General features: G+C 55.0%; 49 protein-coding genes and 1 pseudogene. 27 read left to right on the top strand and 23 right to left on the bottom strand.

Annotated elements, in window-relative coordinates; translation table 11 throughout:
* Positions 1-101: 101 nt before the first annotated feature.
* On the bottom strand, positions 102-1,712 hold the full coding sequence (locus MV985_RS09345; RefSeq protein WP_297465621.1) for a carbamoyltransferase: 1,611 nt from the start codon (positions 1,710-1,712) through the stop codon (positions 102-104).
* Between the two features lie 60 nt (positions 1,713-1,772).
* A complete protein-coding gene (gene proS, locus MV985_RS09340) occupies positions 1,773-3,221 on the bottom strand; it encodes a proline--tRNA ligase (protein WP_297465637.1) in 1,449 nt (482 codons plus the stop codon).
* Between the two features lie 98 nt (positions 3,222-3,319).
* Here proS and MV985_RS09335 point away from each other — a divergent pair, with 98 nt between their 5' ends.
* The 3 genes from MV985_RS09335 to MV985_RS09325 all read left to right on the top strand — a co-directional run bounded on the left by MV985_RS09335 (position 3,320) and on the right by MV985_RS09325 (position 5,558).
* Positions 3,320-4,321, top strand: a complete 1,002-nt coding sequence (locus MV985_RS09335) for a 2-hydroxyacid dehydrogenase (RefSeq protein WP_297465619.1) — start codon at positions 3,320-3,322, stop codon at positions 4,319-4,321.
* Between the two features lie 9 nt (positions 4,322-4,330).
* Positions 4,331-4,777 (top strand): hypothetical protein, encoded by a 447-nt coding sequence (locus MV985_RS09330; protein ID WP_297465617.1) that lies wholly within the window; start codon positions 4,331-4,333, stop codon positions 4,775-4,777.
* Positions 4,778-4,850: 73 nt separating this feature from the next.
* Entirely contained in the window at positions 4,851-5,558 is a 708-nt protein-coding gene (locus tag MV985_RS09325) for a sulfite exporter TauE/SafE family protein (RefSeq protein ID WP_297465635.1), read from the top strand.
* Here the strand turns inward: MV985_RS09325 and MV985_RS09320 are convergent.
* Positions 5,478-6,035 (bottom strand): hypothetical protein, encoded by a 558-nt coding sequence (locus MV985_RS09320; protein WP_297465615.1) that lies wholly within the window; start codon positions 6,033-6,035, stop codon positions 5,478-5,480. The genes MV985_RS09325 and MV985_RS09320 overlap by 81 nt on opposite strands.
* A gap of 78 nt (positions 6,036-6,113) precedes the next feature.
* Between MV985_RS09320 and MV985_RS09315 the strand changes: the two genes are divergently transcribed.
* The 4 genes from MV985_RS09315 to MV985_RS09300 all read left to right on the top strand — a co-directional run bounded on the left by MV985_RS09315 (position 6,114) and on the right by MV985_RS09300 (position 9,711).
* Complete coding sequence (locus MV985_RS09315; protein WP_297465613.1) at positions 6,114-6,842, top strand: sulfite exporter TauE/SafE family protein; 729 nt, start codon at positions 6,114-6,116, stop codon at positions 6,840-6,842.
* Between the two features lie 48 nt (positions 6,843-6,890).
* Entirely contained in the window at positions 6,891-7,169 is a 279-nt protein-coding gene (locus tag MV985_RS09310; RefSeq protein WP_297465610.1) for a hypothetical protein, read from the top strand.
* 307 nt (positions 7,170-7,476) lie between these two features.
* Positions 7,477-8,727 (top strand): hypothetical protein, encoded by a 1,251-nt coding sequence (locus MV985_RS09305; RefSeq protein WP_297465608.1) that lies wholly within the window; start codon positions 7,477-7,479, stop codon positions 8,725-8,727.
* Positions 8,728-8,778: 51 nt separating this feature from the next.
* On the top strand, positions 8,779-9,711 hold the full coding sequence (locus MV985_RS09300; protein ID WP_297465606.1) for a helix-turn-helix domain-containing protein: 933 nt from the start codon (positions 8,779-8,781) through the stop codon (positions 9,709-9,711).
* A gap of 4 nt (positions 9,712-9,715) precedes the next feature.
* Here MV985_RS09300 and metG read toward each other — a convergent pair whose 3' ends face one another.
* Positions 9,716-11,944 (bottom strand): methionine--tRNA ligase, encoded by a 2,229-nt coding sequence (metG, locus tag MV985_RS09295; RefSeq protein WP_297465604.1) that lies wholly within the window; start codon positions 11,942-11,944, stop codon positions 9,716-9,718.
* 108 nt (positions 11,945-12,052) lie between these two features.
* The gene (locus MV985_RS09290; protein WP_297465602.1) at positions 12,053-12,316 is read right to left on the bottom strand and encodes a hypothetical protein; all 264 of its coding nucleotides are present in this window, start codon (positions 12,314-12,316) and stop codon (positions 12,053-12,055) included.
* 50 nt (positions 12,317-12,366) lie between these two features.
* On the opposite strand from MV985_RS09290, the gene MV985_RS09285 reads away from it, so the two are divergent.
* Positions 12,367-12,714 (top strand): 6-carboxytetrahydropterin synthase, encoded by a 348-nt coding sequence (locus MV985_RS09285; protein WP_297465600.1) that lies wholly within the window; start codon positions 12,367-12,369, stop codon positions 12,712-12,714.
* Between the two features lie 462 nt (positions 12,715-13,176).
* Here MV985_RS09285 and MV985_RS09280 read toward each other — a convergent pair whose 3' ends face one another.
* On the bottom strand, positions 13,177-13,674 hold the full coding sequence (locus MV985_RS09280; RefSeq protein ID WP_297465633.1) for a DUF192 domain-containing protein: 498 nt from the start codon (positions 13,672-13,674) through the stop codon (positions 13,177-13,179).
* Positions 13,675-13,772: 98 nt separating this feature from the next.
* On the opposite strand from MV985_RS09280, the gene pfdA reads away from it, so the two are divergent.
* Positions 13,773-14,198, top strand: a complete 426-nt coding sequence (gene pfdA, locus MV985_RS09275; protein ID WP_297465597.1) for a prefoldin subunit alpha — start codon at positions 13,773-13,775, stop codon at positions 14,196-14,198.
* Positions 14,199-14,231: 33 nt separating this feature from the next.
* Positions 14,232-14,531, top strand: a complete 300-nt coding sequence (locus tag MV985_RS09270; protein WP_297465595.1) for a prefoldin subunit — start codon at positions 14,232-14,234, stop codon at positions 14,529-14,531.
* Here the strand turns inward: MV985_RS09270 and MV985_RS09265 are convergent.
* The 9 genes from MV985_RS09265 to MV985_RS09225 all read right to left on the bottom strand — a co-directional run bounded on the left by MV985_RS09265 (position 14,512) and on the right by MV985_RS09225 (position 21,377).
* A complete protein-coding gene (locus MV985_RS09265; RefSeq protein ID WP_297465593.1) occupies positions 14,512-15,072 on the bottom strand; it encodes a 2-oxoacid:ferredoxin oxidoreductase subunit gamma in 561 nt (186 codons plus the stop codon). The genes MV985_RS09270 and MV985_RS09265 overlap by 20 nt on opposite strands.
* Entirely contained in the window at positions 15,069-15,914 is an 846-nt protein-coding gene (locus tag MV985_RS09260) for a 2-oxoacid:ferredoxin oxidoreductase subunit beta (RefSeq protein WP_297465631.1), read from the bottom strand. Before MV985_RS09260 ends, MV985_RS09265 begins: the two co-directional genes overlap by 4 nt.
* Positions 15,914-17,062 (bottom strand): 2-oxoacid:acceptor oxidoreductase subunit alpha, encoded by a 1,149-nt coding sequence (locus tag MV985_RS09255; RefSeq protein WP_297465591.1) that lies wholly within the window; start codon positions 17,060-17,062, stop codon positions 15,914-15,916. Before MV985_RS09255 ends, MV985_RS09260 begins: the two co-directional genes overlap by 1 nt.
* Entirely contained in the window at positions 17,059-17,571 is a 513-nt protein-coding gene (locus MV985_RS09250) for a 2-oxoacid:ferredoxin oxidoreductase subunit gamma (RefSeq protein ID WP_297465589.1), read from the bottom strand. Before MV985_RS09250 ends, MV985_RS09255 begins: the two co-directional genes overlap by 4 nt.
* A gap of 80 nt (positions 17,572-17,651) precedes the next feature.
* Positions 17,652-17,939, bottom strand: a complete 288-nt coding sequence (locus MV985_RS09245; RefSeq protein WP_297465587.1) for a nucleotidyltransferase domain-containing protein — start codon at positions 17,937-17,939, stop codon at positions 17,652-17,654.
* 1 nt (position 17,940) lies between these two features.
* On the bottom strand, positions 17,941-18,795 hold the full coding sequence (locus MV985_RS09240) for a 2-oxoacid:ferredoxin oxidoreductase subunit beta (RefSeq protein WP_297465585.1): 855 nt from the start codon (positions 18,793-18,795) through the stop codon (positions 17,941-17,943).
* A complete protein-coding gene (locus tag MV985_RS09235) occupies positions 18,795-19,985 on the bottom strand; it encodes a 2-oxoacid:acceptor oxidoreductase subunit alpha (RefSeq protein ID WP_297465584.1) in 1,191 nt (396 codons plus the stop codon). Before MV985_RS09235 ends, MV985_RS09240 begins: the two co-directional genes overlap by 1 nt.
* A gap of 3 nt (positions 19,986-19,988) precedes the next feature.
* Positions 19,989-20,258, bottom strand: coding sequence for a 2-oxoglutarate ferredoxin oxidoreductase subunit delta (locus MV985_RS09230; protein ID WP_297465629.1), 270 nt, complete (start codon positions 20,256-20,258; stop codon positions 19,989-19,991).
* A gap of 144 nt (positions 20,259-20,402) precedes the next feature.
* Complete coding sequence (locus MV985_RS09225) at positions 20,403-21,377, bottom strand: archaeosine biosynthesis radical SAM protein RaSEA (protein ID WP_297465582.1); 975 nt, start codon at positions 21,375-21,377, stop codon at positions 20,403-20,405.
* Positions 21,378-21,435: 58 nt separating this feature from the next.
* Between MV985_RS09225 and surE the strand changes: the two genes are divergently transcribed.
* The 6 genes from surE to MV985_RS09195 all read left to right on the top strand — a co-directional run bounded on the left by surE (position 21,436) and on the right by MV985_RS09195 (position 25,838).
* Positions 21,436-22,221 (top strand): 5'/3'-nucleotidase SurE, encoded by a 786-nt coding sequence (surE, locus tag MV985_RS09220; RefSeq protein WP_297465580.1) that lies wholly within the window; start codon positions 21,436-21,438, stop codon positions 22,219-22,221.
* A gap of 173 nt (positions 22,222-22,394) precedes the next feature.
* Complete coding sequence (locus tag MV985_RS09215; protein WP_297465578.1) at positions 22,395-23,657, top strand: hypothetical protein; 1,263 nt, start codon at positions 22,395-22,397, stop codon at positions 23,655-23,657.
* Positions 23,654-24,211, top strand: a complete 558-nt coding sequence (locus tag MV985_RS09210) for a hypothetical protein (protein ID WP_297465576.1) — start codon at positions 23,654-23,656, stop codon at positions 24,209-24,211. Before MV985_RS09215 ends, MV985_RS09210 begins: the two co-directional genes overlap by 4 nt.
* A gap of 44 nt (positions 24,212-24,255) precedes the next feature.
* The gene (locus MV985_RS09205) at positions 24,256-24,750 is read left to right on the top strand and encodes a hypothetical protein (RefSeq protein ID WP_297465574.1); all 495 of its coding nucleotides are present in this window, start codon (positions 24,256-24,258) and stop codon (positions 24,748-24,750) included.
* Between the two features lie 111 nt (positions 24,751-24,861).
* The gene (locus MV985_RS09200) at positions 24,862-25,353 is read left to right on the top strand and encodes a hypothetical protein (RefSeq protein ID WP_297465573.1); all 492 of its coding nucleotides are present in this window, start codon (positions 24,862-24,864) and stop codon (positions 25,351-25,353) included.
* 17 nt (positions 25,354-25,370) lie between these two features.
* Positions 25,371-25,838, top strand: coding sequence for a hypothetical protein (locus MV985_RS09195; protein ID WP_297465571.1), 468 nt, complete (start codon positions 25,371-25,373; stop codon positions 25,836-25,838).
* A 17-nt stretch (positions 25,839-25,855) separates the two neighbouring features.
* Here the strand turns inward: MV985_RS09195 and ftsY are convergent, their stop codons facing one another.
* Together ftsY and MV985_RS09185 are read right to left on the bottom strand one after the other, a co-directional pair.
* A complete protein-coding gene (ftsY, locus tag MV985_RS09190) occupies positions 25,856-26,761 on the bottom strand; it encodes a signal recognition particle-docking protein FtsY (protein ID WP_297465569.1) in 906 nt (301 codons plus the stop codon).
* A 128-nt stretch (positions 26,762-26,889) separates the two neighbouring features.
* Complete coding sequence (locus MV985_RS09185) at positions 26,890-27,336, bottom strand: hypothetical protein (RefSeq protein WP_297465627.1); 447 nt, start codon at positions 27,334-27,336, stop codon at positions 26,890-26,892.
* A 122-nt stretch (positions 27,337-27,458) separates the two neighbouring features.
* Here MV985_RS09185 and MV985_RS09180 point away from each other — a divergent pair, with 122 nt between their 5' ends.
* Genes MV985_RS09180 through MV985_RS09165 form a run of 4 tightly spaced genes read left to right on the top strand, consistent with a single transcriptional unit; the run spans position 27,459 to position 32,185 of the window.
* Positions 27,459-28,691 (top strand): BMP family ABC transporter substrate-binding protein, encoded by a 1,233-nt coding sequence (locus MV985_RS09180; protein WP_297465566.1) that lies wholly within the window; start codon positions 27,459-27,461, stop codon positions 28,689-28,691.
* 38 nt (positions 28,692-28,729) lie between these two features.
* Positions 28,730-30,268: an ABC transporter ATP-binding protein gene (locus MV985_RS09175; protein ID WP_297465564.1), complete on the top strand. Its 1,539-nt coding sequence runs from the start codon at positions 28,730-28,732 to the stop codon at positions 30,266-30,268.
* Positions 30,249-31,295: an ABC transporter permease gene (locus MV985_RS09170; RefSeq protein WP_297465562.1), complete on the top strand. Its 1,047-nt coding sequence runs from the start codon at positions 30,249-30,251 to the stop codon at positions 31,293-31,295. Before MV985_RS09175 ends, MV985_RS09170 begins: the two co-directional genes overlap by 20 nt.
* A complete protein-coding gene (locus MV985_RS09165; RefSeq protein WP_297465560.1) occupies positions 31,292-32,185 on the top strand; it encodes an ABC transporter permease in 894 nt (297 codons plus the stop codon). Before MV985_RS09170 ends, MV985_RS09165 begins: the two co-directional genes overlap by 4 nt.
* A 68-nt stretch (positions 32,186-32,253) precedes the next feature.
* On the opposite strand, the gene MV985_RS09160 is transcribed toward MV985_RS09165, so the two are convergent.
* On the bottom strand, positions 32,254-33,249 hold the full coding sequence (locus MV985_RS09160; RefSeq protein ID WP_297465558.1) for a zinc ABC transporter substrate-binding protein: 996 nt from the start codon (positions 33,247-33,249) through the stop codon (positions 32,254-32,256).
* 90 nt (positions 33,250-33,339) lie between these two features.
* On the opposite strand from MV985_RS09160, the gene MV985_RS09155 reads away from it, so the two are divergent.
* Entirely contained in the window at positions 33,340-35,136 is a 1,797-nt protein-coding gene (locus tag MV985_RS09155) for a hypothetical protein (RefSeq protein ID WP_297465555.1), read from the top strand.
* Here the strand turns inward: MV985_RS09155 and MV985_RS09150 are convergent.
* The 3 genes from MV985_RS09150 to cysS all read right to left on the bottom strand — a co-directional run bounded on the left by MV985_RS09150 (position 35,109) and on the right by cysS (position 37,594).
* Positions 35,109-35,423, bottom strand: coding sequence for a hypothetical protein (locus MV985_RS09150; protein WP_297465553.1), 315 nt, complete (start codon positions 35,421-35,423; stop codon positions 35,109-35,111). The genes MV985_RS09155 and MV985_RS09150 overlap by 28 nt on opposite strands.
* 9 nt (positions 35,424-35,432) lie before the next feature.
* Positions 35,433-36,080 (bottom strand): phosphoribosyltransferase, encoded by a 648-nt coding sequence (locus tag MV985_RS09145; RefSeq protein WP_297465551.1) that lies wholly within the window; start codon positions 36,078-36,080, stop codon positions 35,433-35,435.
* Positions 36,081-36,163: 83 nt separating this feature from the next.
* Positions 36,164-37,594 (bottom strand): cysteine--tRNA ligase, encoded by a 1,431-nt coding sequence (gene cysS, locus MV985_RS09140; protein ID WP_297465625.1) that lies wholly within the window; start codon positions 37,592-37,594, stop codon positions 36,164-36,166.
* 111 nt (positions 37,595-37,705) lie between these two features.
* Here cysS and MV985_RS09135 point away from each other — a divergent pair, with 111 nt between their 5' ends.
* The 3 genes from MV985_RS09135 to MV985_RS09125 are packed head-to-tail and all read left to right on the top strand — an operon-like array spanning position 37,706 to position 40,131.
* The gene (locus tag MV985_RS09135) at positions 37,706-38,704 is read left to right on the top strand and encodes a peptidylprolyl isomerase (protein WP_297465549.1); all 999 of its coding nucleotides are present in this window, start codon (positions 37,706-37,708) and stop codon (positions 38,702-38,704) included.
* Between the two features lie 33 nt (positions 38,705-38,737).
* Entirely contained in the window at positions 38,738-39,340 is a 603-nt protein-coding gene (gene mrtA / locus MV985_RS09130) for a CPBP family archaeomyxosortase MrtA (protein WP_297465545.1), read from the top strand.
* Positions 39,341-39,378: 38 nt separating this feature from the next.
* Complete coding sequence (locus MV985_RS09125) at positions 39,379-40,131, top strand: heparan-alpha-glucosaminide N-acetyltransferase (RefSeq protein ID WP_297465543.1); 753 nt, start codon at positions 39,379-39,381, stop codon at positions 40,129-40,131.
* On the opposite strand, the gene MV985_RS09120 is transcribed toward MV985_RS09125, so the two are convergent.
* Positions 40,091-42,022, bottom strand: coding sequence for an ATP-binding cassette domain-containing protein (locus MV985_RS09120; protein WP_297465541.1), 1,932 nt, complete (start codon positions 42,020-42,022; stop codon positions 40,091-40,093). The two genes, MV985_RS09125 and MV985_RS09120, sit on opposite strands and share 41 nt — an antisense overlap.
* A 341-nt stretch (positions 42,023-42,363) precedes the next feature.
* On the opposite strand from MV985_RS09120, the pseudogene MV985_RS09115 reads away from it, so the two are divergent.
* From MV985_RS09115 to MV985_RS09105, 3 genes and pseudogenes are all read left to right on the top strand, one after another.
* A pseudogene (locus MV985_RS09115) lies at positions 42,364-42,628 on the top strand (phosphomethylpyrimidine synthase ThiC); the annotation flags it as partial.
* Between the two features lie 126 nt (positions 42,629-42,754).
* Positions 42,755-44,608, top strand: a complete 1,854-nt coding sequence (locus MV985_RS09110; protein WP_297465623.1) for a prolyl oligopeptidase family serine peptidase — start codon at positions 42,755-42,757, stop codon at positions 44,606-44,608.
* Positions 44,609-44,678: 70 nt separating this feature from the next.
* Positions 44,679-45,383 carry an ATPase domain-containing protein gene (locus MV985_RS09105; RefSeq protein WP_297465538.1) on the top strand — a complete coding sequence of 235 codons (705 nt, stop codon included), beginning with the start codon at positions 44,679-44,681 and terminating at the stop codon, positions 45,381-45,383.
* Here MV985_RS09105 and MV985_RS09100 read toward each other — a convergent pair.
* Positions 45,375-47,679 (bottom strand): ATP-dependent helicase (locus MV985_RS09100; RefSeq protein WP_297465535.1); only part of this gene is annotated, 2,305 nt, incomplete at its 5' end. The two genes, MV985_RS09105 and MV985_RS09100, sit on opposite strands and share 9 nt — an antisense overlap.

Raw genomic sequence — 47,679 nt, 5'->3', positions numbered from 1 at the left:
GAGATGATAACAAAACGTTACTAAAGACTTTCGGGGAATGGGGAGGGGAGGTTTTTGAGGAGGGATGTTTTTCTGAGGGGAATCCCGAATTCAGAGGGACCTCACCGTGATACTACAAAGCCCTCAATGAAAAGGAGGTCCAGTCCTGCTTTTCTGAAGGTTCGTAGGGCGTCCTCCGGCGAGCAGACTATCGGTTCGCCGTGAAGGTTAAAGCTCGTGTTCAGAACCGCACCGATACCCGTTTTCTTCTCGAATTTTTTAATGATGGAATGGTAGGTGGGATTTACTTCCCTTCTCACGGCCTGTGGTCTCGTCGTTCCGTCGACGTGAACTACGGCCGGGGCGAGCTCCCTGAAAGTCCCGCTTGCAAGGTAGCTCATCGTCATGAACTCGTTGGGGTTTCCGCCGAGGTCCTCCAGGTATTCTTCAGCCCTCTCCGGGAGGAGCGAAGGAGCGAAGGGCTGGAAAACGTCCCTTCGGAGGGCAAGGTTGAGCCTTTCCTTAACGCTTTCATCTCTCGGATCAGCTAAAATCGAGCGGTTTCCCAGGGCTCTGGGTCCGTACTCCATCCTCCCCTGAAAGAGTCCGACGAGCTTTCCCTCGTCCAGGACATCGGCGAGAAACTCCGGAACGTCATCGGCTTCCAGGTATTCAATGCCCTCCCTCCTGAGGACAGTCTCCACATCATCCTTGGAATATCCGGGCCCCATGTAGACGTGCTCAAGCCTGAAAGGTTTCCACTTCCCATCCAGTCTCTCCATCTGTGCCTTAACGAAGGCAGCCGAACCAAAGGCCAGTCCTCCGTCGTCCATAGCCGGAAAGACCCACAGGTTATCATCACCGAAGATTTTTCTCAGAACCGCGTTGGCCTTGACGTTCTGGGCCACCCCGCCGGCGTAGGCCACCGGTAGCCCCCTGTCCTTGAGCCTCAGTCCGAGCTCTTCGACGAGCTTTTCAAGGTGCCGCTGGACGCTCGCGGCTATCTCGATGGCCTTCCTCTGAAGGCTCCCCCTGAGGTTCCCCCGCTTCATCTCCTCGGCTATTCTTCTGGAATGCTCTAGGGGGTAGTTAAAGAACTCGGCGAGCCTTTTGGTGGCCTCGAGCCCTATGACCTTGAGGTGGTTGTCAAAGCTCAGTCCCGTTACCTCTATTATTGAACTCAGGTCGTAGGTCGGCCGTCCGTAGGCGGCTAAGCTCATGACTTTACCCTCGTGTCTCATGGGTCGGAAGCCGAGGAGCTCCGTGGCCGAGGCATAGAAATCACCGAGAGAATCAAGGTAAGTGCTCTGGGCTATTCTGATCATCTCTCCCCCCCTGGCCACGTAAATTGAGGAGCTCAGCCCGTCGCCTGCGGCGTCAATGCTCAGAACTATCGCGTCCCTCCAGCCGCTGGTGTAGTAGGCCGATGCGGAGTGGGCCAGGTGGTGCTCAACGAAGATGACCCTCCTCTTGAAGTCTTTCCCGAAAACCGTCCTCAGGTTCTTCTCGAGTTCAAGGAGTCGCTTCTGCCTTCTGAAAACCCCGGCAACTGCTATGACCTCTATCTCCCCGGGGTCGGCTCCCGCCATCTCAAGAACCTTTCTCACGCTCAGTCCTGGGAAACCGCGGTATTTCTTAACCCGGTTCAGGCGCTCCTCGTTCACCGCGAAGATTCTCCTGCCGTCGATGAGAACGGCCCCCGCATCGTGGCCGTCGTGGAGTCCCAGTATCATAGGGCATCCTCCATCACAGCACGCCCGGAAGTAACGTCCTGGGGTGTGAGAAATGGGAAATCAATAGGTTCTGGCGAACCTCGCCATGAACTTCGCCTCCCTGCCGCAGACGGGACACCTCTTGCCCTCTGGAGCTTTAGCCTTTTCCTCCGGATAGGGAACGCCGAGCATCTTGGCGTCGAGCTCTTCCTCCATTTTAAGGCCGCACTCCTCGCTTCCGCACCAGGGAATCTCGACTATTCCGCGCCTGTCCTCGAAGACCTCCTTAGCTTCTTCTATCGTATCAACGCGCTTGATGTGGCCCTCGAGGAACTCCTTTGCCCTGTTGTAAAGGTTCTCGTGAATCTCATCCAGGGTCTTCCTGACGTCTTCAACGACGTTCTCGCGCTCGACTGTGAACTTCTCCATCGTGTCGCGCCTCGCTATAACCGCCTTCCTTCCTTCAACGTCCCTCGGGCCGACCTCGATTCTGAGGGGAACGCCCCGGAGCTCCCAGTCGTAGTACTTCCTGCCCGGCCTTATGTCGCGTTCATCAACGTGAACCCTGAAGCCGGCTTTTCTAAGCTCCTCGGCAATTTCCCTCGCGTAGGCGAAGACGTCAACGCTGGCATCTTTCTTCGGTATGGGCACGATTACGACCTGGATCGGGGCAATAGTTGGCGGGAGAACCATTCCGTTGTCGTCGCCGTGGACGGATATGACCGCGGCAAGAAGACGCTCGCTCATTCCGAAGGTCGTCTGGTGGACGTACTCATGCTCACCTGTTTCCGTCTCGTACTTTATGTCGTAGGCCCTTGCAAAGTTCTGGCGGTAATTGTGCATCGTGCCAATCTGGAGGGTTCTGCCGTCGGGCATCATTATCTCCGCCCCGAGGGAGTAGTAGGCACCGGGGAACTTGTCCCATTCCGGGCGTTTGGAGATTATGTATGGTAGTGCAAGGAACTTCGCGAGTCTATCAAATATCTCGAGGTCCTCCTTAACCTGCCTCTCCGCGTCTTCAAAGTCAGCGTGAGCGGTGTGGGCTTCAAAGAACCGGCTGATTTCCCTAACCCTGATGAGGGGTCTCGTGTGCTTGGTCTCGTAGCGGTAGACGTTAACTATCTGATAGACCTTGAAGGGTAAATCGGCGTGGGAGCGGATCCAGAGGGAGAACATGGAGTACATAGCGGTCTCGCTCGTGGGTCGGAGGATGAGCCTTACGTCAAGGGGGTCCAGACCTGCATGCGTGACCCAGTAAACCTCGTCCTCAAACCCCTTTATGTGCTCGGCCTCCTTCTGGAACTCCGTTTCGGGAATGAGAGCGGGGAAGAGGACCTCATCATGGCCGGTTCTCTCCATTTCGGCCCTTATGAACGCCTCGATGTTACGCATAATCCTGAGACCGTAGGGGAGCCAGACGTTCATTCCCTTGACGGGATAGCGCTTGTCTATTATTCCCGCCGTTTCGAGGATCTCGTTGTACCACTCGCTGAACTCGTTGCTCCACTTCTCACGCCTCACCTTTCCCATGACCACCACCTAAAGGGAAAACAGGGAGGAGTTTTTAAGCTTTCCCGGGGCCGGAAATCTTATTAGGGTCGTTTCGATAGAGGTCTCAAGGTGGTGTTATGAGGCCGAGGGTTCTGGTTACGTTTAAGATGAAGAGCAAACCCCTCGAGGAACTGAAAAGGTACACGGACGTTGACATCGTTCTCTACCCGAACGTTGAGAAGCTCAAGGAGATAATAAAGGACTACGACGGGCTTATAGTTTCGCCACTCACCCCCGTTCCGGGGGAGGTCATCGAAAGGGCCGAACGGCTCAAGGTGATAAGCTGTCACTCCGCTGGCTACGACCACGTTGACGTGAAGAAAGCAACGGAGAGGGGAATATACGTCACCAAGGTCTCGGGATGGTTGAGCGAGGCGGTTGCCGAGTTCGCGGTCGGCTTAACGATAGCTCTCCTCCGGAAGATAGCCTACGCAGATAAGTTCATTCGCTCCGGAAAGTGGGACTCCCACAGGACCGTCTGGAGCAGCTTCAAGGAGATAGAGACCGTCTACGGCAAAAGGGTCGGAATCCTCGGAATGGGAGCCATAGGAAAGGCCATAGCGCGAAGGATGAGGGCAATGGGGACGGAGGTACTCTACTGGTCCCGGTCGAGGAAGGAGGACATAGAGAAGGAGGTTGGAGCCGTCTACAGGACGCTCGACGAGGTTCTCAGGGAGAGCGACATAGTCATCCTCGCGCTTCCCGCAACACCGGAAACCTACCACATCATCAATGAGAAGAGGGCAAAGCTCCTCGAGGGCAAGTACCTGGTGAACATAGGGCGCGGGACGCTGGTTGATGAAAGGGCCATCGTCAGGGCCCTCGAAGAGGGCAGGCTCAAGGGCTACGCGACCGATGTTTTCGAGAGGGAGCCCGTTCAGGAGCACGAACTCTTTGAATACGAGTGGGAGACCGTATTAACGCCCCACTACGCCGGTCTCTCTAAGGAGGCCATGGAGGACATGGGCTTTCAGGCGGTGAGGAATCTGCTCGCCGTCCTAAGGGGCGAGGTTCCGGAGGATCTCGTAAACCCCGAGGTTCTCAAAATCCGTCCGCCGGAGAAGGTTAAGATGCTCTGAGGTGGTAAAATGGGGCCGGATGAACTCATAGAAGCCCTGGATCCCTACGGAAAGCCCATCAGGATCGGTGATGGGGTCGTCTTCGAGATGGTTGACGAGGAGAGCGGAACCGGGGACAGGATTGCCTTTTTCGTCCCTGGCCTGGATGATGAACCCGTGATCAAAGCTTTCCTGCGGGCTATCGAGGACCTGACAGACCATGATATCCCCGGAAGGAACGTCTTCGCCTTTGGATTCAGGCCGGAGTTTGATGGAGAGGTCATAGGGGTATCCTTCAGGCCGGGAAAAGGCGGCATCGTCCTTGGCCACGTCCCTGAAAGGGTCATCAGCATAGCGGAGAAGAACGGGATCCCCTTCGAGAGGGGAGACTTTGGGGGAATACTACTCGTGGGGGACTCGGAGGAGGACGTTGACGCTTTAACGAAGCTGATAGAGGCAGTGGTCTTCGAGTGGTAGGTGGGTCGAGGTGGACGTTCTGAGATACGCCGGCTATTTCGTCGCTGGGGTATTCATAGGGATCCTCGCGGCGATGTTCGGCCTAGGAGGGGGTTTCCTAATAGTCCCCACCCTCAATTTCCTCGGCGTGGAGATACATCGCGCCGTCGGAACCTCGAGCGCCGCGGTTGTTTTTACTTCCCTCAGCTCGGCCATAGCCTACCATCGCCAGAGACGGATCCACTACCGGGCGGGTCTGCTCCTGGCCCTGACCGCGGTTCCCGGGGCCTATCTCGGGGCCTGGATGACCTCCTTCATAAGCGCCTCCGGAATGAAGGTCCTCTTTGGACTGGCCCTGCTGATAGTCGCCCTGAGGATCTACAGGAAGAGGAGCGTTGAGCCCGGGGAGGTTAGACCCAGCGAGATCCGGATTAACTATCGCATCCTTCCCCTGGGCGGTTTATTCTCCGGAATTATCAGCGGTTTGCTGGGTGTTGGAGGGGGAATAATCAACGTGCCGTTGTTGACCTACCTAGGCCTCCCGATACACTACGCCGTCGCGACCTCGAGCTTCGCCATAGTCTTTACCGCAACCGCGGGGGCGTTGAAACACTACATGCTTGGCAACGTTGAGGTTCGGTGGCTGGTTCTCCTCGTGCCGGGGCTGATTGTGGGGGCCCAGATGGGGGCGATGATAGCGCGGAGAACGAGGGCCGAATCCCTAAAGGGGGCCTTTGCTGTGGTCATGACGCTCCTGGCCATCAGGATGGTTCTCAAAGGACTTGGCCTTCCCGTGCCGTGACCTGAGATAAGGCACCAGGAGAGCCAGGGTGATGAGAACCGAAACAAGCCACGCTACGACAAGGGGCCGGTCGTAGGGGTGGTAAAGGCCGCCTGTGATGGCTTCCAGCAGCGCCACCGGAAACAGCATCAGGGCCAGAATCAGCCCTAGAAAACTGCCGATGATGAAGAACAGGACGCTGGAACTTCCGTAGTTTCCTCCGACAAGGCCTTCCGCCCAGTAACCGATAGCGAGGGTAACGATAGCCAGGATACCTGCCAGGAGAGGGTGTAGGGGGCCAAGTTTTCCCTTCCTCCACTGGATGAACCCGTAGGCCGCGACCAGAAGGAGAAATGCTCCAGCCGAGGCCATCCAGGCGGAGAGGTCCTTGTAGAAACCATAGGGGGCATCCCAGTTGGCGAAGGCTATCGCACCTGGCTGGGTCAGGGTGAAGGCGAGGCCGATGAGCAGGTGGTAGAGACCGGCCCGTGATCCCATAGAATGCCCTATGTAGTTAGAGTATTTAAGGCTTCTGAAGGCCGTCAGATTTTAAAACCCCCTTCCATACTGATCCCCATGTTCCCTTACGTCATTGATTTCATCGCTGGACTTGGCATTGGTTTCATCGCGGGACTGCTTGGGGTTGGCGGTGGCTTCCTCATAGTTCCGACACTGGTCCTCATGGGTGAGTCCATCCACGTCGCCATCGGGACGAGTTTGGCGTGCATAACGATAAGCTCCCTGGCCTCGGCCTACACCCACCTCCGCAGGGGCGCGGTTCTTTTCCGGGTCGTCCTGGTCAAGGAGGCCTTCTCAATACCGGCCGCCTTTTTGGGCGCATACCTTTCATCCCTCCTGCCCGAGGCCATTTTAAGAACGGTTTTCGCGGTCCTTCTCGTGTACCTTGCCTACTCACTCCTGAAAAAGGGGAACGGGGCAGATGGCCCGACAGCGGTCAACTACCGCCGCGTCCCTCTGGTGGGATTTCTCGCCGGGTTGATGAGCGGACTGCTCGGGATAAGCGGGGGGATCCTGAACGTTCCCCTCTTCCACACCTACGTTGGAATACCAATGCGCTACGCGATAGGGACGTCCAGTCTGGCCCTGTTCTTCACGGCCCTCGCGGGTGCCATCGCCCACTACCGCCTGGGTCAGGTCGACCTTCACACCGCCTTCCTCCTGGCCCCGGGCATAATCCTGGGTGCCCATCTTGGGGCCATCTCCGCTCACAGGACCCGGCCCGCGACCCTCCGGAGGGTGTTCGCCCTCCTCCTCGTCGCGGTTGCCATTAGGATGGTTCTTTGAGAGGCAGGTTTATCAAGCGGATTTTCAGATCACAGGGAGGTGGTGTTAATGGAGCTGTTCGAGAGGGTGAAGGAGGCCTATGGGATCGAGATAAGGGACGAGAACGACATGACGAACGCCTGGAAGCTGGTTGAAATACTCAAGGAGAGGGGATGGGTGGTCTACATCATCACCGCGAAGGGGAGGGAGCAGGTTGACGCCTGGCACCCCAGCTTCGGCTCGTTATTCGCCCAGTTCGGTGAGAACCCTGGCTTTAGAAGTGTTCTGGAAGGTATCTGCAACGTTGCACTCATTGTAAAGGAGCTTGAAAAGAAGGGGACACTCTAAAACGTTCCTCTCGTCCGAGTCCTCAAATAGGGCCCCGGGCTATTCCAGACCGGTAACTCCCGCGAGGGGACATCTACCTATCGAGATTCTCAAGCGCCCCAGGAGAAGGGTGAGGGTAATGATACTGGAGGACCGGAGAAGTCGGGGTTTTAGGGTTAATAGGGATGAGAAAAGCCTTCAATCCCTCCATGTTTCTTCTTTAATGCCCTCCTGGGAAAGAGAAACCCGAAGAAACGTTTTGAAACGAACAAAGTCCGCCGGGTTCCTAATATAGGTTCGGAGCATAATCCCACATCGGGTGAAGGCCATGAATATGAGTGTGAAAACACTGCTGGTGCTCTCCATAGGAGCACTGATACTGCTCAGCACCGCTGCATGGGCGGCCAGCGTAAACACCACGGCAACCACGACCCCGGTGAGTGGTCAGACCACACCGGTTAACACCATCCCCGTAACCAACGACACTTCGGTTAACACGACCAGCGCCACCAATAGGACGAACACTGGCGGCGTTCAGGCGTACAACCTTCTTGTGATCCTGGATAAGGTCGCCAACTACACCGCCGGCCTGATAGCGGAGCTCAACGCCAGCAACGTCACGATCTCCAACTACACCCTTGGTCTCTACTACCGGGCTGAGGCAACCCGCGCCCAGGCGTGGGAGCTTTACAAGGCGGGCAACCACAGTGGAAGCATAAACGCCTCTATAAATGCCCTTTACCTCTACAGGGAAGTCATCGAGGAGCTTACCGACTACTACGAGGAGTACAGGGAGAGGGAAATGGAGAACGAGCAGGAGTACTATGAGATAATAATGGACGCCAGGGAGGAGCTGCATCGGGCCGCGGAGTACCTCCCGTACGTTGAAAAGGTCATCGAAGAGGCCAAAGCGGAAGGTCTCAACGTTACCTACGTCACGGAGCTCTACAACGAGACCAAGGCCGCCTATATGGTCGTTGCCCGGGATCTCGCCAGTGGTAACCTCATCGCCCTCAAGGCGGACCTTGAGTATGCGGAGGAGCTCATGGACGAGCTTGAGGACGCCGTTGAAGAGCTCCAGGAGCAGATCGTTACAGCCAAAGCCGATGAGATCAGCCAGGCTTTTATGGAAAAGCTCCAGGAGCAGATGAGGTTCATGCAGAAGCTAATGGCAATGCTCGGGAACTCAACCATAAACGCCACATACCTTCAGGAGAGTCTGATAGAACTCCAGATCATGTACGAGGAGTTCAACGCCCTCATTGAGAGCGGCCGGTATGAGGAAGCCCTGGATATGCTCCACGACATCAACGAGGAGCTGAAGGACATAATCGAGGACACCAGGGAGATAGAGAGGGAGTACCGGGAAGGGAAAGAGCACGAGGACGAATACAGGGAGGACCACAAGGAGAAGGACGATCACAGGGACGAATACACCGACGATGAGTGTGATGATGACCGGAATGGGGAATATGAAGAGCAGGATGATCAGGATGAGAACAACGACCGCCAGGGGGACTCCGATGACGACGGCAAAAAGAAGGAGCGCAACGATTGGAACGAGTCGGAGGATGAGTGAATTTCCCCCTATTATTTTTATGGGATTCCCCAAACCTCGGGGGGTGCTTGGATGAGGAGCGGAGCAATATCGGTGCTTGCAATTTCACTCATGATCCTGCTCTTGCCCTCCATAAGCGGGCAGTATTCGGTCGAATCCCTTAGCCTTGGGGTCTATTCCGATGGGTACGTTAAGGTAAGTGAAGTTGTCCTCCCAGAGAACTACACGGTGAGTTTTTCCCTTCCACTGCCTTCAGTTAACGTTGAAGGGGTTGTCGTTCTCGATGAGAATGGAAACCCCCTGCCATACGAGATAAACGGTTCCACGCTTACCGTGTATTTTGAAAACGCTACCCGTGTTTGGATAACCTACTACACCCCTGATCTAACGTCAAAAAGCGGTGCCATATGGAGCCTTCGTTTCAACTCAACCGTGCCCGTTAAAATTACTTTTCCGGATAACGCCCTCATAGTTGGCCTTACAGACATACCCCTTGAGATAACGGGAAACTCAATACTAATGCCCGCTGGAAATCACACAATTTCGTATGTCCTCCAGTACAGACCCACCACAGAAGTGCCGACAACGTCCGTTCCGGAAACCACTGCGGAGTCTTCCAACTCATCACTGCCCCCTCATCCTGGCTCCTCACCAAACACTCCGGATAGAGACTCGACAAACTGGATAACGATAGGTACCCTGGCACTTCTTGTACTGGCTGCGGGGAGCGTTATCTATATGAAACACAGAAAAGATGAGGAAGAAACCGACATCAGCAGGGAGGACTTTGCGGGACGCCTCAAAGAGTACGAACTGACAAAGGACGAGGAGAAGGCCCTGCTCTACCTCTTCGACAGGGGTGGGAGGGCCAGACAGGCCGAGATAAGGGAAATGCTGGGCATTCCAAAGACGACAGCCTGGAGAATGTTCCAGCGCCTTGAGAAGCAGGGGCTGGTGAGGATTTACAAGAAGAAAAGGGATAACTGGGTGGAGCTCAGGCTCTGAGCCCTCACCGTATCCTTGCCCCGAGCTTCACCTCTTTATCGGGCATCAGCAGGGCGACGTTTTCGCCATCGTCGGCCGCGAGGAGCATTCCCTGGCTTTCAATTCCCCTGAGCTTCTTGGGCTCGAGGTTCGCTATGATGACGACGGTCTTGTTGAGCAGCTCTTCCGGCCTGTAGTACTTCTTGAGACCGGCAACGAGCTGCCTGACCTCTTCTCCGATGTCAACCTTTACCACGTAGAGCCTGTCGGCGTTGGGGTGGTCCTTGACCTCGATTATCTTCCCAACCCTCAAATCGAGCTTCGCGAAGTCGTCAAAGCTTACGTACTCCATCGTTTTACCCTCCTCAGCTTTTTCCTTTTTTCCAGGAGCCCTGGCCTCTTCGGCCTTTTCACTTTTCATATCAACTTCCCCGTAGATGCTCCTCAGGAGCGCCAGGGCTTCTTCCCTCCTCTTCTCCCCGAAGCGCTCTAAGATGACTTTGAAAACGTCGTCCCTCCTGTAGTACTTGTCGAGGAGCAGTCTGGCGCTCTCCGGGTTGCCCCTTCCTATGTAGTTCACTATGAAGTGAATTATATCCTCGTCGGTCACCTTCCTGAACATCGGCGTTGCCTTCCTGACGCGGTGGCCGGCTTTAATCTCGCTGAACTCCCACCTTTTGAGCTCTTCGAGGTTGAGGAGGTGCCATATCTTCTCGCTCGCGTCCGGCAGGAACGGCTCGAGGAGGATTCCGAGGGCCTTGACTATCTGAAGGGAGACGTTTACGGTTGTGGCCGTTCTCTCGCGGTCTGTTTTAGCGGTCTTCCACGGTCTCTGGTGGTCGAAGTAGCGGTTTCCGAAGATCGCTAACTCCATGACGCGCTTGAGGGCGTCCTTGAAGCGGTATTTGCTTATCAGCTCGCCCGTCTCCTTGAAGGCTTTTTCAATTTCCTCGAAGGCTTCTCTGTCACGGTCGTTCAGCTCGCCTCTCTCAGGCACAACGCCGTCGAAGTACCTGTTCACGAAGGTCATAGCTCTGTGCACAAAGTTTCCGAGGTTGTTCACGAGTTCCTCGTTAATCTTTATCTTGAAGTCCTCGAAGGAGAAGTCGCTGTCCCTCGTTTCGGGCATTATAGCGGTCAGGTAGTAGCGGAGGTAATCCGCCGGCCATACGTCAAGGAACTCGTGGACCCATATGGCCCAGTTCCTGCTCGTTGAGAACTTCCTGCCCTCGAGGTTGAGGTACTCGTTCGCCGGGATGTCGTGGGGGAGCAGCCAGTCGGCCTCGACTTCCCCGTCCCTGTATTTACCATAGGCCATCAGGAAGGCCGGCCAGAATATAGCGTGGAAGGGCACGTTGTCCTTGCCGATGAAGTGGATTATCCTGGTTTCACCGTCGAGGTTGAGCCAGAACTTCTTCCACTCGTTCTCCCTTCCTTCCCTCTTCAGGTGCTCGATGGTGATGCTGATGTAGCCTATTGGCGCCTCGAACCAGACGTAGAGCACCTTGCCCTTGACGTCCTCATCATCCAGCGGAACCGGGATCCCCCAGTCCAGGTCCCTGGTTATCGCCCTCTCCTCAAGGCCCTCGTTAATCCACCCAAGGACCGTGTTCTTGACGTTCGGCTTCCAGTGCTCTTGGCTTTCAACCCACTCCTTGAGCCTCTCCTGGAAGTCCCCCATTTTTATGTAGTAGTGAGCGGAGTCCTTGAAGGTTACGGGATTACCGCAGATGTTGCAGCGCGGGTTGATAAGGATCTCAGGAGTAAGCGGATGGCCGCAGACCTCACACTGGTCGCCACGCTGATTTTCGGCGCCGCAGTAGGGGCAGGTTCCGATAACGTATCTATCGGGCAAAAACATCTTGTCGTGCTCACAGTAGGCCTGCTTGGTGACCTTCTTTACGAGGTGGCCGTTTTCAAGTGCCTTTAAAAAGAACTCCTGGCTTAGCCTGTAGTGGACGGGCAGTTCAGTCCTTCCAAAGAAATCGAAGCTTATCTTGGCCCTCTCGAAGGTAGTCTTTATGTGCTCGTGGAACTCGTCAACTATCTCCCTCGGGCTCCTACCTTCTTTCAGCGCGCGGAAGGTTATCGGTGTTCCATGCTCGTCGGTACCGCAGACGAAGAGCACTTCCTCGCCTTTAAGTCTCAGATAGCGCACGAAGATGTCCGCTGGGAGATAAGCTCCAGCAAGGTGTCCCGCGTGAATTGGCCCGTTAGCGTAAGGGAGTGCCGATGTGACCATGTACCGCACCATTTTAACCACCGTCCGCCAATGGTCCTGCCCCCTTATAAGAACTGCGGGTTTTAAACATTACGGTGGGTTATTAAGTGCAGAGAAAAATATGCAGGGTTTGATATAAAATCACTTCCCCAGCGAAAGCTCCTTTGCCCTCACGATTATCGCGTTTTCAGGTAGTTCCACCTCACCGCGCGTTATTATCACCGTTCCTTCATAGGTCATCATCGTAACCTTCACCTTCTTGAAGCCGCCGGTTTCTCCAACTATCACGATGGGCTTCTCCTTCAGCTCAAGAAACTTCCTGAAGACCTCCTGCTCGACGAAGACGAGAACACCTCCAGCTATAACGCGGTTGGCGTCTATCGCCATTCCACATCCCATAGGCATCACCGTAAAGGTTTAAGACGCTGGGGCTGATTTGGTTTTCGGTGTGAGAGATGAAATCCCACGTTGTCGAGCGCTTTAAGTTCGAGGCGGCCCACGCAGTCATCCTAAACGGCAAACCGGAGGAGATACACGGTCACACCTTCAGGCTTGAAATAGCTGTTGAAGGTCCGCTGAGAAACGGCTATGTCATTGACTTCCTCCAGCTGAGGGCGATAGTTGAGGGGGTCATCAAAAAGCTCGACCACCGGAACCTCAACGCCCTCTTCGAGAACCCCACGACCGAGAACATAGCTTTGTGGATAGCGGGGGAGGTTGAGAAAAAGCTCCCCGAAGGGGTTAGGCTTTACCGTTTGAGGCTCTGGGAAGGGGACGAGAACGGGGTGGAGTTCGAGTTCTGAAAAATTCTTCTGAGAATTATTCTCGCGGGAATTTTTTTGTGGGCACTCTCAGGCTTGATAGAGTTGCATCACAAAGGAAAACTTCTTGGAATGTGGCTCAAACACTAGATGATACCTACGCTGACTCTTGGGGAGATCGAAACCATCTTGAAAAACTCGCCGGAGGGAGCTTTAGGAGAGGTTTAGGGTCAGGGAGATAGGGGTCTTTGGCTCCTACATCCGTGTGAGGCGACGGAGAGGGCGATATTCTCGTTGGACTTCTATGAGGTTTCCTTCTCTGCTGGGGTTCATCGAGCTTGAGGATCTCCTCTGTATCAAGGTTTGACCTCGTCATGAAATCTACCCTCAAGCCCAAGAGTGGAGAGCACGTGAAGAAGGAGGTTATCCACCTATGACGTTCCTCAGCATTTCCGTTCTCCCGAAGGAGGGTAGAATGCCAGCGCACCGCCGGGCTTAGGCTCATTAAAAAGAATCGGCATACACATTTTCGGCACCCTTATCTTTCACTTCCTGTACACCCTCCATCATCGCCACACCGCTGCCTGACCCCTTCAGGTCAATCTTTCCCGGGATCAGGGATTTGACGGGAATGGTCTTTCCCTTCTCCTCAGTCGGGGACCAGCTCATCAGATCGCCCTCCTCAACCTCTAGGGCTTTTATCAGTCCGACCGGCCCCTCGATGATGTACTTCGCGGCCTTCTTCGGTGCGTAAAGGCGCCACTTTTTGGCGGTCTTGAGGTCCACGACCCTCCTTGAGGAGTCGAGCCAGATTACATCGATGTCGGAGAGCATGAAGAACGTATGAATCGATGCGTTTATTCGGGTCTCTGCCGGGAGGATGAAGACGAGGGCGTGGTTGATACCTCTGGCGAGCATCAAACCGCGGAAACGCTTGGAGAATGTGTCGGCCACCCGGACGGGTCCGTGCCAGATCGTGCCCTTCGTCTCGTTGGTTATCATGCTCACCCCTACACCTCCCGGTTAATAAGTCTGCCGGCGAAAAGTTTTTAAATCACAAAATGTTACTAAAATATGAGAACGTTGGGGGGTGATGAAAGATGGTGGAGAAGAAGGTTAAGACCCCGGAGGAGATCCAGGACGAGATAAGGAGCTACCTCGGCGAGATCGAGTACCTCAGGAGCCAGGTCAGTGTTATTGACGCGACCATCGCCAACCTCAGGACCGTTGACGCGACCCTCGCCTACATCAAGGAGAAGGGCAAGGGCAAGGAAATCTACATCCCGCTCGGAAGCGGAATAGCGATAAAGGGCAAGATAGAGAAGCCCGACGACGTCATCATGGACGTTGGGGCTGGCATACTCGTCGGCGCTACCATCGACGAGGCCCGTGAGAACATCGAGAAGAGGATAAGCGCCCTCATGAGTCTGCGCCTGGCCCTCCTCAGGAAGATCGAGGAGGACAGCAGAAAGGTTACCGAGCTCCTCCAGGAGCTCCAGAAACTCCAGCCTGAGAAGAAGGAGTGAACCTCCTTCCAATCTTTTTTTGGAGGTGGTCCAATGGAGGCAGTGAGGATCTACGAGCTTGAGACCGAGCTGGCCAGGATCAGGGAACTCAGAAGGGCGATTGAACTCAAGATGAAGGAGCTTGAGTACGCCGAGGGGATAATAACGGCTGCAAAATCCGAGCGGAAGCTCTACCGGGCCTTCGCGGACCTGCTCGTGGAGATAACCAAAGACGAGGCCATAGAACACATCGAGAGAATGCGCCTCGCGTACAAGAGGGAAATCGAGAGGCTCAGGGAAAGGGAGAAGGAGATAATGGAGGAAATTGCCAGGCTCAAAGGAGCCCTTTCCTAGCCTTCTCACCCAGCTCAAACCCTTTTCTTAATGCCCTGAGGTTTATCTGCTCCGTTCCCCGGGGAACGGCGTCAACGGTCGCCTTCTCCATGGCCTCCCTGCCCACTATGCCCGTCCACGTCGTCAGTATCCCGAGGGTCAGGATGTTCATAGTGAGACTCAACCCTGTGGTTTCCTCCGCTATTCTCGTCAGGGGCAGTGCCAGGACCTCGAGCTTCTTCTCGAATTCGAAATCTCTGTTGGGGACGAGGTCGCTCTCCACTATCACCTTGGCCCCCTCTCTGACCGTGTAGAGATATTTGGAATAGGCCTCCTGGGAGAAGAAGGCCGCGTAGTCAGGATGGAGAGCCTTGGGGTAGTCTATCGGCTCGTCGCTTATGACCACCTCCGCCTTGCTCGCGCCTCCCCTCGACTCCGGGCCGTAGCTCTGCGTTTGAACCGCGTAGAGCCCTTCATAAACGGCCGCGGCCCTTCCAAGGATAACGCTCGCTAAGATGACTCCCTGGCCGCCGAAACCGCTGAAGAGAACCTCCTTCCTCATTCCTCCCACCCCATCATCTTCTTGGCGCGCTTCTTGTAGGCTTCATACTCCCGTACAAGGCCCGGTCTGTCCCTGTCGACAAATTCCCCTATCACGATCTTGCCCTCAAGCTCCTCCGGCTTCATCTTCTTGGCCTTTGCTAGAGGAACGGTTATCTTCTGGTACCAGCGGAGAAGCTCGGGAGATGTTTTCATCCGGTTCCTCCTTCCAAAGCTAACAGGACATGGACTGAGGAACTCGACGAGTGTAAAGCCCTCCTTCTGGAGCGCCTTTTTGATGCTGTTCATGCCCTGGAGGTAGTTGAAGACGCTCCACCTTGCCACGTAGTTGGCCCCGGCCGAAACCGCGAGCTGGGCTATGTCGAAGGGATTCTCGAACTGGCCGTAAGGTGCTGTCGTTCCCCTCAGACCCTTCAGCGTTGTCGGTGCGACCTGTCCGCCGGTCATTCCGTAGGTGAAGTTGTTGATGAGTATCACTGTAACGTCGAGATTCCTCCTTATGGCATGGATTAGGTGGTTCCCACCTATCGCGGCCGCGTCACCGTCACCCATGAAGGCGATTATCCTGAGGTCCGGATTGGTGAGCTTTATACCGGTTGCAAAGGCCAGCGCCCTTCCGTGGGTGGTGTGGAGGCCGTCGAAGTTGACAAAGCCTGGAACGCGGGAGGAACAGCCTATTCCGCTTACCCAGACTATTTCGTCCTGGTTGAGCCCGAGATCGTCTATCGCCCTGAGGGTAAACTGGAGGGCGGAGCCTATTCCACAGCCCGGACAGAATATCGTGGGGAGCATGTCCTTTCTCATGTACTTGTCGCGTATCTCGTAGGCGGACTTCAGGTACATCATCCCACCACCCTTTCAGCGATCTCCATCGGAGTGTGAACCTCGCCGCCTATCTTCGCTATCAGCTCAACATCGGCCTTTCCGTTTGCTCCTTCCCTGACGAGGTGATAGAGCTGCCCCATGTTCATCTCGGGCACGTATATCTTCCTCACGCGCTCCGCTAACTCCTCTATCACCTCAAAGTCGAAGGGCCATATCGTGTGAAGTTTGAGGAGACCCGCCTTAACCCCCCTCTCACGGAGAATTTTAACGGCCCTTATGGCGGAGCGCGAGACTATTCCTGTGCTTATTATCGCTATCTCGGCATCGTCGAGCTCAAAGGTCTCGTAGCTTATTATCTCGTCCCTGTGGTCGAGAATCTTCCTGAAGATCCTGCTTATAAGTCTCTGGTGGACTTCGGGCTCAACCGTTCTCGGTCTGCCGTGTTCGTCGTGGGTCAGACCGGTGACGTAGGTACGGTAGCCCTTTCCGAATATTGGCATTGGCGGAACTCCGTCGCCGTGCGGGTCCCCAAAGGGAAGCTTGGCCTCCTCCTCGTTCCTGGGCAGCTTGCGGTAGGTTATCTCTATCTCGTCCGGGTTGGGAATGTAAACCCTTTCACGCATGTGAGCCAGCTCTGCATCACCGAGAAGCACGACGGGGGTTCTGTACTTTTCGGCGAGGTTGAAGGCCCTTATCGTGAAGTCAAAGGCTTCCTGAACCGTTGAGGGGCTGAGAACGATGAGCATGTGGTCACCATGGGTTCCCCAGATGGCCTGCATTATATCTCCTTGAGCTGGAAAAGTCGGCTGGCCCGTTGAGGGACCGCCGCGCATCATGTTGACGACGACTATCGGTGTTTCGGTCATTATGGCATAGCCAAGGTTTTCCTGCATGAGAGAGAAGCCCGGACCGCTCGTTGCCGTCATTGCCTTCGCTCCCGCCCACGATGCACCGATTATCGCGGCTATACTCGCTATCTCGTCCTCCATCTGGATGCTCACGCCATCTACCAGCGGCATGTAGAGGGCCATCGCCTCGAATATCTCGCTGGCCGGCGTTATCGGGTAGCCGGCATAAAACCTGCATCCGGCAAGGATTGCCGCCCTCGCTACCGCTTCATCGCCCTGGATAAAATCGGATTTCCCAACTGGAAACGGGTATCTCATTTCGATCCCTCCTCATACCCAACGTTGAAGGCCCTGAGGTTTATCTCCTCCGTCCCCTTCGGAACGCGCCTCCTTATCGCTTTCTCAACATTTTCCTTCTTCACGACGCCCGTCTTGGCAACCAGATAACCCAGGGCCACCATGTTGACGGTCAGGGCCAGCCCCGTGGTTTCTTCGGCTATTCTCGTGAAGGGGGCGCCTATGTAATCCCTATCGGGCTTGACCAGGTCGGTGTCAATGATTAAGAGACCGTCCTCCTTCAGGGAGTCCTTGACCGTGTCGTAGCCGAGCTGGTGGAGGGCAACGAGAACGTCAGCCTTCGTGACCATTACGTCGTAAATCGGCTCTTTGGAAATTATAACGTCCGCTATGGAATGCCCACCCCTGCTCGCTGAACTGTAGTCCTGGGTCTGGACGACGTTGAGGCCCTCTATGGCCGCGGCTTCGCCAAGGATGACGCCCGCTAAAACGACGCCCTGCCCACCAATGCCAGCGAACCTAATCTGCATGAGTCACACCTCCAGATACGACTTTGTGAACTCCAAAAATTCCTTCGCGTATTCAATTATCTCCCGGGCTTCCACCTCGTTCATACTCTCACTCCCTCTGCTTTTGCGGTAGTGTATAGGCTGTCTTTTCTCGGTTCATGGGGCACTATCATTACTGACACTCCGAGTTCAAGTGTCAGCTCGGCGCTCAGCTTCCCAATCCTATCCCAGTCCTCGGGCCTTATTCCATCTTTCAAAATGATGAGAACATCGAGGTCACTGTCCTCGCGAAAGTCCCCCCTAGCCCGGGAGCCGAAGATTATGACCTCCTCGACCCTGTCTCCAAAGGTGTCTCTGATTCTCCTGCCCACCGACTCATACGGTTCCATTCTACTCACCCTTAAGCCCAAAGTGCTCCTGCACCTCGTCAATCAGCTTGTTAAGCTCGGTAACGAACTCCGGTCTCTCCCTGTTAACGAACTCGCCGATGACGAACTTGCCCTCAAGCTCCTCCTCGCTCATCTTTCTGGCCTTGCTTATCGGAACGCTGTTCTTCAGGAACCAGCGGAGCATCTCTGCCGGCTCCTTCATCCTGTTCCTCCTTCCGTACTGAACCGGGCACTGGGAGATAACTTCAACGAGGGAGAAGCCCTTGACGGTCAAGGCCTTCTTGATGCTTTCGATGAGCTGGTAGACGTGGGCAGTGGTCCATCTGGCGACATAAGAGGCTCCCGCTGAGGCTATCGTTTCGCTTATCTTGAGGGGATGCTCGATGTTCCTGTAGGGGCTGGTGGTGGTCTTAGCGCCAAAGGGAGTTGTCGGGGCCAGCTGGCCCCCGGTCATTCCGTAGATGAAATTGTTGACGAGAATAACAGTTATGTCTATGTTCCTCCTTGCCGCATGCAGGAGGTGGTTTCCTCCTATACTCGCCAGATCGCCGTCCCCGCTTATGACGACGACCTTCTTGTCCGGAAGGCCGACCTTAACGCCGGTGGCAAAGGCTATCGCCCTTCCGTGGGTCGTGTGGAGCGTGTCCGCCAAAAAGTAGGGCGAGGCTATCCATGCCGAACAGCCGATTCCGCTGACGACTACCAGATCCTTGGGGTCGAGCTTGAGCTGGTCAACCGCGTTGGCAAAGGCGTTGAGAACAGTTCCACCGCCGCAGCCGGGGCAGAGGGCCGTGGGAAGGGCTTCTTTCCTAAGGTACTTGATGAGCGGATATTTGGAATAGATCTCCTTGGCCATCAGGCAACACCCCTTATCTCGCGCAGGATTTCCTCAACTGTTAACGGAACCCCGCCTATCTTGTTGATTCCCCTTAGCAGAACGTCGTCGTTGACGAAGCGCTGAACCTCAAGAATCATCTGGCCGAGGTTCATCTCGGGAACGAGTATAGCCCTAACGCGCTTTCCTAGTTCCCTCATTCTCTCGCCCGGGAACGGGTGGACAGTCTTCGGTACGAAGAGGCCCGCTTTGATGCCCTCTTCTCTGGCCTTTAGGACAGCTCCAAGGGCCGGACGAGCGGTTACGCCCCAGCTGACGACGAGGATTTCAGCGTCGTCCGTAAAGTGCTCCTCGTACTTCTCGTAAACGTCCTTATTCTGCTCTATCTTCCTGTGGAGCCTCCTAACGAGTTTGTCGTGAACCTCTGGAGTGTAAACGTCCCTCAAACCGTTTTCCTTGTGGGTCGAACCGGTGACGTGGGTGAAGTAGCCGTGGCCGAAGAGCGGCATTGGCGGAACTCCATCGCCGTGCGGGTCTCCGAAGGGGAGTTTAGCCTCCTCCTCGTTCCTGGGCAGTTTGCGGTAGGTAATCTCCACTTCCTCAACGTCCGGAATCCTGACGAGTTCGCGCGTGTGGGCAAGAACACCGTCGAAGAGCATAACCACCGGTGTTCTAAGTTTCTCAGCTATGTTGAAGGCCCTTATGGTTTCCCAGAAGGCGTCCTGCCCGCTGATCGGGGAGAGGGCTACTATCGGGTGGTCCCCGTGGGTTCCCCATCTGGCCTGGAAGAAGTCCCCCTGAGCTCCCTTCGTTGCCTGTCCCGTTGAAGGACCGCTTCTCTGCACATCGACAAGAACGAGTGGTGTTTCGGTCATTATGGCATAGCCAAGGTTTTCCTGCATGAGAGAGAAGCCCGGACCGCTCGTTGCCGTCATCACCTTTAGCCCGGTCCACGATGCACCCACCATCGCCGCTATGCTTCCAATCTCATCCTCCATCTGGAGGTAATAACCCTGGAGCTTGGGCAACTCGCGCGCCATCGTCTCGGCTATCTCGCTCGACGGCGTTATTGGATAACCGGCGTAGAAGCGGCAGCCCGCGAAGATTGCACCGTAAGCGAGGGCCTCGTTTCCCTGCATGAAGTAGTTGCCGGGTTTGTAGAGCTTTTTGAGGAGCCCGATCTGTTCAGGCTCGTCACCTCTGATAATCATGCGTCACCACCTTACCGCGATGGCGAAGTCCGGGCAGAGCAGTTCACAGAGCTTGCACTTGACGCACTTTTCAGCGTGCACGGGAACCGGGTAATGCACGCCCTTTTCGCTCAGATCCTTGCTCCACTCGAAGACCTTTCTCGGGCACATCTCGACGCAGATTCCACAGCCCTTGCAGAGGAAAGTATCAACGTCAATTTCAACGATTCCTTCTGCCTTTCCGACAACTAGATAGCCCTTCTTTTCGACAACTGTGTTCGTGTTTTCAGCCATGAACATCACCCCATGACTGGAGCGTTTACGTTTGTCAACATTTAAAGCTTTCGTGAAGGGACATTGATGTCCATAAAAAAGACATTCGAATACAGTCGTGTATCGCGGGAAAAGTTTGGAGGGATTAAACCAAAATCCGAACACTCACCAGGTAATCAGCTGCCAGTCGAGAAGGCCGTTCTCGACGATGTAGCTCCACCCCTCCCTGCACTCCGGTGTGAGGTTCTCAAGGTAACTGACGTCCTGCGTTGCCGAGAACTTCTTTATGGCCTTTCCTATCGCCCGGTCGTAGTCCGTCAGGCAGTTGTGGGGTCCCCTCGGCGAGCCAGCTCCGACGGGGTCGCTGAGGATTCTCTTGTCTGGAAAGCGCTTCTTGGCCCATATGAGAACTTCAACCGCGCTCCAGAGCCACGGAGGTCTGTACTCCTTCTTCTCCCAGAGCCTCTCGTAGAGCGTCCCCTTCTGGATGTCGGTGATGTTTATTGAGAAGGTATCCGTGTAGGGCTCGGCTTTGATTATGCTCTCCTTGGCGTCCCTTATGCCGTCCCTCTCGGAGAGGAATATCGGCTTGAGCAGGAGGTAGGTTTTCACCTTTGCCCCCGCCTTCCGAGTTATCTCCGATGCCCTGACGAAGTCCTCGAAGGTGTTGCCCTTGTTTATGGAGACGTCCGCTATGTCGTCGTTCGCCGTTTCGAGACCTATTGCCACCTCGAAGTGCTTGTCTGGAACTATTTCGGCGAGCTCTTTAACGGCATCGTATCTAACGAGCTCGCTCCTGCTTTCTATGACGATTTCCTCGACGTTGTCCATCTTTGAGAGAATCTCAAATATTTTCCTCCTGGTTTCTGGCTTCAGCTCACTGTTGTCGAGGAAAGAGCCGGAGGTGAACATCCTCACAGCAAAGGGTCCCTTCTTGCCCTCGATTTTTTTGAGAGCCTCGCGGACGTAGTCGACTATCGCTTCCTGGCTCCACCTTACCTTCGGTGCCGCGGTCGGGTAAGCGCACATATAACAGGCCTTTCCTATTCGGAAGCGGTAGCATCCTATGGTCGGGAGGATTATGAAGAGCGCCTTTCCGGGCTTTCCCGCCACGTTGTCCTCGCTCGTCCAGTAGGTCATGTTCTCACCTGGAGGCGGTTGTGGACAGGGTTTTTAAAGGTGAGGTCGAGTTCTTACCATGTCGCGGATACTCTTAACGAACGACGACGGGATTTACTCCAACGGAATCCGCGCGGCCGTGAGGGCGCTGAGCGAGCTCGGCGAGGTCTACGTAGTCGCTCCCCTCTTCCAGCGGAGCGCGAGCGGCAGGGCCATGACGCTCCACAGGCCGATAAGGGCAAAGCTCGTGGACGTTCCCGGGGCAAAGGTGGCCTACGGGGTAGATGGAACTCCAACTGACTGCGTCATCTTTGCCATAGCACGCTTTGGGGACTTTGATCTGGCGGTCAGCGGCATAAACCTCGGCGAGAACCTCAGCACCGAGATAACCGTTTCTGGGACGGCATCGGCGGCCATCGAGGCGGCAACTCATGGTGTCCCAAGCATCGCGATGAGCCTTGAAGTGGACTGGAAGAAGACCCTCGGCGAGGGAGAGGGAATAGACTTCTCAGTCTCGGCGCACTTCCTCAGGAGAATTGCCGGGGCAATACTGGAGAACGGTCTCCCTGAAGGAGTGGACATGCTCAACGTGAACGTTCCGAGCGATGCAACCGAGAAGACCGAAATCACCATCACGAGGCTGGCCAGAAAACGCTACAATCCCACCATAGAGGAGCGCGTTGACCCGAGGGGACATCCCTACTACTGGATAGTCGGGAGGAGGACAAAAGAATTCGAGCCGGGGACCGATGCTTACGCCCTCAAGGTCGAGCGGAAGGTCAGTGCAACGCCGATAAACATCGATATGACTGCGGGGGTTGACTTTGAGGAAATTATGAAAATACTGAATTCCAAAATGTGGTAGGTTGGGTGCGCAACATCATCTATTCATTTATGGTGCTTTATTAATCATCCCCTGTTACGGAAGGTTGGCGGGAAACCGTGTAATTGTACTTATTATTCATGATAACGAATCGAGCAACGGATCTGAGAAAACTTTTTAAGAAGTTTTGCACATATTGAGTTCGATGATTCACTGTGAAAAGTAGGAAAACGGCCATTCTGTCGGTAGTTTTTTTTGCTGTTTTGGTATTGAGTAGCCTTGCCGGAGCTCTGAGCATAGGCCAGATACCAGCTAGGAACGGTCCCGTAACGCCCAGCGAGGCAACCCTCGTGGCCCAGAAGCACCTGCACGGGGCTTCGGAGCACATACCCAACTTCGAGGACTGGAAAAATTCAAAGCTCTCCCGGCCAGTGGTTTACTACTTCCCTAACGGAACCAAGAGCGCCTACGAGTTTACCGTGCTTGTGAACGGTAAGCCCGATGGATTCATACTCGTGGCTGCGCAGAGGTATATGCCTCCCATCCTGGAGTTCGGCAAGGGAGAAGCACCGAGTACTAGAATTCACTATGCGCAGAAAGTAGCGATGAACAAAGGGTACAAGGTTGGAAACCTCATCTACTATGGAGCACTAACCTATGGTCTCCAAATCGGATCAAACAAAATGCTGAGCTTAGTAGATCGTAAAGTGCAAAACGTACCAAAAAATATCAAATTCCATTTCAGAAAGTCAACATCAATAGCTGAGAATGAAATTTTGAAACCCACCACGTCCCGCTCCTCTGTATTCCCCCTTGAAGATGGAGGTAGCGATGAACACTTAGTTTCTGTGGTTAGATCTATACAAGGAGTTCCCGCATGGACTTCTACGGATAAAGGGGGTGCATCAACTCAATATCCATTCAATGTAGGGTCTGCACGTGATCCCTGGATAGACTGGGATGGATGTGCGGCAGTCGCTGCATCGATGATAATAGCATACTATGAGCCACAATTAAAAGATGAATGGGACCGGGAAGCGGTTATAGACGTACTCCACCACACTATGGGAATTGACGACAATACTGGGGGCTCAGTATGGACGACTCAAGTTGTGGGAATTGAAAACTTTAAGGAAGAGTGGGATTATCTCAGAGGATGGATAGTATATAAACCTGTATACCACGACTTCACAGCAACATTTTATGAGTATTGGACAGATATGGATGTGATTTCGGAGGTTAACAACAACCATCCATTTATGCTGGGCTTAGAAAATGGGGGTAGAGCATCTGATGGGACTGGCCCCTATGGGAACCACGCAGTTACTGGGGTTGGATATATCGCAGCTTGCTCAGAGGATTACTCCAACTGTGAACTTGTTTACATTGAAATTCATGATACATGGAATTTTGAAACGCACTACATTTACAATGGAAACTGGATTGATGCGGACATAATAAAGGTGAGAGCCTCATGAAAATTAAGCAATCTCAATGGTTAAGAGGATTTCTTTTTTTCCTGCTACTTTTTGTTTTACTCGCAACATTTTACTTGCCCCACTCTCTTCTAAGGAATGATGGCAATGATATTGCAAGCAACTCTTGCTTGGAATGCGTCCTAAAGGAGATGCTCTTACACTTTGAAAATCGGACAGAGGAAAAGTGGCTTTCCATAAATGTTTCAGGCTTTGATACTGGGTTTGAAGGAACGGTCTCCAATGGAACAACCCCCTTTAACGTTGCACTCTTCGTTTATGGAAACTTTAGTGAATGCATGGATCAGTTTAGGTTCCTAAAAAGCAATCTGACTGGCGATGTCATAAATGGCTCGGAAAACCGCTTTTGCATGTGGGAACTCCTTGGTGGAGACGAAAGCTACTACATTGAGTGTAGTGAGTTCAAAGGCACGGGCGTTCTCATAGTGGTGAACGGACATGACTGGCAGAGCGTTGCGAAACTCACATGGAGATTCCCGACTCAGAGATGTATTAGACCTGGAACGCGGATTGTTATTCAAACAGGCCATCAGTAATGTTCCAAACGGTTATAAATACACACCTGTGAGGAAATTATTGGGTGGAAGAAGTGAAGTTCCCTAAGATTATTGTGCACATTTCCATACTCCTCCTTGCAGCAATTTGGGAGTTCGTGCTCCTCTACTGGCTTCCGGTGGATTACTATATCGAGAGCGGAATGGTCTGGTTCGAGAACTGGACTGGCCCCGCTGGAAGGCCATACGTCTGTTGGATGGAGTACTCCCCCTCTCCAATCTTCATTGTTCTGGTTCTTCTTCCTGCGCTCATACTCCTAGCTTTGTATATTTTCCACAGGGATTCATCATTTAGAAATCTTGGCCTTTCCATGTTGTTTTCACTATTGGCTGTTACCATAGCACCAGTTTTCATACTCGACCTCTCCATCAATTCTATTCTCCTCATGCTCGTTTCCTTGAGCAGTGGGATCGTCCTCGGGAAAGACATTGGGGATAGGGCAATTCTTGTCTTTGGAGGATTTTTGCCGGGGCTGGTGGTGATATGGGTAATATCTGCTCAGTTCCACGGTGCGTGTTAGATATACTCTGGGAGGTGAAGTCCATGAAAGCAGGTGATGTAAGTCTCGCGTGGGGCAACTGGGAATCTAAGACGCACCTCGTGAAGATAGTTCCTAGGAGGAGGTAAGTTAATGCGCCCTAAGGAATTCATTCTATATGTTCTCTCTATTATTTTTGCAACGGTCTGGGAGCTTGTACTCGCTTATAATAGCCGGGCCATCAGTAAGTACTATATTGAGAAAGGCACAATTTTTTTCGAAAACTGGACCGGTGGAACAGGGGGGCCCTGCACTTCTTGGAGCAAATACTCCCCCTCATTAGAGTTTGTTCTCCTCGTCCTACTCCCTACACTCCTCCTGATTATCTTGTACCTTTGCTTCAGAGCGCCCGCCCTAAAGAAATCGGCACTCTCAATAGGGCTGCCCATTTTATCAGTAATTGTTACCTATTTTAAAACTACAGGATCGGGTGTTTTATTGGTTCTGATTGTTGTCTCGGCTGTGGTTGGTGGAGCAGTTGGGAAAGACAAGTGGGAAAAAGTGCTACTCAGTATTGCGGGCTTTCTACCAAGCCTTATAATAGGTATGATAATAGCGGCTGAACTCACACTCGTGTGGTGTTAATAGGGGTGGGGCGAACCATGAAGCTCCAAAGAAATCTCATCCATCTTTTTATCCTCGGGTTGGCTACTGCTTGGGGACTCTTCCTGGATTACAACCATCGCTGGTTGAGGGAATATCACATCAAAGGCGAGGCAATCCACATCTGGGGCGCGATTTATACCTGTCGTTTCCACTACTCCCCATCCCCTCTATTTGTTCTCCTCATCCTCCTTCCGGTGATAGTCCTTCTAACGCTGTATCTCCACTTCAGAAAGCCTGCCCTTTGGAGAGGGGGCGTAGAACTGGGGATTACAACCCTGACAGTCCTTCTGGTGCCCCTGGCAAACCCTTGGTGGGCTTTTAAGGCGCTGATTCTTGTTTCGATTGGCACCGGCCTGATAGCGGGCAGGGGCAAAGCGGAAAAGGCGCTGCTCTCCACTGAGGGCTTTGTCTACGGTTTCCTGGTTCTCTACCTGATACTGGGAGAGCCTGCAGTCAGGTGCTAAGGGAAAAGAGTTGGGAGTTACTCCTCCCCAAAAATCCTCCCCACGAACCACTTCTCGTCGAAGGGCTTCAAATCATCGTATCCCTGGCCGACGCCGACGAAGAGTATCGGCGCTCCAATCGCGTGGCTTATGCTCAGTGCCGCTCCTCCACGTGCATCCGCGTCGAGTTTGGTAAGTACCACACCGTCTATCTTAACGGCCTCGTTGAACTGCTTGGCCTGTTCCACAACGGCGTTTCCGCTCAGGCTGTCGCCGACGAAGATTATCAGGTCGGGCTTCGCCACCCTCGCTATCTTCTTCATCTCATCCATGAGGTTCCTGTTGAGTTCGTTCCTCCCGGCGGTGTCGATGAGGACAACGTCAACTCCCCTGGCTTTGGCGTGCTGAATAGCGTCGTAAGCTACCGCCGCTGGATCTGCTCCATAGGAGTGCTTTATGACCTTAACTCCAACCCTCTTCGCGTGCTCCTCAAGCTGCTCTATCGCTCCAGCACGGAAGGTGTCGCTCGCGGCTATGACCACCGAAAAGCCGTTCTTCTTGAGCCAGTGGGCTAGCTTGGCTATTGTTGTTGTCTTTCCCGAGCCGTTGAAACCGACGAAGGCTATGACGAAGGGCTTCTCCTCTTTCGATCTTATCATTTCGAGGAGGTTTATCCGCTTTTGCGGGGTCAGAATTTCCAGGACGGCATCTCTAACGGCTTTCTCAACGAGTGCCCTCTTGTCCGTACCGATCTTGACCTTCTGGCCGACGAGCTTATTTTTTATCCTTTCCTTGAGTTCCTCGACGGTATCAAGGGCCACGTCTGCCTCCAGGAGCTCCAGCTCAAGGTCCCAGAGAGCCTTCTCAACGTCCTTCTCGCTTATCTCGGTCTGGGAGACCTTGTCAACGAATGAGCCCAGCTTCTCCTTCAGCTTTCCGAACATCTCCCCACCACCGGACTAACGGAGATCGCGTCCTATATAATGGTTGTGAACGCCCTCGGCGATAGCTGGTGTCATCACCGCTCAGACCCGAAGCCACTCGTCATCGGGCGAATGGACTGCTGGAGTTCTCAGTACCTCCGGATGTAGGTCTTGGTCTCGACAACTCTTCCGCTCTCAAGGCGCATCACGTCAACCCGCTCGAAGCCAACGGTCTCCCTCTTGTATGCGATTAAATAATCAATGAAGTCCCTGATGCCGTAGCGCGTTATTGAATCCCTTACGTACTTCCCCTCGTAGAGGAGGACGAGCCTGTCCCTTTGTTCTGCCAGCCAGCGATGGAGCTTTTCCCGTTCTGCTTTCGGGCGCGAGAGGGGGTTCACTATCAGATAGACCTCGAAGTCGTCACTCTCAAAGGGCGAGCCGATGTAGACGTCACCCTTCACCTGGAACGGCAGGTACTCGGCGAGAATTTTCCTACCCCTTCCCCAGGAATTGAGGTATATCCTTGCCAGTTTCTTTCCGTTCCCCGTTATCAGGACCCTTCCGGAATTCAATCCCGCTATCTCCTTCAGCATTGCCATCGGAAAAACTTTCGGAAGGGGGTTAAAACCCTTTCCCAGGTTTTTCGGGCTTCGGGGACCGCAAACTATATATCCTCCATCGCGGGTATTCATCTGAAACTTTGCGGGGTGTTGCTATGAGGAAGTGGCTGAGTCTGTTTTTAATCGGCCTCTTGGCCATAAGCGTCGTGGCCAGCGGCTGTATCTCCTCAAACGGGGAGAAGTCAAAGACGAAGGGAGCCATAGCCATCGTCTACGACGTCGGTGGAAGGGGTGACCTGAGCTTTAACGACATGGCGTACCTAGGCGCCAGCAAGGCTGCCAAAGACTTTAACCTTGAGCTCGTCGAGATGCAGAGCAACAGCGAGGACGACTACGTCAAGAACCTTGAGACCCTCGCAAGCCAGAAGAAGTACCTCGTCATCATCGCCGTCGGCTTCATGATGACCGACGCGGTCAAGCAGGTAGCCAAGGAGTACCCCGATCAGAAGTTCGCAATCATTGACGGTTACATTCCGGACATGCCCAACGTCATGAGCATCCTCTTCAAGGAGAACGAGGGTTCAGCCCTTGCCGGTGCGCTCGCTGGTCTTATAGCGGCCAACGACGGCAAGGACAAGGTTGGAATCGTTCTCGGTATGGAGATCCCGGTTCTCTACAAGTTCGAGGCCGGTTACCGCTTCGGCGTCAAGTGGGCCGAGGACTACTACAAGCAGAAGGAGGGCAAGGACGTTAACATAGACGTCCTCTACCAGTACACCGGTACCTTCAACGATGCCGCCAAGGGTAAGGCGGCCGCCAGGGCCCAGCTCGCCCAGGGTGCCTGGGTCATTTACCAGGTTGCAGGCGGTACCGGACTCGGTGTCTTCGATGCCGTTGAGGAGGTTCTCAAGTCCCAGGGTAAGAAGATGGGCCCGCCGTTCGCCATTGGTGTTGACTCCGCCCAGGACTGGATCAAGCCGGGAGTTATAATAGCCAGCATGATGAAGCGCGTTGACGTGGGTGTCTACACCGCCGTTAAGGATGCCGTCGAGGGCACCTTCAAGGGAGGCATAGTCGAGCTCGGCCTCAAGGAGGGCGGTGTTGGACTCAGCACCGTTGACGACGTCATGGCGATGTTCGACTCCCTTCCGGAGGAGACCCAGAAGCAGAAGCTTAGGGACCTCGGATTCAACAGCAAGGAGGAGCTCAGGCAGTTCCTCGAGCAGACCAGGAAGCAGGTTCCGGACTGGATCTGGGACGCGGTCAAGGAGCTCGAGGGCAAGATCAAGACCGGGGTCATAAAGGTTCCGGCTCCGATGGACAAGGATGGCATTGAGAAGGTCAGGAAGGCCAAGACCTGGCAGGAAATGATGGAACTGGCCAAGTGATCCTCTCTTTTTCCCTTTTCTTCTGAGGGGGTGCGATGATGGAGAGAGTGCCTATAGTCGAGATGAAAGGCATCGTGAAGGTGTATCCCGACGGTACGAAGGCCCTGAAGGGCGTTGACCTCGTTGTTTATCAGGGCGAGATCCTGGGTCTCCTCGGTGAGAATGGTGCCGGAAAGACCACGCTCATGAAGATACTCTTCGGAATGCTCCAGCCCACGGCGGGTAAAATCTTTGTGAAGGGGAAGGAGGTTCGTTTTAAGAGCCCCTCCGATGCGATCGCCCACGGTATCGGAATGGTTCACCAGCACTTTACCCTCGTCGAGGTCTTCGATGCCCTCCATAACATAATCCTGGGGATGGAGGGACACGGACTGCTCTCCAAGATAGACGTGGAACGCGCCAGAAGGAAGATAGAGAGACTCATGGAAGAGCTCAACTTTCGAGTTCCCCTCGATGTTCCGGTCGAGGAGCTGCCCGTTGGCGTGCAGCAGAGGGTGGAGATCCTCAAGATGCTCTACCGCGACGTTGAGGTTCTCATCCTGGACGAGCCCACCGCCGTGCTTACTCCGATTGAGGTCAGGGAGCTCTTCAGGGTTCTGAGGCAGCTCAAGGCCCGGGGAAAGACGATAATTTTCATCAGCCACAAGCTCAATGAGGTCATGGAAATAACGGACAGGGTGACGGTCATAAGAAAGGGAAAGGTCGTTGGAACGGTCAGGACGAGTGAGGCGACACCCCAGCTCCTTGCCAGAATGATGGTGGGCAGGGACGTTGTGCTCAGAATAGAAAAGCCGCCCAAGGAACCCGGAAAACCGATACTTCGCGTGGAAAAGCTCAGGGTCATCGGCGACCGTGGTGAGGTGGCCGTGAAGGACCTCTCCTTTGAGGTTCGCGCGGGCGAGATATTCGGAATCGCGGGCGTTGAGGGCAACGGCCAGACCGAGCTTATCGAGGCCATCTCGGGTCTGAGGAAGGTTGAAGGCGGAAAGGTTTACCTCAACGAGAAAGACATCACCGGAAAAGGTCCTAAAGAGCTCTACGACATGGGAATGGCCCACATTCCAGAGGACAGAACCCACATGGGCCTCATCCTGGATATGACGGTGACCGAGAACTCCATCCTTGGCCTCCACTGGCGGCCGAAGTTCCAGCGCTTTAAGGGCGTCATAAACTGGGCCCGGGCGAGGGAACACGCCCAACATCTCATAGAACAGTTCGACATCTCAGCACCCGGAACGGAGGCGCCAGTCAAGTCCCTGAGCGGGGGAAACCAGCAGAAGCTTATCGTCGCAAGGGAAGTCAGCAAGGAGCCCGTATTCATCATAGCGGCACAGCCAACGCGCGGAGTTGACGTTGCCTCCACCGAGTACATAAGGAACTACCTCGTTAAGCTGAGGAACGAGGACAAGGCCGTTCTCCTGGTTTCAGCAGATCTCGACGAGGTCGTCCAGCTGAGCGATAGAATGGGAGTAATGTACGAGGGTGAGTTCATGGGTGTTGTGAAGCCCGAGGAGGTCACGACGGAGGAGATCGGAATGATGATGGGGGGAATAAGGTATGAGGAGATCAGGAAGTAGCCCGCTCATCAACTTCAAACCCTTCGTGGAGAGCCTCATAGCGATCTTGGTTGGCTTCATAATCGGTGCGATAGTACTCATCGCCTTCGGCTACAATCCCCTTGAGGCGTACTACTGGCTCTTCATCGGTGCGCTCGGCTCGACTAGAGGCATAGCCTCGACCCTCAAGTACGCGACTCCAATAATGCTCACAGCCCTGACCTTCGCCATAGGCACGAGGACCGGTATATTCAACATAGGCGCTGAGGGTTCCTTTTATTTTGGCGCGATAGCATCGGTTATATTCACGAACCTCTGGGGCAATATGTGGTTCGGTCTGCTGATGGGCATGCTTCTAGGAGCCCTCTGGGCGCTCCCTGCGGCGATCCTCAAGGTCTATCGCGGCGTTCACGAGGTCATCTCGACAATAATGCTCAACTGGATCGCCTGGTTCTTCGTGCTCTGGCTCATAGTCGGACCCTACGCGAATCCCAACGATCCGAACAAGACCATCAGAATCCCCGAGGCGGCCAGACTCCCGGTGATAGGTTACGGTCTGTCAATAGCAATAATTATAGCGGTTATCGCAGCCATCCTGACGTACTTCCTGCTCTGGCACACGACAATGGGCTTCGGCATGCGCGCCAGCGGTATCAACCAGAAGGCCGCACGCTATGGAGGCATGAACCCGAAGATGGCCATAATGTGGTCGTTCATAATAGGCGGTCTCCTCAGCGGCCTCGGCGGTGCGATGAAAGTGATGGGGGAGGGGCCAACCTACGCTATAAGTCAGGGAGGAGCGAACATCTACGGCTTCGGCTTCGACGGAATCGGCGTCTCCCTCGTTGGCAGAAACCACCCCCTGGGAATAATCCTCTCGGCGCTGTTCTTCGGGATGATGCGTGCGGGAACGGCGCTGATGCAGGTGAACGCCCACGTGCCGCTCGAGATAATCAAGGTCATCCAGGGAATCATCGTCATAACCGTTGCCATCCCCGGTCTCTACGACCTGCTTGTTAGGGCCTTCCGCGGGGGGGTTGCTCAATGAACCCGGGAGACATTATAACGATCCTGATAATGTCCCTTATGGCGATGGTACCAATAGTTCTGACGAGCGTCGGAGCCGCGTGGAGCGAGCGTGCCGGTGTCGTCAGCATCGGTTACGAAGGAGTCCTCCTCATGAGCGCCTTCTTCGGGGCAATATTCGCCGAGCTGGCCAGGAACGCCCTCGTCGGCCTCATTGGGGGAATTATAGTGGGACTCCTTCTGGGAATGCTCCATGGAGTCCTGACGGTCTACCTGAAGGGCGACCACGTAATCCCGGGCATAGGCATAAACCTCCTGGCGATGGGCGTCGTTCCATTCGGCATACTCGCCTACTGGGGAACCGCCGGCCAGCACCAGCTCCCCCACGACGCGATAATGTGGCACTGGAGGACGCCCTACGGTGAGATCAGCCCCATGATCATCGTCACGGTCGTGATCGCCGTCGTTACGTGGTGGGTGCTCTTCAAGACCCCTCTGGGACTTCGCGTGAGGGCCTGTGGGGAGAACCCCGAGGCGGCCGATGCGCTCGGCATAAACGTTGAGAAGTACCGCTTCTGGTCAACCGTCTACGGCCACGCTTTAGCTGGTCTCGGCGGGGCCTATATGAGCGTTGACTGGCTCGGACTGGTCCACAAGACGATGTCCGGCGGAAGGGGTTTCATAGCCCTGGCCAACATGGTCTTCAGCGGATGGAACCCCCTGATTTCGCTCATCGGCGGCTGGCTCTTCGGCTTCTTCGAGGCGCTGGCGACGTGGCTGGCTCCAAAGCACATCATTCCTGGGCAGTTTATCCTGATGCTGCCCTACATCATGACCCTCATCATCGTCGCCGGAATCATCGGCAAGGCCAGGCCGCCGAAGTGGGATGGAAAGCCCTACAAGAGGGAGTGAGCATCTACTCCCTTTTTATGTTTTGGCCTGCGTGAAGGCCCAGGAGATCAAAAAACTGGAGAAAACGCTCACTTCTTGAGTATCACTCCCAGTGCCGTTCCCAGAACCACTCCGACGACCAGGGAAACGAGGACGTAGTCCGTGAAGTCTTCCTGTCCCGTGGGAACTCCGGTGGATCCCTTTCCCCCGAGTGCCCTCACTATTGAGGCGCTGTTTTCGATGAGAACCTCCGTGTACGGTCTGTCGCTCCAGAAGACTGTTATTTCCGCCAGCGGTTTACCGCTCTTCAATGCCAGCTCTCTGGCAGCTTCCTTCAGTTGCTCAGGGCTGTCCAGGGCGTAGACGATCAGATCAACGTTCCTCGCAACGGGAACGAGATCGTCAATCCCCTTCGCCGGAACCTCCTCTTCGGGCTTTATCGAGGCGACCACCCTTACTCCAAGCCACTCCACCGCGTACTGATCGGGAGGCATCTGGATCACCGCCGTCGCGTTTTCCCCGACCAGTGCCAGATAGGAGTGCATTATTGTCCTTACCCTTTCCTCGAATATCCGGTATTCCTGCCCGTAGACCTTCGCGCTGGCGGGATCACTCCTCTGGAGGGCCCTTCCGGTCGCACTGGCTATCGCAAGGGCGTTGTTCGGGTCAAGCCAGACGCCGTGGGGGTTGTCCTTCTCATGGTACCAGTGCTCCTTCAGGTAGCGGAAGCCCTCGCGTTTGTAGTCTTCGAGGAAGAGAACCTCACCCTCTATGGTGCCTTCCCCCTTCAGCTCCGCTATCTTTCTCTCAAGGGGTAGGTGACCGCCGGTGGTGACTATCACATCGGCCCTGCGAAGGAGCTCTATCTGGCTGGAAGTCAGCTGGTACTCGTGGGGATCCGCGCCCGGAGGGATTATGTAAACTACATCCACCCGATCTCCGAAGGCGTCACTTATTATCCCCGCGAGGGGCGCTATGGTGGTCACCACCAGGGGCTTTTCTTGGGATGCTGAGGAGGGGGGAATGAACGTACCCGCCAGTGTGAGTGAGATCAGAAAGATAACCACGATCCAGTTCGTCTTCATTTTCGGTCACCCGAATACCCTTCGCCGGTTCGCTTTAAAAGCTGTCGGAAGCTTTAAATACCTCCCCAGGAGATACCACCGGGTATCGTCATGAGACGGCTGTGTGCCCTGGTAATTCTCGCATTCATCATTGGAGCCGTCGCATCACCCGTGACGGGATATGACGTGACAGATAGGGTGAGCGTTGAGATAAGCCCAAACTCGGAGCTGCTGAGCGTCGTCTACTACCTCGCCTTCGGGAGGACGGACCCCTTCGTGATAGACAGGGGTGCTTACGTCAATGAGGTGGATTCGTACTTTGCACCCCACAGGAACCACCGGGCCGTTCTCATGCTCAGGGAACACCTTGAGAACTCCTCCTCCATCTCCGAGAGGGACCTCAAACTGTTCTACCTCGAGTACTACCTCCTCCTCTGCACGGAACCGCCGGAGCTCCAGCCGTGGGGCAATATCGGGGATCAATGGACCCTCAACTTCCTCGATGCCCTGAGGGACTTCGCCAGGAAAAGCGATTTCATGGCGTTCTACCTGGATCATTGGAATTACTACCGTGAAGACCTGGGCATATACACGACGGCGCTCTCGCTGCTGCCACCCGACGACTTCATGGGGCGCTACACCGACGTCTCCACCGTCCGCTTCGAGTTCCTGCACCCGTTCCTGGTGGCAATACACGGCCACAGCTTCAACCCGGTCATGAATGGCGTCCAGATCTACGGGGCCGGTGGAATGGTACCCCTTGTGAGACGCGACCCCCAGCGAACGGCCTGGAGTTACAGGACAGCGAGGGACACGATGTTCGGGCTGCCCCTGAACCGGGACTGCGTGAACAACACGGGACTGGACGAGCTCATCTACTTGGGCTTCGTCTACCACGAGCTGGGCCACGACCTGACCCTTCCGGGCATCTACTCCAGCTACGGCGACCTCTACGCGCTGGCCTACCTTGAGGATACCATAGAGGGGGATATGCCATACCTCGCGCGCTACGACATCCACTTCTGGGACAGGGTGGGGATGATATACGAGGGATTCGCCGACGGCTGGCAGGACTTCGCTCTTTCCAGCGTTGACCCCGATTACGTGACCCTCGCCATCTGGATGCAGAGGGGCTGGGGCGAGTTCTGGATAGACGAGATCCTTGGGCTCTACGGAAAATACTCGCAGATGAGCGTTCGGAACTCCGTCCCGCTGGGGACGTACGTGGACGAGATGCTCGTGGATCTGAGGTCAATGATCCCCCCTTCGGATGCGGGGAGGCTCTACGACGAGCGCGTACCGGTGACGTCACTGAGGGCCCTCGATAGGGGCGCCGTTGAGGGGAGGGTGGTGATAGTGTACGGAACCCGTAATCCCGATCCCGCCGGAACGGAGCGGGACAGGGAGACCGCCGAGGCCATCGCGGAGAACCTCCGAAAGTTCTACTCCCAGTGGGACGGAACCGTGAATGTCTCGATCAAACCCGATGTGAACATCACTCCAGAAGACCTCAGGTTAAACGTTGTACTTGTGGGAGGACCCTACTCCAACTCGCTCGTTGATGATCTGGATGAGAACTTTCCGCTGCGCTTCGTTCCTTCTGGGGGAAACCACTGGGTCCTGGAGAAGAACCCCGGATGGGATATCTACTCCTACGTGCTGACCCTCAACGCTGATGATCCTGTCATCACAGGAGAACTCGGCAGCGTTACCGGGGAGGCGGTGATAATGGCCATCCGGAACCCCCAAAACCCCGAGAACTACATCGTCTTGGTGGCCGGGGAAAGCAGAAACCTGACGGCACTCTTCCAGAATCCGACTTACTACCTGAGCAGCTACGAAATATGGAGCGAAGAAGGTATAGAAATCGGCTTCTACGTTCAGCCGCTCTCATCTTCAGGCGGTTGATTTCCTTCCCTTCCATCGCCGCTCTTTATGTGAGGCTTGCCAATGGCTATAGTGAAACCCTTGAAGGAGTCGTCCTTTCTGTTGAACTCTATCGCCAGTGGAAGGCCGTTGTCCTCGTTGAAGACTATCCTCACTATCCTCGCGCGGGAGTGCTCGCTCAGGTAGTCCTCTTTGAGGCCCTCGTAGTTCTCCAGGACCTCGTTGATGCTCTCGCTGTGCATCTCGTATATCTCGTTCGCGTAGACGCTGTGGTTTCTGATTTCCCTGACTTTCTTCTCCCTGTCCATTCGAACACCTCAGGCCCTGCGCCAGGCTCCCTCGCGGAACTTAAAAATCTTCCTGCGCTCGGCCATGCGAAGCGCTTCCTCAAGCTTGCCCTTCGGGACTTCGAGGCCGTGAAGCTCCCTGAACAGCTCGATTATCTCGTCCGTCGTTAGGCTCTCGCGCTCCTCGAGGAGGTTGTTCACGAGGTTTATCATGTCCTCGACGAAGTTCCAGGGAAAGACGATCCAGGCCCAGTCTATCTCTTCCCCGTAGTAGTCCGGCCTGAAGCGCGAGCCCCTTATCGTCAGGAGCGTCGCGGTTCTGATCTCCGCCGGCTTCTGGCTTTCAACGTAGTTCTTCGCGAGGGTCAGGCTCTCGCCGGTGTCGCTGATGTCATCAACTATGAGAACCCTCTTGCCGCTCAGGTCGTAGTTGCTGCCGTACTTGAGCTTCGCCTTTCCATCGGGTGTAGCTGTAACACCCCAGTGTTCAACCTTGAGACTGACGAGATCTTTAACGCCGAGGTAGTCGCAGTAGAGCCTCGCGGGAACCCAGCCTCCCCTGGCGAGGCCGACGATAACATCGGGCTTCCAGCCTTCCTCCAGAATCTTCCAGGCACCTTCCCCTGCCCACCTTTCAACGTCCTCCCAAGAAGCGAGTCTTGCCGGAAACTTCTTCATTGGATTTCCCTTATCTAGTGGAGCGGGGGGTTGTATTTAAGGATTTTGCCCCGACTGAAATCCGGCAAAGGGGAAAGAATCAATCAAACCCTTACCCTCTTCCAAAGGGTTCCCTGCGGCGTGTCCTCGAGCTGAATCCCGAGTTTTCTCAGCTCGTCCCTGATCCTGTCGGCCAGGGCAAAGTTTCTCTCCTTCCGGAGCTGGGCGCGGACATCAATGAGGAGTTTTATTAACTCTTCCTCCTCGCCGGCTTTCTGCTCCCTGAAGTAGTCCTCGAAGAGGCCGAAGACATCGCTGACAGTCTTGAAAAATTCCCGGGCCTTCCGCAGGATGCTCTCCTTCGGCGTCTCCACCTGGGTTAAATAGCGGTTTACGGCGTTTGAGACCTCGAAGACCGCCTTGAGGGCCTCGGGGGTATTGAAATCATCATCCATTGCCTCGTAGAACTTTTTTCTCCCCTCCCTTATGGCCTCGTAGGCCTCGAACTCCGGCTCTTCCCAGCGGAAGGAGATCTCCGCCCTCTCCATCGCCACGCGGATGTTCTCGAGGGTGTTATACAGGCGCTCCAGGTTGTTCTTCGCGTGCTCCATGCCCTCCTCCGTGTAGTCGAGCGGTGATCTGTAGTGCCTCTGGAGCACGAATAGCCTTATCACCTCGGGGTCGTAGCGCTTTAACGCTTCGCGTATGGTTATGAAGTTGCCGAGGCTCTTGCTCATCTTTTCTCCATTCACCATGAGGAAGCCCGTGTGCATCCAGTAGCGGACCCATTCGTGGCCTGTGCACGCTTCCGTCTGCGCTATCTCGTTCTCGTGGTGCGGGAAGATGAGGTCGTTCCCACCGCCGTGGATGTCGAAGCTCTCACCGAGGTATTTGGTGCTCATCGTGGAGCACTCTATGTGCCAGCCGGGTCTTCCATCTCCCCATGGAGAAGACCACTTCGGCTCTCCAGGTTTGGCCTTCTTCCAGAGGGCGAAGTCCTCGGGGTTCTTCTTTCCTTCACCGGGCTCAACGCGCGCTCCCTTAACGAGGTCCTCCACCTTTATCCCGCTGAGCTTGCCATAATCCCTGAACTTGCGAACCTCGAAGTAAACCCCATCGCTCCCCTCGTAGGCGTAGCCCTTCTCTTGGAGTTTCCTCACGAAGTCGATGATGTCCTCGATGTGCTCGGTGACGCGGGGGTATATATCAGCCGGCTTGACCTTTAAAGCCGCCATGTCCTCGAGGAAGTACCGGAGGAACTTCTCTGCCAGCTCCTTCGGGTCTTCGCCGGTCTCGTTCGCCCTTTTAATGATTTTATCGTCTATGTCGGTGAAGTTCATCACCATGAGCACGGTGTAACCGCGGTGCTCGAAGTAGCGTCTGACCACGTCGAAGGCTATGTAGGTTCTCGCGTGGCCTATGTGAGTGTAATCGTAAACCGTTGGCCCGCAGACGTACATCCTGACCTCGCCCTCTCTGAGCGGCCTGAACTCCTCCTTTCGTCTTGTGAGGGTGTTGTATATCCTTATGGCCATCTTCACCACCGGGGGGACTTCGCCCGGGCCTCTTATTAGGTTATCGCCGCCGGCAAAAGCTTAAAAAGGGGCCCTCCAATTCCGGTCAGAGCACTTTGGGAGGTTACCGTCATGGCGATCAAGAGGGGAGACGTGATCAGGCTTCACTACACGGGGAGGATTAAAGAGACCGGCGAGGTCTTTGATACAACCTACGAGGAGGTTGCCAAGGAGGCGGGTATCTACAACGAGAACGGAATATACGGTCCGGTTCCAATAGCCGTTGGGGCCGGTCACGTTCTTAAGGGCCTCGATGAACAGCTTGAGGGCCTTGAAGTGGGAAAGAAGTACGAGATAGTCGTCCCGCCCGAGAAGGGCTTTGGCAGGCGCGACCCCAAGCTCATAAAGACCTTCACCCTTGGCCAGTTCAGGAGGAGCGGTATAGCCCCGTTCCCGGGCATGCCGGTCGAGATAGAGACCGAGGGCGGCAGGAAGCTGAAGGGAAGGGTTCTCACCGTCAGCGGTGGCCGCGTTAGGGTCGACTTCAACCACCCCTACGCCGGCAAGCACCTCGTCTACGAGGTCGAAGTCGTCGAGAAAATTGAAGACCCGATCGAAAAGATCAAGGCCCTGATAGAGCTCCGCCTGCCGATGGTTGACAGGGAAAAGGTTATCATCGAGGTCGGCGAGAAGGACGTTACCGTTGACTTCACACCCGTTCTGGAAGAGGTTGACAGGAACACCCTCGTCCTTGGCGAGATACTCCTGGAGAGCGACCTCAGGTTCCTCGGTTACGAGGAGATAACCTTCAAGCCGAGCGTTGAGGAACTGCTCAAGCCACCGGAGGAAAAGGAGTCGGGAGAAGTCGTGGAGCTTGAGGAAACAGTCGGCGAGCCCCTCGTCGAGAAGGTGGAAGAGGCCGGAGAAAAGGAAGAGGCAACTGCCGAGGAGACCGGGGGAAAGCCTGCCGAGGAGGGGAAGAAGGAACCCGCTGAGGAAACCGGGGAAGAGAACAGGGCGGCCGAGGAAAAGTCCAAGAAGGGCAGCACCAAGGGTAGAAAGGCTAGGAGAACAACCGCCAGGAAGACCTCCAGCAAGAAGAAGACCCGGGCATCCGGGAAGAGGGAGTGAAAGGCTTTTATTTCTCCTCCCCTATCTTTCCTTATGGAGCTAAGGCGAAATCCCTACGTTCTCTACTTCATTTTGCTCCCCCTGATCCCCGCCGTCAGATACAGCGATGGCGGGATATTCCGCTGGGCGTTCTACAACCTCCTTTTCTACGTAGCGATTCCGCTGTTGGCCGGGAGGGTCATGGGCTTCGGCATGGAGGAACTCGGTTTTCGGCGGGGGAAGTGGCCAGGGTACAGGTGGGCGTTCGTCCTGTTCGTGGCCACTGTACCGCTCAGTCTCTACGGCACGACGGTGTCCGAGATGAGGAACTACTATCCAATATTCGAGTACTCCGGATGGGGAGACTTTTTCGTCAAGGAGCTCGCGGTCGGGGTCATCATGTTCGCCCACGAGGCCTTCTTCCGGGGAGCACTCCTCTTTCCACTGGCGAAAAGGAACGGGTGGCTGGCCATCCTTGCGCAGGACGTTCCCTATGCTTTTGCCCACATAGGCAAGCCCGGCATCGAGGTGCCCTACTCCTTCGTGGCAGGGATAATCTTCGCCAGGATTGATCTGGAGAGCGAGAGCTTTCTTCCAAGCTTCCTCCTCCACTGGCTAGGGTCGGTTCTCTTCGATGTCCTCTGCGTAACCCTTTGACCGAAAGCTCTATTAGGGGATTAGAACGGCTCCTGAATATGTTCGGCTCCGAGGTTTACCTCCACGGCCGCTACTGGGAGGTTGACTTCCTGCGAGGTATCGGAATAATAATGATGGTCGTCTCGAACTTCGTGACGGATCTGTGGCTCTTCCTCGGCTACAACGAACACCTCCTCTTCTGGCGCCTCTTCGCCATAGCCACGGCGTCAGTATTCATATTCATCTCGGGCCTCTCCATGTGGATAAGCTACTCGAGAACGGTCGGGAAAAACCCCTGTCCCTGCCGGAAGTACTTCAAACGCTCCCTCAAGCTCCTTGGCCTCGGAACACTGATAACCCTGTTCACTTCCCTTCTTCCGGGAAACATGACGATCCACTTTGGTATACTCCACTTCCTCGGCGTTGCGACGCTTCTCGCGATACCGTTCCACCACCTGGGAAAGTTCAACATCCTCCCGGCGCTTTTCTTTTTTCTCGGCTATCTTCCGGCGAGGAGCTTCCACGATGGGCTGTTTCTCCTGCCCCTGGGGATAACCCCCACCCATTACTTCTCGCCCGACTACTTTCCCGTGTTCCCCTGGTTTGGCGTTTACCTCCTTGGAATGACCACCGGAACCCTCTTCTACCCGGATGGAAGAAGGAAATACGAAATAGGTCCCCCTTCAAGCGTTCCCGTCCGCCTGGTTGCCTTCGCGGGCAGGAACACGCTTCTCATCTACCTCCTCCACCAACCGGTGTTCGTGGGTCTGCTCAGGCTCCTTTACGGTCCCCTTCCGGGTCTTTCCTTCTAGGTTCCATTCTGGCCGTTCCGTAGCCGACGAAGAGCAACCCGTCGGGATCAAGGGCCCTGACGACCTCCGGCCTGTGGGTGATTATTAACGCGGTTATCCCGGCCTCACGGATTATCTCGGCAACCTTCTTCGCCACGCGCATGGCAGTCAGCGTGTCGAGGTGGGCTGCAAACTCGTCTATCAGGAGCAAATTGGGTTTCTCTGCCAGGAGGGAAGCTATCTTCGCCCTCTCCTTCTGGCCGGTGCTCAACTCGGAGAACCTCGCCCTGTAGAGGACGGCGTCGCTAAGACCCGCCCTGTTGAGAACTTCAACCGCGGCGTTCAGATCCTTTATCTTCCTGTAAACATGCTCGAGGATGCTCTCCGAACCGAAAGTGGGTTCGAACTCCCCGGGGATCATGACGGAAACCCGGGCATTGTCCGGCACCTCTATCTCGCCACCGGTCGGTCTGAAGCGTTCCTCCCACCAGCCATTGGCAGCGCCGAGAACCAGTCTCAGCAGGGTTGTTTTTCCAGCTCCACTTGCCCCAACGACCGCTATCAGTTCGCCGGGCTTTATCTCAAAGTTGAGGTTCCTCAGGACGGGCCTCTGGATGACGCGGTGCCTGACGCCGAAGGCCTTCAAAAGTTCCTGTATCTCCTTCGGCAGACCTTTGATGTCAAGCTCGCTCTCAAAGACCTTTGAGACGTTCCTGAAAACTATCGGGCCCTTCAGCGGCTCGACCCTGCCATAGCTCGGGCGCCAGAGCCTCCCATCTTTGGGTGCGTACGGGTCTTCCTTCAGGAAGCGCTCTATGTACTCCCTAGCTTCATCTGTGAGCGGGTAGAAGAGGACGGGCCTTCCGCTGGCAGTTTCCCAGAGGAACTTGAAGCCAACCTTCTCGAAGAAGGGGTTGTAGCGTGCCATCTGGGCTATAGTTTCAACTATGTGCTTCCCCTTCCTCATCTCTGGGATCCTTCTCTCGGCTATCCACTCGAGGGCACTCCTGACGCTCAGCTGCCCAAGACCATCGGAGCGATAATCGGGATGGACGACAACTCTAGCTATTCTTGCGGCGGCAGTGTTGGTCTCAGCTAAGGCCTTCCACTTGGCTTTTTCCCAGAGGTAGGAGCGGGCTATTCTTTTCCTTCCGTACTTCTTCTTCAGCTCCTCGTAGAGTTCCCTCATTATCCTCTCGGGCCAGAAGGAGGGATGGAACCACTCCCTGGGAAAGACCTTTTCGCGGATGTTCTTCTCTATCTCACCGTTCGGCAGGCGGCGATGCATGAGAGGTATGGGCGGATCAACGCGGACGTAACTTAGGATCCTCGGCTCGTACTCCTCCCTTTCAACCAGCTCGAAGATCATGAAGCGGGATGCGGGTGTTGAACCCTTGATCTCCATGATATGGACGTCCTCGCTTCCGCAGATCGGACAGGCCTGCCTGGTGTTGGCCTCGAAGATGTGGCCCTTTTCGCAGCGCCATAAAGCCACCTTCTCCTTCTGACTCGCGTAGTGGTACTGCTCGAGCTCGGCTATTGCCTCGAAGTCGGACTCGTATTTTGCCTCCCTCGCCCTTATCCTGTAGGTGTAGAGGAGCTCGCCCGTCAGGGGGGAGTATCGCTTTGCCTCCACGGTTTTCTCAAAGAGGGGCCAGACGGCTATTCTATCCCCTTCGTAGAACTTCCAGAGCCGGTAGTCATCAAAATCGAGAACCCGGTACCCATCCTCCTCCCGCGGTTCGTGGAGTATCTCGATCTCGACCTCGTCACCGCTCAGAAACCACTGGGCAGCGTTGCCCGTCATGTAGAGGCGGTACTTTTCACCTTCGGCCTCCACCTCCAGAATCCCGAACCAGCGGTATTTAAAGCGCGGTATTTCGTTACCGGTAACCCTTCCCCTCACGATCATGAAATCACCAGGGGAAATAACGTGCGCCGGTTTAATAAACCCTTTCTTCAAATGTATGGGGGTGCTGATCGAGGCACGTCCAAGGTTTGTGATGCGAGTGAATGTCCGAAGAACGCGGCCGCGAGGCTATCTTGGATGAAGCGGTCAGGAGTCCCCGGATATTTCACGAGCTCTTTCACCCGGCGCCGAAGCCGAAAACAGTGGAAGGGTGTCTACCCTGTGACCCAAAGTGGTAGGTATCGGTGAGGCTTCCTCACTCTCTATATTGCCTCCAGTATCCCACTACCAATGTACAAACCACATGGTTCCCCTCATTGGCCCACCGGTTCTACTTGGCCATGATTAGGCGAGCCATAATGCACGCCGTTAACGTGCCAGTAGGGACGATTCCAGTCTATCAGGACGCCGAGGAGATGCTTGCTAAGGGAAAGGTAATCATCGAGATGAGCGAGGAGAAAGTATGGAGGGCAGTTGGGAAACGCTTTAGAGATGCTTAACCACACGACGATTCACGTTGGAGTAACCAGGGAAGTCGTTGAGAAGATGAAAAGGACAAAGAGAGTCGTTGGCATGGTCTCGCGCGGGGACGTCGCCTCGGAGGTCCTTAAGCTCCCCCTCGAGTAGGGGTTCTCGCTATCGGGATCGCCGAAAATAAGGTGGGCGGGAGTTATCACTATGACATTTTCATAACTTTTTTATTGTCAACTACTCAACGCTAAGACGGTGATTTTCATGGAGGACCCGTACGTCTGGATGGAGAACCTCAGTGATGAGCGCGTTCTCAGGCTTGTCGAGGAGGAAAACGAACGCTTTAGGAAATTCGTTGGAGAACTTAGCGACGAGCTCTTTCCGGAGGTGTGGGAGTACTACTCGATGCCCGTCATCTACGGCGCGAGGCTCACCGAAAAAGGCACCATCGCGATGTACAGGGAAAGGGATAGACAGGTTGTAAGGTGGCTCGGTGGGGAAACAATAGTGGACTCAAAGGAGCTCGAGGCTGAACTCAACGACGAGGTTCTCCTCCAGGGTTTTACCGCGGATGAATCCGGAAAGTTGCTCGCCTACAGCTTCTCCATAGGCGGTGCCGACGAGGGGATAACGAGAATCGTAAACCTCGAAACCGGCGAAATCCTGGAGGAGTTCAGGCCCTCGATAAGGAACGTCGTCTTTACCGATAACGGCTACTACTTCTCGCGCTTTTACCGGCACGGCGAGACTCCTGACGGGACCAAAGCTCCGGCCGTGAGGCTCTTCTTCAGGGACGAGAACGGAGAGAGGATGGTCTTTGGAGAGGGCCTTGGCTCCGGCCACTTTCTCTACCTGAGGGAGAGCACTGATGGGAAAACTGCGATGCTCACCGTCACCTTCGGCTGGAACAGGGCAGAGATCTACATCGGGCCAATAGACTCGCCAGACCTCTGGAGGAAGGTTTACTCCGCCGAGGTTCCGGCTGAACCTATCGATGTCGTCAACGGCAGACTCTACGTTCTGACGAGGGAAGGCAGGGGCCTTGGAAAGGTGATTGCCATCGATGGTGAAAAAACGATTGAGGTGATTCCCGAAGGGAATTTTCCCCTGGAGTGGGCGGTAATCGTTGGCAATAAAATCCTCGCCGGCAGGCTCGTTCACGCCAGCCACAGAATTGAAATTTATTCGCTCGATGGAGAGAAGCTCGACGAGATAGCCTTCGACCTGCCCGGAAGCGTCTATCCGCTCGACAGCGATGGGAAGAGAGCCCTCCTCAGGTATGAAAGCTTCACCATTCCGTATCGCCTCTACGAGTTCGACGGGAAGCTCAAGCTCGTCGAAAGGCAGGAAGTTGAAGGTAATTTCAGAGTCGAGGAGGACTTCGCGGTCTCAAAGGACGGAACGAAAATCCACTACTTCCACGTAAAGGGGAGTGAAGACAATAAGAAGGTCTGGGTCTTCGGCTACGGCGGCTTCAACATCTCGCTGACACCCCGCTTCTTCCCGCAGGTTATTCCTTTCATCAAGCGCGGCGGAACCTTTGCGATGGCCAACCTGCGCGGTGGCAGTGAGTACGGCGAGGAGTGGCACAGGGCTGGAATGCGGGAGAACAAACAGAACGTCTTCGACGACTTTATCGCGGTCCTTGAAAAACTGAAGGGTGAGGGCTACAGGGTTGCTGCATGGGGAAGGAGCAACGGCGGGCTTCTCGTTTCGGCAACGCTCACCCAGAGGCCCGACGTCATGGATTCCGCTCTGATAGGCTACCCCGTCATCGACATGCTCCGCTTCCACAAGCTCTACATCGGGAGCGTCTGGGTTCCCGAATACGGCAACCCCGACGACCCCAAGGAGGGGGAGTTCCTGTTGAAGTACAGTCCATACCACAACATCGACCCCAACAAGGAGTATCCGCCAACGCTCATCTACACCGGTTTACACGACGACCGCGTTCACCCGGCTCATGCCCTCAAGTTCTTCATGAAGCTGAAGGAAATCGGCGCCCCCGTTTATCTTAGAGTCGAGACCAAGAGCGGCCACATGGGCGCCTCACCGGAAACGAGGGCCCGGGAGCTGACCGACTTACTGGCCTTCGTTGTTAAAACCCTTGAGGGATAGTGTTCTCTTCCAACCTCTTTACCCGCGAAAGGTTCTTATATCGGAGTATCCAAGTGGGAGGGGGGATGAGATGGCCGTCGAGAGGATCTCCACGGGAATTCCCGGTCTTGATGCCATGCTTCACGGGGGGCTCATACCGGGCAGGGTTTACCTTGTTAAGGGTGCCCCTGGAACGGGAAAGACGACCCTGGCGGTTCATTTTGCCATGGCGGGCGTTGGCAGGGGTGAGAACATCCTCTACGTGACCCTTGAAGAGCCCGCCGAGAACCTGAAGGTTGACATGGGTAAGCTCGGTTTTAACCTTAACGACCCCAGGTTCTCGCTCATAGACGCGACCCCGACGGCGGAACGCTACGTCCTGATAAGGGACTTCTTCGAGGAATTCGCCGGGAACATCGAGAGGATGACGGAATCAATAAAGCGCCAGTTCCAGGAAAAGCGCTACACTCGGGTGGTCATAGACCCGATAACGATGCTCAAATTAACGGCCACGGAAGAGATTGACTACCGCAGGGCCTTTCTGGGCTTTATGAAGAGCATGATGCGGCTCAAGACCACCGTCCTTCTAACGTCCGAGCTCGAGAAGACGGACATAGAGGAGTACCTCGTGAGCGGGGTGATAGAGCTTAAGACATTCAACGCCGGCGGCAGGCTGACCCGCGCCCTGAGGATAACAAAGCTCCGCGGTAGCGGTTTTGACAACGCGATTAGATCCTATGAGATCACCGACAGGGGGATAGTGGTTCACAACGATCGGATGATATCACTACCCTGAGGCCCCTATCATCGCCATTATCTTCCTGTGAAGCTGTTTTATCAGCTCGCGCCTGTCCTCCATGAGAACCACGTCACTCGAGCCTATTGCCTCGAGGTTGAAGGCGAAGGGACTCGGAACCTCGTTCCTCTCGAAGACCACCCTGATTTTGCCCTCCCTGACCCAGCTCAGGAAAAGCTCCGCCTTTTCAACGTCCATCTTGTCCTCCATTATCTCGCGGTAGACCTCCCTGAGGAGCGGAAAATCTGGATGGTTCTCCTTCAGGACTTTGAGTAGCGCGACCGCCATCACCTGCTGTCTTCCGAGGCGCTTCTTTCTTCCAACGTAGCGCCGGAGTATGAGCAGTCCGCGGTTGGCCACGTGGCGGAAGCGCCTCTTCAAAAGCTCGGTGTTGTCCAAGGCCCTCTTGAGAACCTCCCGGGGGTCTTCAATCGTGAACAGCTCCCGTATTTCATCCTCCGAGAGCCTTGCCTCCTTTGGAACCCTTAGGAGGAAGCCGTTATCGTTTATCGCTATCCCGACGTTGCAGCCCTTCCACCTGCTTATCGCGTAGGCGAAGGCCCTGCTCAGGGCGTCGTTCGCGCGCCTCCCGATGAGCGTGTGGAAGAAGTACTCCCACGTCTTCTCCTTCTCGACCTCCTCAACCAGGACCGTCTCATCGTCCGGAACGGTTGAATACTTCGCCTGTTCGCGGAAGTAGGCTACAATTGCCCTCGCCGCCTTCTCGTCTATGCCATACTTCCGCATGAGTCTCTTCACGGCGTCCCTTCTCCCGAGGAGGCCTTTAACCTCCCTCCTGAAGCGCTGGATGTCGAGGGCTAGGTCAAAGCTCAGCGGGAGCATCTCCGAGAACCAGGCCGGAATGGTGGGCTTCGCCCCCTCTCGCGGGATAACATAGAGCTTGTTGCCCCTGCTCTTGACGAACTCGTAGGTTCTTCCAGCTAAAACGAAGATGTCCCCGGGCATCAGCCTCTCGGCGAACTCCTCCTCAACCGTTCCAATCATCTGCTTGTCCATCGTGTAAACCCTGATTTTGGCCTCATCTGGGATCGTTCCGGTGTTCATGTAGTATATCGCCCTCGTCATCTTGCCGCGCCTTCCGAAGCGGCCGTCTTCGAGCCATATCTTGGCGTAGACCTTCCTTTCCTCAAGCCCCTCGTACTCGCCAGCTAAATACTTCAAAACGCTCATGAAGTCCTCGAAGGGTAAATCTCTGTAGGGGTAGGCTCTCCTAACGACGCGGTAGGCTTCATCAACTTCCCACACCTTGTTGAGCGCCATGCCGAGAAGGTGTTGAACTAAGACGTCGAGCGGGTTCTTCGGGATTTTGACCCTGTCAAGCCTCCTGTTCCGGGCGTTGTGCGCTAAAACCGTAACCTCGACGAGGTCGTCCCTGTCAAGGGCAAGGATTATTCCTTTGCTCACCTCGTGGAGCCTGTGGCCGGCCCTACCGATTCTCTGCAACGCACGGTTGACGCTCTTCGGCGAACCGATAAGGACGACCAGATCTATTGTACCAATGTCAATCCCTAACTCAAGGCTTGTCGAAGTGACAACCGCTTTAAGCTCGCCCCTCTTCAGCTTCTCCTCGACGTCAAGGCGAACCTCTCTGGAAAGGCTGGAGTGGTGGGCCTCGATTAAACCTTCAAACTCTGGATAGCGCTTCTTCAGGTTGAAAGCGACTCTCTCGGCCCCGCTTCTTGTGTTGGTGAAAATGAGCGTCGTTCTGTTCGCCCGTATAAGCTCCGCCAAGCGGGAGTATAGGGCGTCACTCAGAACGTTCGCCGGGGTGTATATGAGGTCTTCAACGACGCTCTCGACTTCTATCTTTGTCTCCTTCGCGAAGCTGACGTCAACGATGAGGCCCGGCCTCGGTTTCCCTTCATCGTCGAAGCCAAAGACGAACTTGGCGACCTCTTCCAGGGGGTGGATAGTAGCGCTCAGGCCTATCCTCACGAACTTTTCCTCGGCCATCTCCGCCAGCCTTTCGACGCTCAGAGCTAAGTGGGAGCCGCGCTTGTTTTCCGCCAATGCGTGAACCTCGTCTATTATGAGGTACTTCACCGTCTTCAGTCTCTCACGGAACTTGGGGGCGTTCAGGGCTATGGCGAGACTCTCCGGAGTGGTGATGAGTATATGAGGCGGTTTCTTCACCATTTTGCTCTTCTGGTAGCTCGAGGTGTCGCTCGTCCTTATGCCGACCCGTATCTCAGGAAGCTCGTAGCCGAGCTCCTTTGCCACTTCTTTAATCTCCGCTAAAGGCCCCTCCAGGTTCCGCTTTATGTCGTTGTTGAGT

The organism is Thermococcus sp. (assembly GCF_027012695.1).
In the GTDB taxonomy this organism is placed as follows: domain Archaea; phylum Methanobacteriota_B; class Thermococci; order Thermococcales; family Thermococcaceae; genus Thermococcus.
This window is presented reverse-complemented; position numbering and strand designations above follow the sequence as displayed.

What these genes read in the sequence shown, in the direction of transcription:
- MV985_RS09180 (WP_297465566.1), top strand. Translation starts at nt 27,459, where the DNA reads ATGAGGAAGTGGCTGAGTCTGTTTTTAATCGGCCTCTTGGCCATAAGC.
- MV985_RS09280 (WP_297465633.1), bottom strand. Translation starts at nt 13,674, where the DNA reads ATGATAACCAACGAGACGAAGGGCACGATCTGGCACGGACCCGTCCGG.
- MV985_RS09125 (WP_297465543.1), top strand. Translation starts at nt 39,379, where the DNA reads ATGTTCGGCTCCGAGGTTTACCTCCACGGCCGCTACTGGGAGGTTGAC.
- MV985_RS09150 (WP_297465553.1), bottom strand. Translation starts at nt 35,423, where the DNA reads ATGGACAGGGAGAAGAAAGTCAGGGAAATCAGAAACCACAGCGTCTAC.
- MV985_RS09160 (WP_297465558.1), bottom strand. Translation starts at nt 33,249, where the DNA reads ATGAAGACGAACTGGATCGTGGTTATCTTTCTGATCTCACTCACACTG.
- MV985_RS09240 (WP_297465585.1), bottom strand. Translation starts at nt 18,795, where the DNA reads ATGGCCAAGGAGATCTATTCCAAATATCCGCTCATCAAGTACCTTAGG.
- MV985_RS09285 (WP_297465600.1), top strand. Translation starts at nt 12,367, where the DNA reads ATGAAATCCCACGTTGTCGAGCGCTTTAAGTTCGAGGCGGCCCACGCA.
- MV985_RS09335 (WP_297465619.1), top strand. Translation starts at nt 3,320, where the DNA reads ATGAGGCCGAGGGTTCTGGTTACGTTTAAGATGAAGAGCAAACCCCTC.
- MV985_RS09255 (WP_297465591.1), bottom strand. Translation starts at nt 17,062, where the DNA reads ATGAGATACCCGTTTCCAGTTGGGAAATCCGATTTTATCCAGGGCGAT.
- MV985_RS09225 (WP_297465582.1), bottom strand. Translation starts at nt 21,377, where the DNA reads ATGACCTACTGGACGAGCGAGGACAACGTGGCGGGAAAGCCCGGAAAG.
- metG (WP_297465604.1), bottom strand. Translation starts at nt 11,944, where the DNA reads ATGGTGCGGTACATGGTCACATCGGCACTCCCTTACGCTAACGGGCCA.
- MV985_RS09245 (WP_297465587.1), bottom strand. Translation starts at nt 17,939, where the DNA reads ATGGAACCGTATGAGTCGGTGGGCAGGAGAATCAGAGACACCTTTGGA.
- ftsY (WP_297465569.1), bottom strand. Translation starts at nt 26,761, where the DNA reads ATGTTCGGAAAGCTGAAGGAGAAGCTGGGCTCATTCGTTGACAAGGTC.
- MV985_RS09270 (WP_297465595.1), top strand. Translation starts at nt 14,232, where the DNA reads ATGGAGGCAGTGAGGATCTACGAGCTTGAGACCGAGCTGGCCAGGATC.
- MV985_RS09235 (WP_297465584.1), bottom strand. Translation starts at nt 19,985, where the DNA reads ATGATTATCAGAGGTGACGAGCCTGAACAGATCGGGCTCCTCAAAAAG.
- mrtA (WP_297465545.1), top strand. Translation starts at nt 38,738, where the DNA reads ATGGAGCTAAGGCGAAATCCCTACGTTCTCTACTTCATTTTGCTCCCC.
- MV985_RS09200 (WP_297465573.1), top strand. Translation starts at nt 24,862, where the DNA reads ATGCGCCCTAAGGAATTCATTCTATATGTTCTCTCTATTATTTTTGCA.
- MV985_RS09265 (WP_297465593.1), bottom strand. Translation starts at nt 15,072, where the DNA reads ATGAGGAAGGAGGTTCTCTTCAGCGGTTTCGGCGGCCAGGGAGTCATC.
- MV985_RS09305 (WP_297465608.1), top strand. Translation starts at nt 7,477, where the DNA reads ATGAATATGAGTGTGAAAACACTGCTGGTGCTCTCCATAGGAGCACTG.
- MV985_RS09175 (WP_297465564.1), top strand. Translation starts at nt 28,730, where the DNA reads ATGGAGAGAGTGCCTATAGTCGAGATGAAAGGCATCGTGAAGGTGTAT.
- MV985_RS09185 (WP_297465627.1), bottom strand. Translation starts at nt 27,336, where the DNA reads ATGCTGAAGGAGATAGCGGGATTGAATTCCGGAAGGGTCCTGATAACG.
- MV985_RS09165 (WP_297465560.1), top strand. Translation starts at nt 31,292, where the DNA reads ATGAACCCGGGAGACATTATAACGATCCTGATAATGTCCCTTATGGCG.
- MV985_RS09170 (WP_297465562.1), top strand. Translation starts at nt 30,249, where the DNA reads ATGAGGAGATCAGGAAGTAGCCCGCTCATCAACTTCAAACCCTTCGTG.
- MV985_RS09195 (WP_297465571.1), top strand. Translation starts at nt 25,371, where the DNA reads ATGAAGCTCCAAAGAAATCTCATCCATCTTTTTATCCTCGGGTTGGCT.
- surE (WP_297465580.1), top strand. Translation starts at nt 21,436, where the DNA reads ATGTCGCGGATACTCTTAACGAACGACGACGGGATTTACTCCAACGGA.
- MV985_RS09290 (WP_297465602.1), bottom strand. Translation starts at nt 12,316, where the DNA reads ATGCCTATGGGATGTGGAATGGCGATAGACGCCAACCGCGTTATAGCT.
- MV985_RS09110 (WP_297465623.1), top strand. Translation starts at nt 42,755, where the DNA reads ATGGAGGACCCGTACGTCTGGATGGAGAACCTCAGTGATGAGCGCGTT.
- MV985_RS09325 (WP_297465635.1), top strand. Translation starts at nt 4,851, where the DNA reads ATGTTCGGCCTAGGAGGGGGTTTCCTAATAGTCCCCACCCTCAATTTC.
- MV985_RS09230 (WP_297465629.1), bottom strand. Translation starts at nt 20,258, where the DNA reads ATGGCTGAAAACACGAACACAGTTGTCGAAAAGAAGGGCTATCTAGTT.
- pfdA (WP_297465597.1), top strand. Translation starts at nt 13,773, where the DNA reads ATGGTGGAGAAGAAGGTTAAGACCCCGGAGGAGATCCAGGACGAGATA.
- MV985_RS09135 (WP_297465549.1), top strand. Translation starts at nt 37,706, where the DNA reads ATGGCGATCAAGAGGGGAGACGTGATCAGGCTTCACTACACGGGGAGG.
- MV985_RS09105 (WP_297465538.1), top strand. Translation starts at nt 44,679, where the DNA reads ATGGCCGTCGAGAGGATCTCCACGGGAATTCCCGGTCTTGATGCCATG.
- MV985_RS09315 (WP_297465613.1), top strand. Translation starts at nt 6,114, where the DNA reads ATGTTCCCTTACGTCATTGATTTCATCGCTGGACTTGGCATTGGTTTC.
- MV985_RS09120 (WP_297465541.1), bottom strand. Translation starts at nt 42,022, where the DNA reads ATGATCGTGAGGGGAAGGGTTACCGGTAACGAAATACCGCGCTTTAAA.
- MV985_RS09155 (WP_297465555.1), top strand. Translation starts at nt 33,340, where the DNA reads ATGAGACGGCTGTGTGCCCTGGTAATTCTCGCATTCATCATTGGAGCC.
- MV985_RS09345 (WP_297465621.1), bottom strand. Translation starts at nt 1,712, where the DNA reads ATGATACTGGGACTCCACGACGGCCACGATGCGGGGGCCGTTCTCATC.
- cysS (WP_297465625.1), bottom strand. Translation starts at nt 37,594, where the DNA reads ATGGCCATAAGGATATACAACACCCTCACAAGACGAAAGGAGGAGTTC.
- MV985_RS09320 (WP_297465615.1), bottom strand. Translation starts at nt 6,035, where the DNA reads ATGGGATCACGGGCCGGTCTCTACCACCTGCTCATCGGCCTCGCCTTC.
- MV985_RS09210 (WP_297465576.1), top strand. Translation starts at nt 23,654, where the DNA reads ATGAAAATTAAGCAATCTCAATGGTTAAGAGGATTTCTTTTTTTCCTG.
- proS (WP_297465637.1), bottom strand. Translation starts at nt 3,221, where the DNA reads ATGGGAAAGGTGAGGCGTGAGAAGTGGAGCAACGAGTTCAGCGAGTGG.
- MV985_RS09310 (WP_297465610.1), top strand. Translation starts at nt 6,891, where the DNA reads ATGGAGCTGTTCGAGAGGGTGAAGGAGGCCTATGGGATCGAGATAAGG.
- MV985_RS09330 (WP_297465617.1), top strand. Translation starts at nt 4,331, where the DNA reads ATGGGGCCGGATGAACTCATAGAAGCCCTGGATCCCTACGGAAAGCCC.
- MV985_RS09145 (WP_297465551.1), bottom strand. Translation starts at nt 36,080, where the DNA reads ATGAAGAAGTTTCCGGCAAGACTCGCTTCTTGGGAGGACGTTGAAAGG.
- MV985_RS09300 (WP_297465606.1), top strand. Translation starts at nt 8,779, where the DNA reads ATGAGGAGCGGAGCAATATCGGTGCTTGCAATTTCACTCATGATCCTG.
- MV985_RS09260 (WP_297465631.1), bottom strand. Translation starts at nt 15,914, where the DNA reads ATGTACCTGAAGTCCGCCTACGAGATACGCGACAAGTACATGAGAAAG.
- MV985_RS09250 (WP_297465589.1), bottom strand. Translation starts at nt 17,571, where the DNA reads ATGCAGATTAGGTTCGCTGGCATTGGTGGGCAGGGCGTCGTTTTAGCG.